Below are 57,671 nucleotides of genomic sequence, written 5' to 3' on the forward strand. Positions count from 1 at the left end.
AGCACCGTTCTTACTTTGACCGCTCTCTTCGTCGCTGCCTTCCAGACGACTATTGAGTTCCGTCGTGGCTTTATAAAGAAGAAACAGCCCGCCGGAGAGCAGCAATAGATCGCGGGCGCTGAAATTGTGCTGGAACAGGGTAAATAGCGGTTGCGTGAGAGTCACCAGCCAGGAAAGCGATGCCAGCAACACCAGTCGCAACAGCAACGCCAACAGCAAACCGATTACGCGCGCCCGGTCACGCGCCGCAGGCGGTAACTTTTCGACCAGGATGGCAATAAAAACCAGATTATCAATACCCAGCACCAGCTCGAGAACGATTAGCGTGACTAACCCTGCCCAGAGCGACGGATCGAGGATCCACTCCATCATGCTTTCATCACCTGAATGTCTGAAAATGCGTTTTGTCTGATGATAGTGAATCAGCAGGCAAGGTACAAATGAGGCAAATCGCGCGATATCACCCTGTTGCCCGGAGTTTTAGGCATATTCTGAGAAGGTACATTTCATCGATAAGATGAATGTATGGATAAACTTCACCGCATCGTGATAGTGACGATTAATTCTAATATTCACGCGCAAGCGTACGTTTTTAATGCGAAGCAGTCCGAAGGTGAGTATCGAATTATTCTGAATTTTACGCAGGAATGGGCTGAAAGGGATGGCATCAATACTTATGGCTGGTAGTCTTTTTCCTAAAATAGTGCAGGGGACACGGGGCCTACTTGTAAACAAGCCAGTAATAACTAGTATAGCAACGTGTTAGTAAATGTCTGCGCCGAAGTTGTTAATAGCGCGCTGTTTAGCTTCTTAATGTTATGAATTGTGATCGTGCACGGGATTAGCCTGCCGCTGGCTAAGAATAATCTCAGTGAATGCGATGAAAATAGATGCGATTGCAGCGGTATTGGCAGCGACAGCCAAGGGCGGTAGCGTGCCTGAAGTGCTTTTCTCCGTTCAGATTAGGGCTAAATCGTGGCAAGGGAAGTCAGACTAATCTGTTGGTATTTATTGCAATTCTTTGGCTTTACTAAAAAGAGAATTGGCATAAACACCGGAGCGTTTGCCGCAGATTGCCTCCCCGTTAGCAGTGGATATATCGCTCATTTATTACACAGGGCAGAGGCGTTAGGGATTAGGGAAATAAAATAAAAGAGTTAAATATGCGCGATAACCAAATTACATATAAAAGTCTCCTCACTAAAATTTTACTGGCGTGCTCGGATTTAATTTGTTTCAACGCGGCATTGTTTATTGCTCTGGCGGTGATTAATTCGTTCACAGATTCTCCACTGGCAGATATATCTGAAAAATACCTGCACTTAAAAATCGCCACCCACGTTTGTTTATCGATTATTTGCGTAGGCTGGTTCTGGGTTCGCCTGCGTCATTACACCTATCGCAAGCCATTCTGGTTTGAGCTGAAAGAGATATTTCGTACCATTCTTATTTTCTCTGTCATCGATTTGTCAATTTCAGCATTATCGCAATGGCAGATGTCGCGCTTTGTCTGGGTGACCACCTGGATTCTGGCGTTGATATTAATTCCGCTGGCGCGCGCCATCTCTAAACGCGTACTGAATCACTTCGGTATGTGGAAAAAACAAACCATCATCATCGGTAGCAGCCGTAATGCTGAAGAAGCCTGGCAGGCGCTGCAGAGCGAAGAGGTGATGGGGTTTGATGTCATTGCGTTCTTCGATGTTGATGGCAGTTGCCCGCAGGCCAGCATCTCTGGCGTACCGGTACTGCACAATGAACAAGAGCTGTGGCAGCTGACGCACAGCGAAACCCAGTTCATCGTGGCTGTGGAGTTTGAACAGAGCCAGCATCGTGACAACTGGCTGAAAATGCTGGCAATGCATAACTGCCGTTCAGTCTCAGTGATTCCAACTCTGCGCGGCGTGCCCCTTTATGGTACCGACATGGCCTACATCTTCAGCCATGAAGTGATGATTCTGCGCGTGAACAATAATCTGGCGAAACGCACTTCGCGCTTCCTGAAACGTGCTTTCGACATCGTCGGCGCACTCAGCATCATTATTGCGCTGTCACCGGCGCTGCTGGTCCTCGGCTTTATGGTTGGACGCGATGGCGGCCCACCGATTTACGGTCATGAACGTGTCGGCATGAACGGACGTAAATTCAAATGCCTTAAATTCCGTTCGATGGTGATCAACTCGAAAGAGGTGCTGGAGGAAGTCCTGCGCACCGATCCGGTCGCTCGCGCCGAGTGGGATAAAGATTTCAAACTGAAGAATGACCCGCGTATTACCAAAGTTGGCCACTTCATCCGTAAAACCAGTCTGGATGAACTGCCGCAGCTGTGGAATGTGGTACGCGGCGACATGAGCCTGGTGGGCCCACGTCCAGTGATTGAAGACGAACTCTGTCGTTATGCCGGTGATGTTGATTATTACCTGATGGCGAAACCCGGCATGACGGGATTGTGGCAGGTTAGCGGTCGTAACGACGTTGACTATGAAACGCGCGTCTATTTCGATTCGTGGTATGTCAAAAACTGGTCGCTATGGAATGACATCGCGATCCTGTTTAAGACAGTGGGTGTCGTGCTGAAACGCGATGGTGCTTATTGATACCAGAAGGGCAGGGGACGAAATCATTATCCCCGTCTGAATAAAACCAAGGGAGCGCATGATAATGACCCACAGTTTCAGTGTTTAACCCGTCAGTTTTATTTTTTATAAGACGCTACACAGCGGCGTTTTCGCCTCTATCAATCATTAACTGATAGCGAAGAATCAGATGATAATGAAAATTAAATTGATACCTTTATTGGTATCCGCGACTTTTCTCTCCGGGTGCACCATCGAACCAGGTTCGCACCTTTCCACTAGCGGAAAAGATGTCATTGAGCAACAGGATAGCAACTATGACATCGACAAATACGTAAATGTCTTCCCGCTGACGCCGCGTCTGGTTGAACAGATGCGACCAAGGCCACTGGTTGCGCAGGCCAACCCGGCGCTGCAAACCGAAATTCAGAGCTACGAATATCGTGTAGGCATCGGCGATGTCCTGAACGTTACTGTCTGGGACCACCCGGAATTGACCACACCAGCCGGTCAGTATCGTAGCGCCAGTGACACCGGTAACTGGGTGCAGGCCGATGGCACTATTTTCTACCCGTACATCGGTAAAGTGCGTGTCGCCGGCCGCACCGTTACGGAAATCCGTGCTGAAATTGCGCGCCGCCTTGCGCAGTTCATTGAAAGCCCGCAGGTGGATGTCAACGTCGCAGCCTTCCGCTCACAGAAAACCTACGTGACCGGTTCGGTGACCACCTCCGGTCAGCAGGCGATCACTAACGTCCCGCTTACTGTACTGGATGCCGTTAACGCCGCAGGTGGCTTAGCCGCCGATGCTGACTGGCGTAATGTGGTGCTGACGCATCAGGGCAAAGAGCAGCGCATCTCTCTACAAGCGCTAATGCAAAACGGCGACCTGAGCCAGAACCATCTGCTGTATCCAGGCGATATTCTTTACGTTCCACGTAACGATGACCTGAAGGTGTTCGTGATGGGCGAAGTGAAGCAGCAGTCCACGCTTAAGATGGACCGCAGCGGCATGACGCTGGCTGAAGCGTTGGGTAACGCGCAGGGTATGGATCAAACCACCTCTGACGCCACGGGCGTATTTGTTATTCGTCCGATTCGCGGCGCTAACCGTACCAAAATTGCCAACATCTATCAGTTGAATACCAAAGATGCGGCGTCAATGGTGATGGGCACCGAATTCCAACTGCAGCCGTACGACATCGTCTACGTTACTGCGACACCGATTACCCGTTGGAACCGTGTTATTTCCTCACTGTTGCCGACCATCGTGGGTATCGATGATGCCAGCGAGGCAACGCTACGTTTCCGTAACTGGGGTAACTAAGGTTTTCGCATGATTAAGTCCGTGTTAATCGTCTGCGTCGGCAATATCTGCCGCTCTCCCACCGGGGAGCGCCTGTTCCAACGCGCGCTACCTTCAACTCGGGTGGCTTCTGCAGGGCTAGGCGCTCTGAAGGGGTTCCCGGCAGACCAGACCGCCAGCGACGTTGCCGCCGAACATGGCGTGTCGCTGGAAGGCCATCATGCTCAGCAGTTAACGGCCAGTATGTGCCGTGACTATGACCTGATTCTGGTGATGGAGAAGCGCCACGTTGAGCAGGTCAATCGCATCGACCCAGCCGCACGCGGAAAAACCATGCTCATTGGGCACTGGCTCAATCAGCAGGAAATTGCGGATCCGTACAAAAAAAGTCGCGAGGCCTTCGAAGAGGTCTACGGGTTACTGGAAAACGCTACCCAGAAATGGGTCAACGTACTAAGCCGATAGTTGGGAATACCCATGAATATTAAAAACAAGGTTATGACCGCGCCAAAAGAAGATTCGAGTGGATGGGATCTGGCGCATCTTGTGGGACAGCTAATTGATCATCGCTGGATCATCGTGGCCGTTACCGCCTTCTTCATGTTGGCAGGAACGCTCTACACACTGTTTGCAACGCCTATTTACAGCGCCGATGCCATGGTTCAGGTAGAGCAGAAAAACACGGCTTCTGTTCTGAATGAATTGCAGGATGTGATTCCAACGACACCCGCTTCTGACACTGAGATTCAAATTCTCGAATCCCGTATGGTGTTGGGCAAAACGGTTAATGACTTAGGTCTGGATACCGTGGTGGAGCAGAACTACTTCCCGGTGATTGGTAAAGGTCTGTCGCGCCTGATGGGCAACAAGCCGTCTGAAATCGCCATTTCTCGCCTGGGAATTCCGCGCACTATCGATAAGCGTACGGTGCAGTTGGAAGTGACCGGTCCACAGACTTATACCGTGACCAGCGAGGGTGATGAGCTGTTCAAAGGCCGCGTGGGCCAGCTGGAGCAGCATGGTGAAGTGACTATGCTGGTCAGCGGTATCCAGGCTGATGAAGGGACCAGTTTCAACGTCACCAAACTCACTGACTTGCAAGCCATCAGAGCAGTGTTAAACGCACTTACCGTCGCCGATAAAGGCAAAACGACCGGTGTGTTGGGTCTGGAATATCAGGATGAAGATCCGGTGCGTGCCAGCCAGGTACTGAATCAGATCGTGAATAACTATCTGCTGCAGAACGTTGACCGCAAATCTGAGCAGGCTGAGAAGAGCCTGGAGTTCCTGCGCAACCAGCTGCCACAAGTGCGTAGCAGTCTGGATGATGCGGAGAACAAGCTCAACGCCTATCGCCGCCAGAATGAATCGGTGGATATGTCGCTGGAAGCGAAATCGGCTCTCGACTCATCCGTTAGCGTGCAGAGCCAGTTGAACGAACTGACCTTCAAAGAAGCTGAAGTGTCACAGCTCTACACCAAAGATCACCCGACTTACCGCGCGCTGCTGGAAAAACGCAAAACCCTGGAAGACGAGCAGGCAAAACTGAACAAGAAAATTGCCGGTATGCCGCAAACCCAACAGGAAATTCTGCGTCTGACACGTGATGTGCAGTCAGGTCAGGAAATCTACATGCAGTTGCTGAATCGCCAGCAAGAGCTGGGAATCAGTAAAGCCAGTACCGTGGGTGATGTGCGCATCATCGACCGTGCGGAAACCGCCGGTAGCCCGGTGGCACCGAAGAAACTGTTGATTATTGCCGCCAGCTTTATTCTGGGTCTGATTCTCTCTGTGGGTCTGGTGCTGCTGAAAGCGCTGTTCCATCACGGTATTGAGAATCCTGAGCAGCTGGAAGAGCTGGGCATGAACGTCTATGCCAGCGTACCGCTGTCAGAGTGGCAACGTAAGAAAGATACCGAAGCCCTGGCGCGTCGTGGTCACAAAGAGAAGAGTGACCCACATAATACGCTGCTGGCGTTGGGTAATCCGACCGACCTCTCCATCGAAGCGATTCGCAGCCTGCGTACCAGCCTGCACTTCGCGATGATGGAAGCCAAAAACAACATTCTGATGATTACCGGTGCCAGCCCGGGTATTGGTAAAACCTTTATCTGTGCCAACCTGGCGACTCTGGTATCGAAAGCAGGCCAGCGTGTGCTGTTCATCGATGGTGATATGCGCCGTGGTTATACCCATGAGCTGCTTGGTTCGGAAAACAAAATGGGTCTCTCCAATGTGTTGTCCGGCAAGAGTGAGTTCTCCCCGGCCATGATTCAGAAAGGCGTGTACGGTTTTGATTTCCTGCCACGCGGTCAGGTACCACCGAACCCGTCTGAACTGCTGATGCATCGTCGCATGAGTGAGTTACTGGATTGGGCGAGCAAGAACTACGACCTGGTGTTGATTGATACCCCACCGATTCTGGCGGTGACCGATGCTTCCATCATCGGTAAGTTGGCCGGTACGTCGCTGATGGTGGCGCGTTTCGAAACCAACACCACTAAAGAGTTGGATGTCAGCTACAAGCGCTTCGCGCAGAACGGTATTGAGATTAAGGGTGTCATCCTGAACGCCGTGGTGCGTAAAGCGGCGAACTCCTACGGTTATGGTTACGACTATTACAACTACGAATATAAACAGAAAGTTTAACGCACCCTGTTATTGACTTAGAGGCGGCATCTGCCGCCTCTTTTTGCGTAAGGAATGACACCATGGCACCCTATTGGGTTATATCCGGATTGTTGCTTCTGATTTCATTGAGTGAGCTTATTGTCAAAAAAGATGAGCGCACTTCGGGTCTGATGCTCTACCTGCTGTGTATTGCCACCGCTATCCTGATTGTGTTTGCCGGGATTCGCGGTTTGGGTACCGGCATGGATGACCTGCAGTATCGGACATTTTATACCGGCTTCATTCAAAGTCTGCAGATCAACGGCTTTAGCGCCACCGTGGAGCTCTTCCGTTATGAGCCGCTGATTTTTGCCATCGCCTGGCTAACCAGTCTGATTTCCAGTAATGCTGACACCTTCTTATTTGTATTCAGCATTCTGGCGGTGGTGACCAATGCGGTGTTCTTCCGCAAAATGTCACCGTACCCGATCCTCGCGCTGGCACTGTATTCCGCCCATATCTATATCAACAAAGACATGAACCAGATTCGCTTTGGTCTCAGTTCTGCGCTGTTTTTGGGTGTGCTCTGGTGTTTATATCTGAAGCGTTACTGGGGAGCGTTCGGCTTTTTCCTGCTCTCTTTCTTCAGCCACAATACCGGAATTATGGTGGTTACGGTCTTGCCATTCTTGTTTATCCGTCAATGGCGCTATTGGCCGGTGCTGATTATCTTTCTGAGTATCCCGATGTCGAAGTTCGGCGGGACAAACTTTATCAGCTTGATCAGTGCGCATATGGGCGCGATGGGGGAGAGGGCGGAAGGCTACAGTGCTGAAGCATCGAATACCGCGGATGGCAGCATCTTCTCGGTTTCTAACCTTAAAAACATCATGCTGGTGTGTATGTTTGTCTATTTCATGCTCAGCGATGAATTGAAACGCAACAACGCTGAGCAGTGGCGTTTTAACTATCTGATGATTGTGACCTTCGCGCTGGGCGGGGCAATCAGGATCTTCTTCTATAACTATTCATCCGGGGCAAGGCTTTCCAACTACCTGTTGCAAGTTGAGCCTATTCTACTGACCTCGTTGATCTATCAATCACGGCAATTGCTCAAGCCGGCGATGTTCGCGATGTTCAGTTTCTTTCTTGTTTATTACCTCTACTACAACACCATCTCGCAGAAACAGGCCGTTGTCGGCTACGAGGTGGCGCAGGAGTTCAAAATCTTTAGGTAACAGAGAGGTAACATGACGAGAAAATTGATGGTTTTAGCCCTCGCGCTGGCACCGATTGCGGCGCTGGCAGCACCGGGTTTAAGCACGTTGCAGATTGACGCATTTGGTGATTCCACTACTGCGGGTGTCATCAGCAAAGACCGTAAAAGCAGCATCACCAAAGCCAGTGAAATCGGTGAATTGGCGCAAATGCTGCAACAGCAGTATGGCGATCGGGTCAACATCGTGGTGAAAAACCACGGCGTGCCCGGTGCGCAGGCCGCTGAGTTGTTGTACCCGCATGGCGGCGATGATCAAAGCCATTGGGAGGACTTGATGAAAACCTCCCCGGCTAAAATCGTTCTGATCAACTACGCCATTAACGATGCCCGACACTATTTTTTCAAGGATAAGAAGGTGCACCTTGAAAGCCCTGAAGAGTATGGGCGGATTATCACGCGCCTGGTTGAAGTGGCGAAGCAGAACCATAAACAGGTTATTTTGCAGGAGCCGAATCCCATTTGCGGCAAAGCGGAACGTTGGAATGTTTGGCCCTACGTCTGGCAACTTAACCAGGTGGCTAAGCAGCAGCAGGTTGCCGTGGTTCACCAGTATAGCGTGATTAAAGAAGATCGTGATTGGCAGTCGCAGATGTCTGACGACTGTATTCATCCGCTGGAGTCACTGTATAAAGCCAAAGCGGATCGTACCTTTAGTATTGTTAGCCCACTTGTTCAGCAAAGTCTTGCGCAGCAAAGCCCCTAACCTTGTTGTGTCGATTTTATAAGGGATCCTGATATGTACATCATGATTATGGTGGTTTCGTTCTGCCTTGCATTGCTCATTTTACATGCCTGCTCTTATCATCGCGGGATTTATAATGATAAAGGCGTGAAGAGTATTTCTGGCCTGCGTGCTTTCCTTGCCAGTATTGTCGCCTTTTCTCATTTTGTTCATTATATCTACGGGCTGGATCAACCGTGGATATATGATAAAAACTATTTTGCCTGGTTCTCTGAAGGCAACTTTTTTGTGAATTCGGGTAAATTCGGCGTCTTGCTGTTCTTTATGATTTCGGCTTTCCTGTTCTATCGCTGGCTGGATAACGATACGCTCACCCCTGCACAGCTGAGTGGAAAACTCTGGCGTTCACGCGTTCGACGTATCGTCCCGATGTTTTGGTTCTCAGGTTTCGTTATCTTTACCATTGGTGCGCTGCAAGGTGCGCTGGTACCGCCGTTGCAAGCGCTGAAAGATGCTGTTTTATGGCTGTTGTTCATTGGCAGCTACAACGTTGGCGAGATGTCTACGGCGGTGGTGAACTCCGGCGTGGAGTGGACGCTGCGTCTGGAATGGTTGCTGTATTTGTCTATTCCCGTGATTTATTTCCTCAATCGATTAACGCGCGGGAAATACAAAACCCTGCTGATCCTTTCGTCCATCGGCGTTATTTTCATCATTGCCGTCGCATTACGTTTGTATGGGAAAACCTATACCGATCCGCGTCCGGTACTCGGCTTTGCGATGGGATATTTTGCTTATAAATTCCGCGATAGATTTGCTGGTTTACGCCATTCCCGCAGTGCGGCAATCCTCAGTCTTGGATTGGCAGCTTTCTCTCTGTTCTTCACCTCGAATACCTTCTTCTATGTCTTCTTCCTGATATCCCTGACGGTGATCTTCTTTATTGTCAGCAGCGGTAATTCGCTGATGGGACTGCTGGAAAATAAGACCTTGATGTCGATTGGTGAAGTGAGCTATAGCCTCTATTTGATTCATGGCGTCGTGCTGTACGGTATTGAGCAAATCCCACCAACGTTATATCCGCATAATTACTGGATGTTCACGCTGTTATCTACACTGTTCTTTGTTGCGGCGTTTTATGTCGCAAAAATGACCTATCTTTGGGTGGAAAAACCGTTTATCGGCAGCAGTGGCGGTAAGTCTAAAGCAGCAACCAAAGCAGCAGCCGAAAATTAAGAATTTGACTGATTACCTTCGCTTAATATTCGTATTACTGTTAACCAGAAGTTTTTAGAGGTACTGGCAATGCAGGATATTCGTTTCTCAATTGTAATTCCCGCGTATAACGCGTCGAAGTCGATTGTAACGACGCTGGATTGCGTCAAAGCGCAAACCTATCGCAATTTTGAAGTCATCATTGTGGATGACAAATCGGCTGATGCCGCTGAGCTGGCACAGGTGGTGCGCAGTGAGCGTTATCAGGATCTGGACATCAAACTTGAGCTGTCTCAGGTGAAACTCAACGGTGCCGGCGCTCGTAACAAAGGTATCGAACTGGCTGAGGGTGATTTCATCAGCTTCCTCGATGCAGATGATGAGTGGGGCGTTGATAAGCTGCTCACCGTGTATGACACCATCACCAGACTTAAAGCACAGGGTAAGTCGAACTATCTGATTTTCAGCCAGGTAAACATTCATCAGGACGGTAGATTCCTGAAAGTAATGCCGATGCAGGCGCCGGGCAAGAATGAAACCATCGCTGAATATCTGTTTGGCTGTTACGGCTTTATTCAAACCAGCACCATTGTGTTGAAGCGCGAAGATGCCGATAAAATCCGTTTTGATGCGCGTTATATTCGCCATCAGGATTATGATTTCTGCATCCGTGCTGACCGCATGGGCTATGAGTTTGTGATGATTGATAAGCCGCTCGCCACCTACCACCTGGTGACCAAATTTGGTTCCAAACACAAAGGCGAGTCGGTGAAGTACTCCTTCTTCTGGCTGGACACCATGAAGCCGCACCTCACGGCACGTGACGTCCATACCTATAAGGCGTTCAAGCTGCCGCTGCGTTACAAGATGGACGGCAAATCGCTGTTAGCCAGCGTTAGTTTCGCGCGCTATTTCTTCCTGACCAACCGTGACAATCGCGCTTACTTCATGAATCGCCTGCTCGATAAGGTGAAATCGCGCTTCTCTGGCGGGCGAGCCGTTTCCTGATTCATTTTAAAGAATTTCACTTGCTCCCACACCGGGGGCAATTTTTTGGTTCCTGACACTCCGGGTATACAAATGACAAATCATGTTGGCACCGTCGGTATCGTGATGCCGATGTATAACGCGCGTAAAACGGTATTGCGTGCGGTAGAGTCGATCGTCAATCAGACCTATAGCGACTGGCATCTTTATTTAATAAATGATCAGTCCACCGATGATTCGCTGGCCTATGTACGCGAACACTGCACTGATGCGCGCATCACCATTCTTAACAATGAAGTCAACCTCGGTGCGGCGGAAACGCGTAACGTTGGCCTGCGCGCGGCGAAAGAGGAGATTATTGCTTTCCTCGACAGCGACGACGAGTGGCACACTGATAAACTCGCCGAGCAGACTGCGGCAATTGCGGCAGGCGATGACTTTGTCATCACGCATTATCACTACAAAACCAAAACCGCCGACCACGATATTCTCTACAGCAAACCCTATCTGCAGCAGGAAAACTTCGTGAAGAAGCAGTATCGCGTCTGCTTCTCTTCCGTGTGTTTCCGCCGTCCCCCTCAGGGCATCTTCTTCCAGCGTAAAGGGCATGAAGATTTCCTGTTCCTCTACGAACTGTTCCTCCGCTACAAGCAAGCTCGGGTGATCCAGAAGACGCTGGTCAACTATTACGAGCTGGGCGACTCACTCTCGCGCAATAAGAATAAAGCGGCGAAATGGCACCTCGAATTATTAAGAATTATCTATAAAAACAATCCGTTAAAAATCTATTACTATTACGGCTGGTATATGGTGAACGGCGTTCTCTTCACCCTGAAGCATCGTTAAGACCCGCTATTTTTCACGCTGCTACAGCGCTAGCAGCGCGAAGGAATTGGGCCTTAATTTCAAATTTTGAGGTGGAAAGCGTTTCATGAAAAAGATTGTTTTAGTGATTAAAGATGCCTACTCCTACGCGGGCACCGAGAACATCTGCAACTTCATGTCGGAGTGCCTAGGTGAGCAGCACGCCGTCACCATTTATTCGCTGGAAGGACACGGCAAAACCTTTTATCCGTTCGACCGCGTAAAAGAAATTGTCAGCTTTGAAGGGCACAGCAACCCGATTAAAAGCGCCGTGGCGCGCATTCATCAGGAAGGCTTCGACAGCGTATTTCTGATCAGCATGGGCCGCCTGAGCGTGATGTTCGCCTTCTGGAACCTGATGGCGATGAAGAAAAAACGCTTTAAAGCCTACGCCTGTGAACACATCGCGATTAACTCCTTCAGCAAGCCGATCAAAGCGCTGAAGTGGATGCTGCTGCGCTATTACGACCAGGTCATCGTGCTGACGGACAAAGATCATCAGGTGTTCAGCCGCTGGAATATCGCCAGCAAGCAGATCCCCAATCCGGTGGTGTACAAGGCGTTTCAACGTCAGACCCGCAGCCGTCAGGCGCTGGCGGTCGGTCGTCTCGATAATCAAAAAGGCTTCGACCTGCTGCTGGATATCTGGGCCGACTTCAGTAAAACCCATCCTGAATGGAAGCTGGTGATCGCGGGTGACGGCGAACTGCGTCAACAACTGCACGATCAGGCTGCGGCGTTGGGCATTACCCATAGCGTTAACTTCGTCGGCAAAGTCAGCAACATCAACGATTACTACCGTGACAGCGACATGGCGCTGATGACCTCGCGTTATGAGGGCTTGCCACTGGTGCTGCTCGAAGCGAAATCCTGGTCATTGCCGGTGGTGGCTTATGACTGCCCAACCGGCCCGCAGGAGATTATCAATCACGGTGAAGATGGGTTCCTGGTGCCGATGAATGACAAATCAACGTTCCTGGCGCGCATGGAACAGCTGGCCAGTGACGATAGCCTGTTTTACGCCATGAGCGAAAAAACCAAAGAAACTGCGCTGAAGTTTGACGGTAACCAGATCAAACAAAGCTGGCTAGCCCTGGTTTAGCCAAATAATTCATGCCGCAGGAAGGCGGCAAATGCTTGAGTCCCCGTGAGCTTACTTGAGTAAGTGACAGGGGCGAAGGCAGGCAGCCAACGCCCCTGTGGCGTGAAGTATGACGGCTAAATGCCTCCGGGATCACATTTATGGCTGTTACGCAGCCCCATGACCACGGGATTGAAAGCATGAAAAGAAGAGAAGTCTTGCAAACTGCAGCCTCCTCCATTGTTGCCGCGCTCTCAGTGAGCGCATTTTCCAGCTATGCGGCAAAAAGTGGTCAACCGGCTTTGAAAGCTGTCGATCCGTCCAGCGTACCGCAGGGCGATGTACCAATTTTAACGCCAGAAAATGTCTACACCATGCCACCACAGTTTTGGCAGAACTTTGAGGGCAAATTGTGGATCGGGCAGGCCGGTCAGGATGCCAGCAAAGCGGGCAATCAGATTCCAGTCTTCCTGCGCGATGCCAGCGGTAAAGTGTCACAAATCAGCCAGCCTATTGCGCTAAATAAGGGCAACTTCGCGCAATTCATTCACGATAATGCAGCGTTGATCGCCAATCCTGCTCACTCCATGGTGGTGGAAGACGATCAAGGGAATACGCTGTTTTCGATTGCAGATGTTTCACGACCGAATCCGAGTAACTTTAGTCAACGTCTGGCGCAGCCGAATGGCTATCAGCTGATTGGCGAAATCCCGTCGGTTGAGGAGTTAAGGAAAACGCGTCCGCTGTTCGCGGGTGCCAAAATCAAGCTGAAAAGTTGGCATGAAGGCTTAGAAGTGGGCGGCGGGGAATTCGTTGGCGCTTTTGGTGACGGCAAAGATGATGGCGGCGTTATCTTCAGTGGTAAAGGCTTCTATTGGCGTCGCGTGGTTGAAGATTTTAACCGCCTGACGCTGTTCGATTTTGGCGCTATTGCCGATGCCAAAACCGATGCCGCACCGGCGATAAAAGCCATGTATCAATGGTCAATTGATGCCAATCAGCAGATCTGTGTGCAGTTCCCGGCAGGCAATTTCTTCGTCACCGAGTGCGATTTCGGTAATGAAGAACGACGCTACTTCCGTATCTCCGGCGCGATGGTCAATTTTGGCTATTTCCCGGCGACCACGCTGACTTCAGACGGTCGCTCTGAATTCCTGTTCCAGGTGAACGCGCGTTGGACTGAAATCTCCAATCTGATTTTCAACGGTCAAAACGACAAGCGACCGAATAAGCAGGGGCTGTTCCGCAACACGTGTCCCGGCGGGCAATTTTTCCGTGGTGCCTGCTTGCGACTCAATCAGGTTGGCGGAGTGTCGTTGAGCTTACTGGATACGCTGGATTGTAAAATCGACCAGTGGTACGCCAATGCCTGTACCGGTGATGTGATCAAAGCCAGTTGGTCGGGCCAAAAGGCTGGCGCCTGGGATCACAGCACGGCGATTGAACTCTCCAACTTCAACGCTCAGCACTGTAAAGGCGGTAAGGTGTTGAATCTGCCACGTTGCAGCCAGTCGATCATTCATAACGGCTGGATCGAGCACAGTGAGTTTCCCGGTGACATTTCCAATGGGCAGTGGATTATCGATGCGCTCAGCATTGAAGACTGTAAAAATCCGCTGATTGCGCACAACTCGCGACTGAACATGCGCCAGACCAACCTGCAGGCGGGGAGTTGGATCGACAACTCGATGGAAGGCGAGCGTTGGCTCAACATCTGGGAGATGGGATCCACGCGCGTGGAATCTTACGGTGTCGCCATCGATGGCAGCCTGAAATACAACTACATCACCTCACGCTTCCGCCTGGCGAATAACACCAACCAGGAAACCTGGTTTGAACTCGGCAACTTCTACTCACCTACGGTGGGAGACAGCTGGGAGATCGAGGTGTTTGGTCAATCGCAATTCAATAATGGCACGGCAAATCAGCCCTTAATGAACGTCATTGATGGTAAAGGCACCGGCGGTCGTGCGGTTATTCATCTGCAACGCAAAACCAAAAATGCGGAAGCCAGCTGGTCTGCCGAAGGCAGTTCACCCGTGGTGGATGTCCGCTTTGAACCGCGCTCAGAGACGGACACGAAAGTGTTCGTCAAGCTGGCTGGTTGGACACCCACCACCGCTATTTTGATTAAAAGCACCGCCAAGGACCGCTTCCTTACCGGACGCTGTGCGCGTGTGGATGCCACCATGGCGCAGGGCAGTCCTGCCAGCGGCAGCCAGCAAGCACCGCAGCGCTTCAGTCTGCACAACGGTAAAGCGGGTATAGGCGGTAACGAGCAGGGCGATCTGCTGCTGGCCTCGCGCGCGCTGAAACCGGAGCAGGTAGATACGCGTGAGCCGAAAGGATTTGTCTCGGTGGTGATTAACGGCGAACAGGTGGCGTTACCCTATTTTGCGGTGAAGTCGTAATGCAGTAACCGGAGAGGGCGCAGCCGTTTGCGCCCTCTCCGGGAAAGGTTGGGAGCGGCCTGCAGGTCGCCCGTTTGAGGACAGATTTTCTATTTTGGGCATTGTTCCCATTGCAGTTTTTTAACACAGAGTTCACTTTGCCCGTGCAGGAAATGACGTGGCTTGTAAAAAATTAAAAAAATTTTTCTGGAGTGTTTATGAAGATTTTATTGGTGGGAAACCATACCTGTGGAAATCGTGGGGATGGCGCGATTTTACGTGGACTGATCGACTCTTTGCAGTCTGCGCGTGGCGACCTCGATATTGATGTGATCAGTCGTTATCCAACAAGCTCCGGGTACTTATTGCAACAGGATATCCAGCAGGATTCCTTGTTTCTGCATAACAGCAAATCAGCGAAAGGGCTGGTGGGCAGCGTTAAACGTAAAGTGGCCAACCGCCTGATGCCCGAAATCATGATGGCGCATCTGGGCAAGGGTGGCCTGTACAAATCGTTCTCTGTGCCGCCACATCTGGCGCAGTTCACCAAAAGTCTGGAACAGTATGACGCCATCATTCAGGTGGGCGGTTCGTTCTTCGTCGATCTTTATGGTGTGACGCAGTTTGACCACGCGCTCTGTGCATTGATGGCGAAAAAGCCGCTGCACATGGTCGGTCACTCCGTGGGACCCTTTGAGAACCCCCGCGTGAATGCGCTGGCCAATTTCGTGTTTGATCGCGTCGATAGCCTGGTGCTGCGTGAAGAGGTCAGCTTCGATCGCCTGAAACAAGACGGCGTCACCACCAGCCGCGTGAAGAAGGGCGTCGATACCGCCTTCCTGGTGAAAGCACGCGATGTGGAGAATCCGAGCCACAACCTGCTGCACTGGAAAAACATCATCAGCGCGCGTAAAACCATCGCCATCACCGTGCGTGAACTGGCACCGTTCGATAAACGTCTCGGCGTGACGCAGAAAGAGTACGAAGCGGCCTTTGGGAAAGTCATCAATGCGATGATTGCTGAAGGCTATCAGGTGGTGGCTTTCTCTACCTGTACCGGCATCGACAGCTACGCCAAAGACGACCGCATGGTCGCGCTGACGCTGCGTGATCACGTCGATAATCCCGATCATTACCATGTCATCATGGACGAGTTCAACGACCTCGAACTCGGCATCCTGCTAAGCCATTGTCACCTGACTATTGGCACCCGCCTGCACTCCGCCATCATTTCCATGAACTTCGGTACCCCAGCCGTGGCCATCAACTATGAGCACAAATCGCTCGGCGTGATGAAACAGCTTGGATTGCCGCAGATGGCCACCGACGTGCAGAGCCTGATGGATGGTTCGCTGATCGATAAAGTACAAACCGTACTGGCGGACTACGACAACGTGAAACGCAAAGTGGACACCGCGGTGGCGCAGGAGCGTGAAATTGGTAACCGCATTACGGCAGAAATTCTCAACGTGCTGGGGTAAGTGATGAAGCTGACCTTTTTCACCATGCGTTTTCCGGTTGCCTCTGAGACGTTTGTCCTCAATCAGGTAACGCATTTCATCGATGCAGGCTATGACGTGGAGATCATCTCCGTGTTTCCGGGCGATATGATCAATCGCCACGCCGCGTTCGATGATTACAATCTGGCGGCGAAAACTCACTATTTACTGCCGGAAGAGAAAGTTTCGAATCTCGATAAGCTGACGCAGCGCATTGGTTTGATGCTGCCGAAAATCGCGAAGCCGGCGTTAATCAAATCACTCAACGTCGGCCGCTACGGCCAGCAGGCGAAAAAGCTGCTGCTGCCGGCGATTGTTGCTAACGCGAAGCAAACCTTCACCGCGGATGTGTTTCTGGTGCACTTTGGTTATGCCGGTGCGCTGGCCAACAAACTGCGTGAGCTCGGCGTGCTGAAAGGCAAGCAGGCGACGGTGTTCCACGGCGCGGATATTTCGCGCCGTCACATTCTCGAAGAGCACAAGCTCGATTACGTCAACCTGTTCAAACAGAGCGAGTTGATGTTACCCATCAGCCATTTGTGGGAGAACAAGCTGATTGAGATGGGTTGTCCACGCGAGAAGGTGCACGTGACGCGCATGGGCATCGAGCCTGAGAAGTTTAACTTCAGGCCGCGTGAGGCGTTTCATCAGCCGCTGCGAATTGTTTCGGTCGCGCGTTTGACCGAGAAAAAGGGCTTAGACGTGGCGGTAAAAGCCAGCGAAATTCTGCGCAACAACGGTGGGCAGTTCGAGTTCACCATCATCGGCAACGGTGAGCAGGACGGCATGATGCGTGAACACATCGCGCGTGCCGGACTGGAAGCCTTTGTCACTATGCCTGGTTTCAAGCCGCAGGAGGAGATTCGTCAGGCGTTGAATGATGCTGATATCTTCCTGCTACCGTCGAAAACCGCAGCCGATGGCGACATGGAAGGCATTCCGGTGGCGTTGATGGAAGCGATGGCGGTGGGGCTGCCAGTGGTTTCGACCTATCACAGCGGCATCCCGGAGCTGATTCAGAACAACGTCAGCGGCTGGCTGGTCTCCGAAAACGATGCCGAAGAGTTGGCTGACACGCTGCTGAGTCTGTCACGCGGTGATGTCGATGTCGCGCCGGTCGTGGCTGCTGCGCGACACAAAGTGGAAACCGAGTTCAATCAGCACATCGCTTATGGCGAGCTGGCTAAAATTCTGGAGCGCATGGTGTGAGCGGATTAAAAAAACAGGCCGTCTGGCTGTTTGGCAGTACCTGCTTCGCGGCATTGCTGCAGGTGTTACAGCTCAGCGTTCTGGCGCGAAAACTGGAAGCGCATGAGTTGGGTTTATTAGCCATTATCAACGCCATTCTGGCGGTGGCAACGGTGTTGCAGGATATGGGGATGAGCAGCTACATCGTGCATCGCCAGGACATCAACCGCCGCCAGCAGAGTACGATTTATTGGGTCAACGTCTCACTCAGCTTGTGTACCGGCTTGATTATGCTGGCAATTGCCTTCCCGGTGGCGTGGTTCTATCACCTGCCTGAATTGACCGGGCTGATCATGCTCACCAGCCTCAACTTCCTCGTGCTGGGACATCTGTCGCAGTATCAGGCGCACTATGTGAAATCCAAACGTATGGTGACGCTGGCGAAGATTGAGATGGCCACCAAGTTGTTCGCGTTCATCTGTACCGTGGCGATGCTCTACTTCACTTCGCTCACGGTGGCGGCGGCCATCCTTGGGCTGTTCATCAATGCCTTTACGCGCATCCTGTGCATGATCTACTTCGGGGAGAAGTCATGGCGCCCGACGTGGGAGTTTGAAGGGGCGACCTTCATCAGCGCGGTGCGTTACGGCATTTATCAGCTCGGTTCTCAGACCATCAACCAGCTGCGTACCCAGGCGGATGCGTTGATTGTGGGTAAAGTGATGGGCGCGGAGATGCTGGGGATCTACTCGCTGGCAAAAGAGTTGATTCTGCAGCCACTGAAACTGGTATCGCCGGTGATTAACCGTCTGGCCTTGCCGCGTTTCGCCGAGAAGCAGCACGATCCGGAGCAGCTGAAAAATCTGTTCCTGAAAGGCACCTTCGTCATCATGTTGTTCAGCAGCGCGATGTATCTGGCGATTGGCATTCTGTCTCCGGTCATCGTACGCGTGCTGTATGGCGCATCGCATGAGCAGGTTTACCATCTGATTCCGCTGATGCTGCTGTTCGGCATGCTGCGTCCGATGGGGGGCTTAACCGGCGCGATTTCCCAGGCGAACGGCAAGACTAACGTCGAGTTTTACTGGAATATTGTGGCGAGTCTGGTGGTGGTCGTGGTACTGGCGACAACCTACATCTGGCCGAACGTACTGTATGTGGCGTTGACGCTCTCCATCTCGCAGGTGCTGATTTCTGCTTTCGCCCATCCGTTCTTTATCAAGCCGGTGATTGGTATCCGCTTTATGCCGTATGCCCGCCAGTGGGTTTCGGTGTCGGTGGTGTTTGTCGGCCTGATGATGCTGGTGAATCACTTCAATCTGTTCGTGATGCCGGAATGGTTTGAGGGCTGGCTGTAAGTTTTAGGATAACGACGCTATCAGCGCGGGTATGAGCTTTGAGCGAGTGCCCGCGCCAAAATACCCCTCATCCATTCTGCAAATCAATGGTCTTATCCCCAGTGCTTTTTCCATCAATCTCCCACTGTTTTTCAGCAGTTTAGCCGGTTCATTTTCCGTGTCTCAGGCGAAGCGGCAGCCAGGCGTTTTGGCGATTTTTGATGTCGTGACAGAGAGTTAGTGTCGGATTTTCAGATAAAGATTATACTTGCTGCACCGGCCGATCCTGCATAATCGACCCCACCTATTCACTTCATGAAATGGAATAAATATGACCAAGCTTAAAGCAGTAATCCCGGTTGCGGGTCTCGGTATGCATATGCTCCCTGCAACAAAAGCTATCCCGAAAGAGATGCTGCCAATCGTCGATAAACCGATGATTCAATACATCGTTGACGAGTGCGTAGCGGCGGGCATCAAGGAGATTGTGCTGGTCACCCATGCTTCCAAAAATGCAGTGGAAAACCACTTCGACACCACCTATGAGCTGGAAGCGCTGCTTGAAGCACGCGTAAAACGTCAGCTGCTGAGCGAAGTGCAATCAATCTGTCCTCCTGGCGTAACCATCATGAACGTGCGTCAGGCGAACCCACTGGGTCTCGGCCACTCTGTGCTGTGTGCACGCCCGATGATCGGGGATAACCCGTTCGTGGTGGTACTGCCAGATGTGCTGCTGGATGACTCAACCGCTGACCACCTGCGTTATAACCTCGCGGCGATGGTGGCTCGTTTCGAAGAAACCGGTCACTCACAGGTGCTGGCGAAACACATGCCGGGCGAAGACCTGACCGAATACGGTGTTCTGACCACTGAACAGCCGATCGATAACCCAGGCGACATCAGCACTATCACCAACATCGTTGAGAAACCAGAAGCGGGCCAGCTGGATTCAGACCTGACTGCGGTCGGTCGTTATGTGCTGTCTGCGGATATCTGGCAAGAGCTGGAAAAAACTGAGCCGGGCGCATGGGGCCGTATCCAGCTGACCGATGCCATCGCATCACTCAGCAAGAAGAAACCGGTTGATGCACAACTGCTGACCGGTACCAGCTTCGACTGTGGTAAAAAAATGGGCTACATGCAGGCATTCGTTTCTTACGGTCTGCGTAACAACGCACAGGGTCGTGATTTCCGCGAAGCTATCCAGAAAATTCTGGCGAAATAATCCATTCTCATGCCGCGCCGCTTGCGCGGTTTAAAGGAGTACACATGGCTATTTTGGTAACGGGCGGAGCAGGGTACATCGGCTCCCATACGGTGCTGGCGCTGTTAGAGCGCGGTGACGACGTTGTGGTCCTGGATAACCTTTGCAATGCTTCGCGTGAAGCCATTAATCGCGTGGAGAAGCTGTCTGGCAAGAAAGCGGTGTTCGTTGAAGGCGACATCCGCGATCGCGCCTGCCTGCGTGACCTGTTTGCCGCCAACGATATCTCGGCAGTGATTCACTTCGCCGCGTTGAAAGCCGTCGGCGAATCCACGCGCATGCCGCTGGAATACTACGAGAACAACGTGGCAGGCACCGTGGTACTGCTGGAAGAGATGCGCGCTGCTGGCGTGTGGAACTTTATCTTCAGCTCCTCAGCGACCGTCTACGGCGCCGATGCACCGGTTCCTTACGTGGAAACCACGCCAATCGGTGGCACCACCAGCCCGTACGGCACCTCTAAGCTGATGATCGAATTCGTGATGCGCGACTTCGCTAAAGCTGACCCGAATTTCAAAGCCATCGCGCTGCGCTACTTTAACCCGGTTGGCGCGCATGAGTCTGGCGAGATTGGTGAAGACCCAACCGGCATCCCTAACAACCTGCTGCCATATATCGCGCAGGTGGCGATTGGTCGCCTGGACAAGCTTGGCGTGTTTGGTGATGACTACGACACGCCAGACGGCACCGCACAGCGCGACTACATCCACGTAGTGGATTTGGCCGAAGGCCACCTGAAGGCGCTGGATCATCTGCCGAAAGTCACCGGTTACAAGGCGTATAATCTTGGCGGCGGGGTAGGGTTCTCGGTGCTGGAAATGATTAAAGCGTTCGAGAAGGCTTCTGGTAAGGCGATTCCGTTTGAGTTTAAGCCGCGTCGTGATGGCGATCTGCCGGCGTTCTGGGCGGATGCAAGTCTGGCGAACACCGAGCTGGACTGGCGGGTAACGCGTGGAATCGATGCGATGATGCGCGACACGTGGAACTGGCAGAGTAAGAACCCGGATGGGTTTAAGTAATACGATGAAGGCGGACTTGATGTCCGCTTTTTTTGCGTCTGATTTGACTTACTCCTGCTTTTCGTCACTTTCTGATTGCTTCAGTTTGGTCACAGGTAGACGATCCTCTTACACCTCATCGCACAATCGGTTAATAATTGAACCATCACTTGATGCCAAAGGCCATTTCGTTCGTGTTCACATGACCTCGGTGGTAAAATTCAAGTTCCGAAATAATCAATTCTTTCTAATTAACTCTGAAGAATTAAAATTATTTCAAGCAAATAGTGCTCAGCTCGATTAAATCGCACTAAGCTTAAAGATCGGTATTACACACATCAGCATGTTGGGAGCTGCAACCCAAGGGCGGTAGCTTTGTCCATTGCTAATGTGGGGTGTTTATTTCTCCTCTGGCCGGGATACGGTCGCAATGTCAGGAATAGTCCAACGTCATGAAGATTTTAATTACTGGTGGTGCAGGTTTTATCGGCTCAGCTGTGGTCCGTCATGTTATCAATGACACCAGTGATGAGGTGATTAACGTCGATAAACTGACCTATGCGGGAAACCTCGAATCGCTTAAAACGGTCAGTGATAATTCCCGTTATACCTTCTGTCATGTCGACATTTGCGACGGCGTTGCTTTGTCTAAAGTATTCGAAGAACATCAGCCGGATGCGGTTATGCATCTCGCTGCAGAGAGTCACGTAGATCGCTCGATCACCGGGCCTGCTGAATTTGTGCAGACTAACGTTGTTGGCACCTACGCCTTGCTAGAAGCCAGCCGCCAGTACTGGATGGCATTGCCTGAAGATCGTAAAAGCGCATTCCGCTTCCATCATATCTCAACTGATGAAGTCTATGGTGACTTGCCGCATCCGGATGAAATGGAAGGCGAGCTTCCGATGTTCACCGAGTCAACGCCATATGCGCCAAGCAGCCCTTACTCTTCAACCAAAGCTGCGAGTGACCACCTGGTTCGCGCCTGGGGACGTACCTACGGTTTGCCAGTGGTGGTCACTAATTGTTCCAACAATTACGGCCCGTATCATTTCCCGGAAAAACTCATTCCTCTGATTATCAGCAACGCATTGGAAGGCAAACCTTTACCGATTTATGGCAAGGGCGACCAAATTCGCGACTGGTTGTATGTCGAAGATCATGCACGTGCGCTGTATACCGTGGTGACGAAGGCTAAAACGGGTACCACCTATAATATCGGTGGCCATAATGAGAAGCAGAATCTCGAAGTGGTTCACACAGTTTGTGAATTACTGGACGAATTGCGTCCGAAAGATACGCCGTATGCTCAACAAATCACCTATGTTGCTGACCGCCCTGGTCACGATCGCCGTTACGCGATTGACGCAGCGAAGATTGAAAAAGATTTAGGATGGACACCGCAGGAAAGCTTCGAAACTGGCCTTCGCAAAACCGTTCAGTGGTATCTCGACAACCATGAGTGGGTTGAGCACGTTAAAAGCGGTGCCTATCAGAATTGGATTGAACAAAACTACGAGAAACGTAGCTAATGAAAATTTTGCTATTGGGTAAAAATGGTCAGGTGGGTTGGGAACTCCAACGCGCATTGGCACCTTTGGGTGATGTCATTGCGCTAGACCGCTACTCCGTGGACTTCTGTGGTGACTTGACTAATCCAGAGGGTATCACGAATTCAGTGCGCGATATCAAGCCTGATGTGATCGTCAATGCTGCCGCTTATACCGCGGTGGACAAAGCCGAGAGCGATCTACAGAATGCTGAGCTGATCAATGCCGCAAGTGTTGAAGCGCTGGCGATTGCAGCGCGTGATGTAAACGCTCTATTGGTTCACTACTCGACCGACTACGTCTTTGATGGCAGCGGTGAACGCCCGTGGAGCGAAGATGATAAGACATCTCCGCTCAATGCTTATGGCAAAACCAAACGTCAGGGCGAAGAGGCGATTGTTAAGCACGCCCCAAACTATCTCATTTTCCGCACCAGTTGGGTTTATGCTGCCAAAGGCAATAATTTCGCCAAGACCATGATCCGCCTGGCGCAAGAGCGCGAAAGCTTGTCGGTGATTAATGACCAATTCGGCGCACCAACGGGTGCTGAATTGATCGCAGATTGCACAGCGCACGCAATCAGAACCACATTGGCTGAACCCGAAAAGAGCGGAATCTACAACCTGATTGCTTCGGGTGTTACCACATGGCATGCCTATGCAGACTTAGTCATTGCGCATGTGCGTGGAAAGGGCCTACCGATCAAAGCCACAGCCATTAACACCGTTGATACTAGCGCTTTTCCGACGCCAGCTAAACGCCCACTAAATTCCAGACTGAACACCAGCAAATTCACGACTGCATTTAATCTAACCCTCCCTGAATGGAAGGTTGGGGTTATTCGTATGTTGGATGAAATTTATCACTGAGTGTTGTTAGAGTCAGATTAACAAATTGAAGGATAACGTTGTGACGAGTAAAAAAGGAATCATCCTTGCTGGCGGGTCAGGAACACGCCTCTACCCAGTAACGATGGCAGTGAGTAAGCAGTTATTGCCTATCTATGATAAACCGATGATCTACTACCCGCTGAGCACGCTGATGCTGGCGGGGATACGCGATATCCTGATCATCAGCACCCCGCAAGATACGCCACGTTTTGAAAGCCTGCTTGGTGATGGTTCTCAGTGGGGTTTGAAGATTCAATATAAAGTCCAGGAAAGCCCGGATGGTTTAGCCCAAGCCTTTATTCTGGGTGAAGAGTTCATCGGTGATGATAACTGCGCGTTGATTCTTGGCGACAATATCTTCTATGGTCATGATCTGCATAAGCAATTGGAAGAGGCCTCAAACAAGAAACAGGGCGCAACGGTGTTTGCTTATCATGTGCATGATCCAGAGCGTTATGGCGTGGTGGAGTTCGATAAAACCGGGAAAGCGATTTCTCTTGTTGAGAAACCCATTGAGCCTAAAAGTAACTACGCAGTGACCGGCCTTTATTTCTATGACAATAGCGTTGTTGAACTGGCGAAGAACCTCAAGCCCTCTCCCCGTGGTGAGCTGGAAATTACTGATATCAACAATCTTTACCTTGAGAAGGGCAAACTTTCTGTCTCTATCATGGGGCGTGGACATGCGTGGCTTGATACCGGAACGCATCAGAGCTTGATGGAAGCGAATAACTTTATTCAGACGATTGAGACCCGCCAGGGACTGAAAGTGGCCTGCCCAGAAGAGATTGCTTATCGCATGGGCTTTATTGATGCAGAAAAGTTGAAAGAACTCGCGCAGCCTCTGCTGAAAAATGATTATGGCAAATATTTGATGGCGTTATACAACGGAAAATTATAATGAAGATTATTGATACTGAAATTCCTGACGTCAAAATAATTGAGCCATCGGTGTTCGGCGACGAGCGCGGTTTCTTTATGGAAACCTGGCAGCAAAAGAAATTTGAAGAACAGGTTTCTCCGCGTACGTTTGTTCAGGACAACCATTCAAAATCCTCTAAGGGTATCCTGCGTGGTTTGCATTATCAGACAGTCAACACCCAAGGTAAACTTGTTCGTGTAGTTTCAGGCGAAGTCTACGATGTCGCAGTGGATATGAGAAAGTCATCGCCTACCTTTGGAAAATGGGTAGGTGTGTACCTTTCGGCTGAAAACAAGCGTCAGCTATGGGTGCCTGAAGGGTTCGCTCATGGTTTTTATGTGACGTCGGAAAGTGCTGAGTTTGTTTACAAATGCACCGATTATTACAATCCGCAGCATGAGCATTCATTGCTTTGGAATGATTCAGATTTAAATATTAATTGGCCGATCTCTGAAGGTGATATTCCTGCTCTTTCCGCGAAAGATAAAGACGGAACACCCTTATCACAAGCAGTAACCTTTGATTGATTCCTAAACTAAGGATGAGGATGTTACTCATCCTTTTTTATGTAGCTGATGATGATGAGCGATAAAGGAACCATAAGTATCTTAATGGGTACTTATAATGGCGAGAAATATTTAGAACAGCAATTACAGTCTATTGCTGTTCAAACTTATAAAGACTGGAAACTGATTGTTTCGGATGATGGATCGACGGATCGCACACGTGAATTAATTGAGAAGTTTGCTCAGCAATTTCCAGACAATAAAGTCATTTTGCTTACAGGTCCGGGAAAAGGGTTTGCCGCAAATTTCTATAGTCTACTAAATCGTAATGATATCAACTCTGAATTTTACGCTTTTTGTGACCAAGACGATATCTGGATTGAAAACAAACTTGAAGTTGCTGTGAAGAAGTTAACATCTGAATCAAATTCATTGAACAAGTATAGACTTTACGGATCTCGTACTAAGTTAATTGATTCTAACGAAAACAGCATTGGCTTTTCACCTCGCTTCTTAAAACTATTTCAATTTAGAAATGCGCTTTTACAGAGTTATGCGGGTGGCAATACTATGGTTTTCAATCGGGAGTTGAAGGTGCTTTTTGAAACACTTCCATCGGATTTGAAAATTGTTTCTCACGATTGGATTATGTATATCGTTTGTAGCGCAATGAATGGAACTGTAATTTATGATCATCAGCCCTATATACTTTACCGACAACATGATCAAAATCTAGTCGGCAGTAATACTGGAATAATGTCCAAAGTCACGCGCTTTAATCGACTTTTTGCTGGTGAGTTTAAATCCTGGAGCAAAACTAACTGCATGACACTTGAGTGCATTAAAGAGAAGATGCCACCAGAAATTAAACTAGACTATGAGAGGTTTAATGCTCTGAATAGTGGTCTGTTGACCAGAGTTGTCAATTTCATAACTGGCGGATTTTATCGGCAGAGTTTTATTGAGACATGCGCTTTCTTCATTATGAATGTCTTTAGAAAATTAGTTTAACCATCGACGGTGCAAAAATGAAACGTATTATTTTTATGATTATCAGATTTTTTCTGAAAATTGTAATCTATTTATATTATGGTGTCCTGTCCATCCGCGATGACATCAAAACAAAAAAGTATGCTGAAGTAAAAATTAAAAATGACTTTACCGGTGGTAAGGTTATGCTTCTTGCTCTCTATGAGAAATCATCTCTTCGAAATGATACCTTAGAGTTAATTAAAGAAGCAAAACGGAACAATGTATTCGTCGTTGCAGTGAATACGCTACGGCTTGAAGAGCATAATTATCCATTAGACCTAGTGGATGTATATATAGAGCGTGATAACTACGGCCGAGACTTTGGTAGTTACAAAGCAGGTATGAAGTATTTCTTTGATAAGGGCTTTCAGGATAAGTGTGAACGTCTACTAATTATCAACGATAGCGTATTCTTTTCAAAACGTGGTCTTCCTGAGTTCGTCCACAATCTCTTCAACACTGATGTTGAAGTGCTGGGTGCTACTGAAAATAGCCAGCATTCCCATCATCTGGGATCATTTTGTATCTCGGTTGCGGGTAAAATTGTACGTAACGTCAAATTTAAAAACTTCTGGTTTAATTATAAAGCTTCTAATGTAAGGCCTTTGGTAATCAAGCGTGGAGAATTTGGCTTAAGCAGATTGCTTAAATCTCTAGTAAGCTCTGAACAAAGCTTTAAATCATTATTTAACATTTCATTTATGGAAAGGAAATTAAGCAATGACAAGGCATTATATGAAAGCTATTACTATTATAGACGAGAAGGTGAGAGTTCCTGGAGAAATAGATCGATTACTGGATTAATAGCTGGTGATGAAGTTCTTTCTTCATATTACAATAAATATATTCTGGCAAATAAACGAGCTAAAAGTCTTGCTTTTGCTAGTAATGACTTAAGCAAGTACCATGCTACTGAGCATGAATATAGTAAGTTAGAATCTAGCAAGGTAGATTATTTAGAAGCTGTTAATTTTTTTAAAAGTTATGCTCATAAAGAAGGGGAGTTAAACGCTCAATTTAAGCAAAGATTGATTTCTTTGTATCTGGATGAGTTTACTTTAGGTTCGCAAATCCACATAAACTGCCTTGCTTTGCACCATGTAGGGCTTCCAATTATAAAGTTGGATCTCATGTTCCGATGTGTATGCAACATGAATGATATTATCAAGTTAAGAGACCAACTTGAAGAATCACAAAAAGAAGAGTTTATGACGCTTATCCTGGCGCGTCTGTGTGGCGATAAGTTCCTGGTCGGATTGAATCGACTGGCGTACCAATTTGGAATCTTGTAATGGCTAATAATATGAAGTCTGTGGGGTGGGACGACTTCACTTCCGCATTAAGAAATTTTCATGTTGTGAAAGTGATGGGTGGACAAGACATCCGCATGCGATACAAGCGGTCAAAGATGGGTCCTTTTTGGATAACCATCAGCATGGCTGTGATGATTACTACTATGGGATTAGTGTTTGGTAATCTTTTCAAAACTAATGTTAAGGAGTTTTTGCCTTATCTCACCTTAGGCCTCATTACATGGACATTTATTCAAAGTTGTATTTCTGAAGGGTGTGATGCGCTTATTTCTTCTGAGGGTATCATTAAACAGTTACCTGTGCCATTACATGTTCATGTCATGCGTGTGATTTGGAAAAACTTCCTTATATTCTTGCACAATATTGTTATCTTCCCTTTGGTTCTGCTTGCGGTCCAGAAGAATGTAAGTTGGACGGTTATTCTGGCTATACCCGGATTTTTACTACTTGCATTGAACTTGACTTGGGTGTTAATGATTCTTTCAATGATTTGTGCCCGTTTCCGCGATATGACACAAATTGTACTGAGTATCATGCAAGTGATTTTCTATTTAACACCCATCATCTGGATGCCTAAACTGCTTTCACATAGTTCAGCAGCCATGCTTCTGAATTTTAACCCACTTTACCATCTAATTGATTTGGTGCGAGGCCCGTTATTGGGTGAAATGCCGATGGCAAGCAGCTACATTATTGCTACTGTTATGGCAATAGTCGGGCTGTCATTGTCGATTGCAATGACCAGTAGATATAAATACCGCGTTCCTTATTGGGTTTAATATTATGGCTATTATCAAGTTTGAAAATGTTGGCATTGATTTCCCAATATTCAACGCACAGGCAAGATCAATTAAAAAGAATTTCATTAACTTTGCTACTGGTGGAAAAGTAGGCCAGCATGATGGAAAAGTCGTCGTTTCTGCACTCAATAATCTTAATTTTGAGATTAAAGATGGCGAGCGTGTCGGGTTGATCGGGCATAACGGTGCAGGTAAAACTACCTTGCTTCGTATGTTTAGTAAGGTTTACCACCCAACAAGTGGTACTGCTCAAATTGAAGGTGACATCGGCTCATTAATTTCTATTTCATTGGGCATTAACCAGGAATTCACTGGTAGAGAAAATATCTATATTCGCGGTGCTCTTTTGGGTCTTAAAAAGAAAGAGATTGATGCTCGAATCGAAGAAATTATCGACTTCACGGACCTGGGCGATTTTATTGATATGCCGGTGCGTACCTATTCTTCAGGTATGCAAATGCGCTTAGGCTTTAGCGTAAGTACCATTTTTACACCCGAAATTTTGTTAATGGATGAGTGGTTATCTGTTGGTGACGAAGGGTTTAAAGAAAAAGCTGAAACGCGCTTAACCAATATTATTAATGCAACCAAGATATTGATTCTGGCTAGTCATAGTAATGAATTGTTAAGAAAGACCTGCACTAGAATTCTTTGGCTTGAACATGGCACAGTGAAAATGGATGGCTCGCCCGAAGAGATACTGCCGCTGTATTTCAAATCGAAGATTCAAAGAGGCGATTTGTTAACCGACGCGTAATCATCCACTTTTATTGTGTGTTTAAGCATCGCACCATTCACTACCTATAGTGATGGCAGATGAGTTAACATATTTGCCACTTTAATCACAAATCTAAGTTTGTGATGGTAACTTCAGACAGGAGTAGATAATGTCCAAGCAACAAATCGGTGTTGTCGGTATGGCAGTCATGGGCCGTAACTTGGCTCTAAACATTGAGAGCCGCGGCTACACAGTGTCTATCTTCAACCGTTCACGTGAGAAGACTGATGAAGTCATCGCTGATAGTCAGGGTAAGAAACTGGCCCCTTTCTACACCGTTGAAGAGTTCGTTGAATCCCTCGAAAAACCGCGCCGTATTCTGCTAATGGTGCAGGCTGGCGAGGCTACTGATAAGACTATCGCTTCTCTTACCCCGCATTTGGACAAGGGTGACATCCTGATTGATGGTGGCAACACCTTCTACAAGGACACTATCCGTCGTAACAAAGAATTGTCTGATCAAGGTTTCAACTTTATCGGTACTGGTGTTTCCGGTGGCGAAGAGGGTGCATTAAAAGGCCCTTCAATTATGCCTGGTGGCCAGAAGGAAGCATACGAACTGGTTGCACCTATTCTGGATAAGATTGCTGCTCGTGCTGATGATGGCGAGGCGTGCGTTGCTTATATCGGTCCAAACGGTGCAGGCCACTATGTGAAGATGGTGCACAATGGCATCGAATATGGTGACATGCAGCTGATCGCAGAGGCCTATGCTCTGTTAAAAGGCGCGTTGGGTTTGGACAATGAAGAACTCGCTAAGACCTTCACTGACTGGAACAACGGTGAGCTAAGCAGCTACCTGATCGACATCACTAAAGATATCTTCACTAAGAAAGATGAGGAAGGTAAATATCTGGTTGATGTGATTCTTGACGAAGCGGCAAACAAAGGCACTGGTAAGTGGACGAGCCAGAGCTCGTTGGATCTGGGTGAACCACTGTCACTGATCACTGAATCAGTATTTGCTCGTTATCTCTCTTCTCTGAAGTCACAGCGTGTTGCGGCTTCTAAAGTGCTGAGCGGCCCTCAGGCAAAAGCGTTCACTGGCGACAAAGCTGAGTTCGTTGAGAAAGTACGTCGTGCATTGTATCTGGGCAAAATCGTCTCTTATGCACAGGGCTTCTCACAACTGCGCGCTGCTTCTGAAGAAAACAATTGGGATCTGCACTACGGCGAGATTGCTAAAATCTTCCGTGCTGGCTGTATCATCCGTGCACAGTTCCTGCAGAAAATTACTGATGCTTACGCTAAAGACGCAAACATCGCTAACCTGCTGCTTGACCCATACTTCAAGAATATCGCTGATGAATACCAGCAAGCGTTGCGTGATGTAGTTTCCTACGCGATTCAGAATGGTATCCCAACGCCGACCTTCTCTGCCGCAATTGCTTACTACGACAGTTATCGTTCAGAAGTTCTGCCTGCGAACCTGATTCAGGCTCAACGCGATTACTTCGGTGCGCATACGTATAAGCGTATTGATAAAGACGGTGTGTTCCACACTGAGTGGTTGGATTAAAAATTAAAAAAGGCTTCCATAGGAAGCCTTTTTTATCTCTTCCTAAGCATGATAAAATTTTGTGATTTTTTAACGACAAAAAACTATTTTTAAAAACTAATTTCTGTAAAAGTTCTCAAATAGCGCCATTTTTTGATTGAAATAGCAAGTAAGCTTAAAATATTTGTGCTGCAAGAATGTACCAGATTTAAAACAATAACTTAAGTTGCCCCATTAGAAAATACTTTGTGGAAAATTATACTTTTTTGAATAGAATATTTAAGGCTCCATTCACCAAGTGGTTGAAAAATGCGTTAAAACCAACTTGGAATGAATAAGAATGACAATCTTCCACATTGCAGATTTTTAAATGATGCGGTTCAATAGGCTAAAAAGTCTCAATTGAATTTTTAGAGCCATACTTCTTAAAATTATCACATCCAATAATAGGTTTGTATCTAACCATTCAGCAGCAGCATTTTGGTTTCAATTTCAACTCTTAGAGCGGCTCACAAAAACATTGAAGTTTGATTCAATCATTAATTAATTGAAGGTTATTAGCCTAACAGCATTATTAGGCTAAAGTTTGCACATTTATAATTGGCTATTTGTTTATATTAATACTTATGCACCTGCATTTATTATCTGACCCATATACAAAAATATTTAATGACCTCTCCTTCAGCCCTTTTGAGTTGATATTTTCTTTAATTTCAAAGCCGGCGTTATAATCCACATAAGTGAAGTGACTCTTAACGTCGTCTCTGCAACTCATGCTACTTATTAGAAGATTTCCAGCGTACTCTATAAATACACTTAAAGGTCTTGTTTGTTGTGAAATTATCCATCCACGCAAGTGTATTTCGCGGTTTACTATCTTGAGGTCATCGATAGAATATTGATAAAAATTGTCATTGGGCAATGCAGTTGCCATCTCCGAATAATAATCTATGTCTGGTTTTTCTCCGATACTTTTACCGATCTCGATAACCTTTTCTTCATACAACATCTCAAAAATATTAATGTTTTCGCGTAACCACTCTAGGTATCCTTTCTTGCTTTCAACATTACAATCAACAACAATTTTCGCTAATGTTTTTGATAAAACGAAGGTATTGTTAGGTATGAAATAATTATTTAAAGAATGTGTGACTTTGTGCTTAATGTTACTTATTAAGTTTACATCATCTATCAAGCTGCCACCATTAACAAAGTCGTGACTCAATCGGGATACTTCTTGCTTAAAATTAAAAATAGAATCCCCGAAAATTAATCCTGGAACCCCCAAAATCCAAGATTCGAAACAAACAGAACTATTTATTGAAATTACGGCTTTTGCTTGCTTACTGAATAAAATGTAATCTTTTTGTTCCATTACTGAAGATAGAATAAAAACTTTTGAAGAAAGGCTCTGAGCGTATTTTACGGCCTCTAATTCTTTTACTAAATTAAATACTCTGTGAACAGACCCTGGGTGCCTTTTTATACAGACGTTATAACCTAACGCTAATAACTTCGGAACAATGTCTTGTATGAAGTGTAAAGGGTTATTGTAAATTGAATGATTTATAGTGTTTAAATCATCTGTAAGTTGGAGGGAAACTATAACGTAATTTTTTAAATATAATATATTATCTTCACTTCCTTCAAAGTCAGGAGGGCTAATGCAACTTATATCATTTGGTGAGCAGTGATAATGACCTTCTGAAGATTCCATTGAAATACTATATCCTATAGTTGGATATATTTCCTTTGTGCTTAATATGTTATTTGCCGAAAAATCTGAAGCCCACAAATAGCTGTTTACATCCTGCTCTAAAAAATTACCCAACTCAGGTAAAGAAGCATTTGCATTTGTACCAAATGGATCAATCATAAAAGTTTCTTGGTATGGTGCTCTGGTTGGCCCGAGTTCCATATGCAGAACATTAATTCCATTTTTTTTGCAAAAGTTTCTTACCGCACCGTTCTCAGACCACAATATTATATGTGAAAATTGGAATTTAATAAAAGCTTTTCTAAGTAGTGATTCATAAAATATGGACAGTGCAGTGTTCCCAAGCACTATTCCATTCCTTACGTTAATTTCACTCTCATCCCAATTATTAAGTAAGGTTTTTATTTTATTATCATCTTCAGGGTTTGGAAAAATGAGTTTTTCAGAAATTTTATCCTCAATTTCGCTCTGAGAAAATCCGTTAAACATATCAATATTGAGATTGTTCTCAATTTGAGAATAATGCTCAGTTAATTCATCCAAAACGTATGAATTTGAGAAAATTCGCCACTCAATATCAAAAAAGTTTGCATGTGAGGCCATCTCAAAAAACCTCAATGCGGGAGGAAGGAACTCGCTAAAAGTATTCCGCAAAGGATGCGGTTCTGCAAAAAATAATATCTTTTTCATTATAAAAAGCTCTCTTCCCAGATTTTAGCAACATTGCTGGCGCCAACTTTTTGTAAGGTATTGTGCAATTCATTTTGATAAATTTCTTTATTAAATTGTTTTCTTATCAAAATTTTATCCCAATCACTTTTAACATGGCATTTATCTAAATACAAAGACTCGAATCTATCTATATCGGGTATAGCTGTAGCAATAACTCTGCATCCCAGTGGCATTGCTTCAAAGAATTTAAGACCACTTTTACATTTATTAAACTCATTCATTCCGAGAGGCGCAATTATTGTCTCTACATTGGCTTTTATGTATGGGAGTTGATTGAATGGAACAACTTCCTCAACGTGGTCTATTCTGTGAAAATACTTAGTAAGTGAGTAAGGTAATTTTAGAGGGCCGAGAATAAATAATCTTTCATTTTTATTTTCTTTTAAGAATTCACCAATGAATTTTGAAATTTCATTAAAGTCAGCGTTATGGCTAGCTGTTCCTGGAAAATAACCAAGCTTATACTTTCTGGGCTTGTTAAGGTTGAAGAGTGTATTGGATAAATCTACGTACTCATCTTCCAAAGTATTAGATATTACATTTGCATTCTTCCCCTTAAATATAGAGTTTACTTTATCACTCAATGGCGCAGTTGATAGGCTGAAATTAGTAAACAATTCACAAGCAGCAAAGTTCCTTGAAATGTAATTGGCTGTACTTTTAATGTAAGGATCGCGCGTTTTTATCTCTGGAAGACTATGGATACTATTTACATCAAAAATAAGGTCATCATAATCCGCTATAATTTTATCGCTACCATTATTTTTCAGGAGGAAGTTAATAAATTTTTCATTTTTCAGAAATGGACGATGAAAAACGATTCTGTTATATTTTCTAGCAATGTCAATGTTTTCAATGAATTCATCAAGAGTTATAATATCTGCCTGATGGCCTCTTCTGTTGAGTGCATAGGCAATGTTAAAGCAGCGATATCTTGTTGACGGATCGAGAAATGGTCTGTCAAGTGACAATGTTTGACCTACAAATAGTATTTTTTTTAATTTCATATTATGCTTTACTCTCCAGAAATAGATTTCCAAAAAAAATTAAAACGCTAATCCTATACGTCATTTGAGATAATATCCACCTTTAATGCTAATAGTTTACCTATGAAATTGTTGGTGAGATATGATACATCTATCATGCAGACCTATATTTATTATGGTTTAGAGTAACTAATCAGGGCTTAAGCATCAAATATATCTCTTGCCTCGCAAGCCCTTCTCGGAGCCGCACCCATCCAACCATATTAATCTATTTCATTGAAAATACTAATTTTGAACACTCTAAAACAATACTTCAATGATTTTTTTAATTATATTCTATAAAACATATAGTTACATTGAGAGTGGGCTCAACTTAATTTACTATTGGAGCTGTGTAAACAGTCCGACTAAGTGGTTAAGGACCTTATAGAGTTGAAAGATACCTCAAGCACAACGTGGGATTTTTTTAGCATTAAGAAATATTTTAATATTCAAATTTGTTATTAATTTTCTTTGCGTCTATAGCGTCTGCATTATTACAGACGTGCTTAGTATTAAGATTAACACTTTGCGTTAAAGTCAAGCAAGTCGAGTAAATTTTTAATTCCATTGTGCTACTTTGATCAGCCAGCCGCTGCATGATCTCATAATACTTATCGAGCTGAACGTTAGTAGATACAACTGATGTTGCTAAGATTTTAGTAAGTTAGTTGGTGCTTGAAGAAGTATAAATGATTGGCAATACACATTTTGTGATGTGTAGTGATGTCTTATGAAGGACATTAGGATAAGATACAAGCAATGAAATTTGGAGTGTAGAACCATATGCGTGATATTATCGTCGGACCTTCTCACGTTGTTAGATTAGAACATTTATATAATAATAATATTATTAAAAATAGTCTCAAAAATGTTGTTTTCATCTGTAGAGGCGGAGCGCCGACGTGGAGCTTTCAATTATTTAAATCCTTTGAGGAGTGTTTGAAGCATGACGATGCAACCCACCTTATTATCGGAGATTTCAGGTTCGGAAACACTATAATTGAAGATGCGGCGGACATCTACGAAACCGAAATTAATCATATTAATGTCACAGGTCGTTTGATCAATGATGTAAATGACTTAACGATGGTGGGTCATTTTACTGACGGTCTTTTTAAATGGAAGCATTATGGCGTTAATGTGAACTTTATTCCCTGGACTTTAATCATGAGGAGGGCTGATAACATTAGTAAACGCAAGCATGTGAATGAAAATGGAAGTTATAATCATCCACAAATGGATGAGGTTGAGTTAATAAGGGAGTTTTGTAATCCTGGTTATGTTAAATGTTTAGATATACCTGTTGAGATAATAAGCCAATTTTATATCGACGGTGACCTACACCCATCAACTTTAGGGTATATGTTTATATTAGATATGTTAAAAAAGAATGATCCCTACAGATCTCTTAATTCATCTATAGTAAAACTAAGCTTAGTTCTAGATAAATATTTTAAGAGGTTAAAATTAAATAAGAAAGTTCTAATAACTGGCGATAGTATTTCCCTACCAACTTTATCTAAAGTCATCCCTTTCAATAAAGACGGATTCGAAAATATTAGAGCATATTCGCATGATGATTTTACGTGTAAGTTTAGCGATCTTAAAAACGAAGTATTTATAATTGAGTTGTTATCTCTTGACTCGACATTAAAATATAGTATCTATGCAAATGATTGTACAACAGTAAGATTCCCATGGGATTATTTGGGATACTCGACTATATCACGAAGACATATAGATCTTCAAAGACTAAAGCCAAGCGAAATGTCGCTGGAAGGAATAAGTGAAGAATCAGTAAAAGATTCATTTTTTGATATCGGTGAGCGCCTTACTCCTACTATCAAAGGTGTTTTATTTATAATTTCATTAGCATCAAGTCTAAACATAAAAAAGAAAAATGAAATTTTAGAAGACACCTTGATTGATATTTTTGGTGCCAAATCAAACAAAGAACACAATAAAACTCATTTATTAGTGCTGCTCAAAAATATACTTTCTAAGATTTACAGTGCTTAACTCATGTCAATATGCGCTGTGGTGAAAAAGTGTCTACATTTCAGAAGCATAACATACTTAATCCTTCATAAAAAAAACCGATTTGCCGATTTGAAAATTTGTAAGTTGGTTTTTTATCAACTTGATTTTTCTATTTCAGAGGCAAAGTGAAAAGATCATAACATCTAAATTACAATCCGTTTCTATTGATTGATATATCCTATCCATACCCCTAAGCCTATCGTCGCCTCGGTAGGTAACTATTCCGAAATAATAATAATGAATGCTCTATCATCTTGATTGTGGCTATCGGCTAAACATCTAAATTGATATCATGAAATTTTTCTTATTTGGCTGATACACTAGCATCATGAAACATGAGTTAAGTCACTAAGATATTCTCATTTCATCATGCGAGTTAAATCTTATTTGTCATAGATTAATTTTCAGGATTGAGGTTGCATAAATTTTGCATATTTTTGTGCAGTGGTTGGATATTGGTAAATGGCACCATTTTTATCTTCGTTCTCTCATAAGTGAATATAATTACCGCTAATAAAGTCCGCATCCAACTTAGTCCCGGTTGCGAAGCGGTTAAACATAATTTCCCAGCTGTTAACCGAGAGTTGCAGCGATTAGTAAAATTTAATCTGACTAATTATGTTAATAAAGTGGTGTTAAAATTTGACAATTACATCTCAAAATTTGTCCGTTAATCTTGTAACCGCAAACCTGTCATCATTATTCTTGGAGCTTTTCAAGTTGGATTAGAGTGCTGGGGAGTAAATTATAGCTCTTATGCCGCAGTTGAACTATTCTGACGTTAGTGTAACCATGGCCTCCATCGATAATTTTCAGTGACAGTAAATTGTAAAGTGCGGAATACTTTATTGTTTGGGGCTCAACCAGATTGAGAGCAAATCGGAATAATTAAATTTTTAATTCTGCAATAATCATGGGTTGTTACATAGTATTACCTTCATTTAAGGCTAATTCATTTAGATGTGTTGTATTTCAATGCTCATAACCGCACGTTATCTTAAGGTAAATTAAACCACCAGCAACTCCCCCTCACGCCCCGCATTCTCCCCTGCAAGCCTTACCACCAACATCCCAGCCGTAGCAAACTTCATCAAGTTCCTTGCATACAGCACCCCACCAAACTCTGCCACCAGCGGCGTCACCTGGTCGGTAATCGGGTCCACAATCTCAGCCACCACTTCCCCAGGTTTAATCCATTCCCCCAATTCACGGCGATTCAACAACAGCCCAGAATGTGGCGCATGAATATACTCACAACCCGCCAGCGGCGTTGCAGGATTGATCAGGGCAGGGGACTCACCCACGTCACCCGCAATGTAGCCACCCTCAATCAAGGCATTAATAATCGCATCCGCATCCTTCTCCGCCTGTTCTGGCGAAACATCAGCAACCCCACGTAATTCTAACGTCACTGGCAACAAACCCCGTGGCATCGGATACTCACCACCAAACCGCTCGGCCAGCGTTAGCCACGGCTCGCAGCAGGCTTCATCAAACGGCTCACCGCCTGAAATCTGCGCCAGAAGCTGTACTTCGCTACCTAACCAACGCGCTAAAGGCTCGATATCCTGCCACGCATGCGGGGTCGTGTAGATATGCGGCAATGCGTCCCAGTCGCAGTGTAGATCAATCATCAAATCTGCCTGGCTGGCCATACGCATCAGCGTGAAGCGCTGCGCATCCAGTTCAGTACGAGCAACGCGATCGCGATAGTGGCGATCAATGGCATCACGGATCAACCGTTTGTTCTCATATTCACTCTGTGTCAACGATCCGGCCAACTCTTCAGCCAGGGTATCGCCTAACGCCGGGAAACGGCGATTGAAATCCTGACCTGAAAGCGTATGGAATCGGCCCAAATGGCTGCCGTGCCAGTGTTGCCCCATCGCCAGCGGATTTGCCACCGGCACCAGCGTAATTTTGGATTTGAGCTGCCCGGCCGATTCCAACGCCAGCAGCCTGTGTTTCAGATACCACGCCACCGCCATACCCGGCAGTTCATCACCGTGCAGTGCCGCCTGAATGTAAACGCGCTGCTGGGAATCGGTACCGAAATGAAAGCTGACGATTTCGCGCTGTGTACCGAGGGAAGCACTTAACAAGGGATGATGTTGTTGTTGCATGGCGCGGTCGATGTCCTGTATCTACGGCACGCTGAACGTCGTGCCTGATTAATTTTATTGACTGGAATTATAGTGCTGCTGTGAAAATGAGCAGGTATGAAGCCGCTAAATTTGCGCTTGCTCATGTTAGCAGCGCGAACAGGGCGGCCTGAAGACCGCCCCTGCATTGATTAATGCTGGATCGAGATATCGGTGGCGAAGTACTTCTTCTGGATCTTGTCAAAAGTGCCGTTTTTCTTGATTTCAGCAAAGGCGTTATCAAGGGCTGTTTTCAGCTCTTCATCACCTTTACGCAGTCCAATCGCTGTACCTGGACCGATAATCGGGTCTACCACAATCGGGCCAGCCAGCTCGAAATCTTTGCCTTGCGGATGTTTCAGGAAGCCGTTAGCTGCCTGTGCTGCATCGGTAAATACCACATCCAGACGACCAGAGATCAAATCACTTTCAACCTGTGCCTGATCGCCATAAGGCACCACGTTCACGCCGTGTGGCTGCCATTTTGCCAGTGCATAGCGCTCCTGCACGGTTCCCTGCTCAACACCAACCGTTTTGCCTTTCAGCGATTCAGCCGTTGGCAGCAGGCCAGAGCCTTTGCGTGCAATTAATTGGGTGTGCGTATCATAGAGCGGCACGGTGAAGTCGATCTGTTTCAGACGCTCTTCAGTAATACCCATATCCGACAGGATGGCATCAAACTTGCGGGCTTTCAGCGCTGGAATCATGCCGTCGAACTGGCTCTCAACCCACACGCATTTGGTTTGCATCTGCTCACACAGTGCGTTGCCCAGGTCGATATCAAAACCCACCAGTTTGCCCTGCGGGGTTTTGGATTCGAAAGGAGGGTAGGTTGGATCAACAGCGAAGCGTACTTGTTCAATCTTTGCCTGTGCGCCAAATGCGCAACCTGCCAGCACAGCCAGCGCCAGCGTCTGACGCAGGCGGGCAGTAAAACGAGAACTTGCCATAATTTCGGTCTTCTTTTTCGTGATGTGGAATAACGCAGAGTACCGATCACTGTCCGCCATGGCAATTAGCAGATTATTTTCATGACGTTACCATTATGCATGGTGCGATAATCCGCCACACTCAGTACCACTGATTTTTCCAGCAGACCCGCGTTAAAGGCGATTTCGTCGTAGCGTTCAAACAGCAGCGGGTCGACGACCAGTTGTAGATCAGGATGGAAGCTGAAAGGTGGAATAGCACCAAACACGCAGCCGGTTAACGCATCCACTTCAGCCGGAGAGGCTAACGAAGCACGACGACCGCCAACCGCTTCGGCCACTTTGCTCAAATCCGCCTGTTGATCAGCCGGCAGAACCGCCAGCACATGCTGTTTGATACCGTTACCTTTGGCATGGCACACCAATGCTTTGGCGCCTTGTCCCACTTCCGTCCCGCGAATCTCAGCAACAGCTTCACATTTTCCAGTCGCGGGATGTTCCATCACGCGATAACGGGCGTTGTGCTGGTCGAGCAGGACGATCAGTTTTTCATGAGTGGTCATCAGGGGCTCCCTGTTGAGTAAGATTGCTGAGTAATTCCTGCATCATATGTTTTTGGCGTGGCAGCAAGCCCAGTTTCAATCCCAGAGGTTTAAATACGCGATTCAACGTAGTCAGCGTAATACTTTCTTTGTCCAGCTCAATGTCAGATAACGTGCGACGACTGATGCCCGCTAAGCTGGCATAGCGTTCCTGTGAAAACCCCAGCACCTTTTTACGAAGCTGCATTAAGAGTTGGCCATGAGTTAACTTCTCCTCAATAAATTGCTGAAGAAGGCCTAGCAGCATCGCTTCTCGCTCAAAAGGCGTCATCGATTTCTTCATATTTGCCACCCCGCGATACGTTCTTCGAGATAGTTAAAACCAATGCCTGGCATTTCCAGAATTGACTGTGGTACACCCCGAGCGGCAAGGCGGGATTTTAACCCAGCGAGCTTGCAGGTTAACTCACGCAACGAATTGAGTAATGAGGCTTCAGGGATAAACTCGTTGAGCTGTTGAGCAATCAACTGCCAATTGTAATGGCCACCTTCTTCGTAAGGTGAACCCCATTGAGTCGTTCGCACCACGCCCTCTGGATCGGCTTTCATTGGTGCGAAGTCATACACCGGTGCAAGCCACATGCCTGATGGTTTCTTTAGAATGGCACTATTACGCCCATGATTATCTGAATTACCAAATGCAACATTGAGCATGTCACGTTTGACCCATTCACTGACCAATTTTTCGCGATCTGCACCCGTCAAGGCTAATCGCTCAACCAGGCAGCGAATGACCTCAAAATGATTGAGATAACTGCCCGGTGGTTTTTTCATTAGCGAATAGATGGACTCAAGCCCGTATATGACTTTTCTGTTTTCAACAAACGCAATATCAAAGCGTGGTAGCCAAAGAGAGGGGTAACGTTCACCTTCACATAGCAACATCTCCTGCGTATCAATCGTCTCGACACCCATAGCCTGTAACTCATGGTAGAAATGATATTCTGCGCGCAGGATATCGCAGTCGATTGGGCTTCGTGTACCACGCGGATACTTAACCAGATAAGGGGTATCCCGGTTCAGATGATCATCCTGCCAGGTATCAATCCACACTTCGCTGTTTGTATTCCGTCGTAGCAGCAGTTTTGGCGCTTCCCCTCCCGCACCTGTTGCCCCGCCGCTGGCGGCCCCCATCTGTTGCGCATATTCAAGAAAATCACTGTCTCTCTCAATCGCCCATTCGGCAGGAAAGCGGCGAGTCTTGAGTTGGCTATTTTCAGGAAGTTGGGGTAGGGAATCTTTGATGCGTAAATTTCCAACTGGCGCAATTGTGCCGGATTTCAATAGCGCATAATCTTGCTCAGCTGAAGATTTACCCTGTAAACCAAGATGCTGAATCCAATAACGTCGGCTTGCTCCCGCTGGGACAATATCATCCAGGAAACCAAACCAAGGCTGCGCAAAGTGGCTGCCTATCAGCATTACGGGATAATTCAAACTACAGCTAGCGATATCGTTTCGATCGAGCTGTTCAGCTGCATAGTTGAAGTCATACGCAAGAAGTGCTGCGCTTTCACGACCTTTAGAGGGATCTTTAACATTAAGCTCGCCAACGTCGTGCCAGTTTCCATCAAGGTAGAGCTGTAGAATAAGCATGCTAACCTCCATTGAGCAGTATATTGCTCAATTCTAGCTAGCTTTGATTTTTTTGAGAAGCATGCTGCTCAAAATAGTTATGAAATGACAATTTTGAGCAGCTTATTGCACAATTCGTTATTTATGACGCGCCCGCAGATTATTAATAATCGTGCTCAAATCCAGCTCCTGATCCTGCAGCAGCACCATCAGGTGATACAGCAGATCAGACGCTTCGTTGGTCAGTTCGTGACGATCGTTCACCGTAGCAGCCAGCGCGGTTTCCACGCCTTCTTCACCGACTTTCTGCGCGATACGCTTTGTGCCGCTGGCATAGAGTTTCGCGGTGTAAGAACTCTCAGGATCGGCGCTCTTACGCGAAGCCAGCAGCTGCTCCAGCTGATACAGGAACGCCCAATCTGGCGCAGCCGGTGAGAAGCAGCTTGAGGTGCCGAGGTGGCAGGTTGGCCCAATCGGATTTGCCAGCACCAGCAGCGTATCGTTATCACAATCTGGGGTGATGCTCGCGACCTGCAGAAAGTGACCGGAGGTTTCCCCCTTGGTCCACAAGCGGTTTTTGGTGCGAGAGAAGAAGGTGACGTTGCCTTCCGCCAGCGTCTTTTGCAGCGCTTCCTCATTCATATAACCGTGCATCAGCACTTCGCCAGAAACGTTATGCTGGACGATGACGGGCATCATGCCCGCGGTTTTGGCCCAATCCAGTTTGGCCAGTTGTTCTGCAGTTAACACGCGCGAATCTCCACACCGTTGTCGATCAGGAAGTTTTTCAACTCACCGATATTGATAATTTGTTTGTGAAACACTGAAGCAGCCAGTGCACCATCGACGTTTGCCTGTTCAAAGGCTTCGAGGAAGTGTGGCATGGTGCCCGCGCCGCCAGAGGCGATCAGTGGCACCTTACACACGTCACGCACTTTCTTCAGTTGCACCAGGTCGTAGCCGTTACGCACGCCATCCTGGTTCATCATATTCAGTACGATTTCACCCGCGCCCAGCTTTTGCACTTCCTGCACCCAATCGAGGGTTTCCCAGGTCGTAACCCGCGTACGGGATTCATCGCCGGTATATTGATTGACGTGATACTTGCCGGTGGCTTCATCGAACCAGGTATCAATACCCACCACGATGCACTGTACACCAAAGCGATCCGCCAGACGCGTGATCAGCGTCGGGTCAGCCAGCGCCGGGGAGTTGATGGAGATCTTATCCGCACCGAACTGCAGAATGCGCGCGGCATCCTCCTCACTCTTGATACCGCCCGCCACGCAGAACGGAATATCAATCACTTCTGCGACGCGTGACACCCAGCTTTTATCCACCACACGGCCATCGGAAGAGGCGGTGATATCATAGAACACCAGCTCGTCAGCGCCTTCCTGCGCATAGCGCTGCGCCAGTGGCACGATATCGCCAATAATTTCGTGGTTGCGGAACTGCACGCCTTTCACCACTTGTCCGTCACGGACATCGAGACAAGGAATTATCCGTTTTGCCAGCATGCAATCGCCTCCGCTACGGTGAATTTATCTTCCAGCAGTGCGCGACCAACGATCACGCCCTGCGCGCCGCTGCCACGTAAGGCCGCAATATCATCCAGCGATCCGATACCGCCGGAACTCTGGAACGCGATATCCGGGAAGGCATCCGACACTTCTTTATACAGCGCCACGTTAGAACCGCTTAAGGTGCCATCGCGGGAGATATCGGTGCACAGCACGTGCTTCAGGCCAACCGGCTGATACCAGCCAATCACTTCTTCCAGCGTCACGCCCGCCGCTTCCTGCCAGCCACTGATCGCCACTTCTTTGCGATTGTTGGCGTCAATGCGAACATCCAGCGCCAGTACAATGGCATCCGCGCCGAACTCGTTGAACCAGCTTTTCACTTCCTCTGGCTGTTTCACTGCCGTGGAACCGACCACCACGCGAGTCGCGCCGGCTGCCAGTAAAGCCGCCACATCTTCGCGATTGCGAATACCGCCACCGACCTGCACCGGTACATTCACGCCGCGCAGCAAGGTAGTGAGCAGAGGGATTTGGCGTTTAGCCGGATCTTTGGCGCCAGTGAGATCCACCAGGTGCAGCACTTCCGCGCCCTGACGTTCGTAATCCTGCAGGCGTGGCAGCGGATCGCTACCGTAGTCGCGCTGCTGACCGTAGTCGCCCTGATGCAGACGCACCACTTTGCCGTCGATTAAATCTAATGCGGGGATAATCATCACATCTCCAGGAAGTTTTTCAGCAACTGCGCGCCTGCTTTGCCAGAACGCTCCGGGTGAAACTGCACGCCGAAGAAATTATCTTTCTGCAACGCAGCGGTGAACGGATGGCCGTAGTCGCACTGAGCGATGGTGGCGGCATTCACTGGCATGGCGTAGCTGTGCACAAAATAGAAGTAGCTGCCGTCCGGGATATTACGGAACAGGTGGTTGCCAGCTTGCGAAGTGATCTGGTTCCAGCCCATATGTGGCAAGGGCAAACCCTGGGTATCCATCAGCGAGACCGGTTCATCCACCAGACCCAGCGTGGTCACGCCGCCATTCTCATCGCTCCCGCGACCCAGCAACTGCATACCAAGACAAATGCCGAGTACCGGTTGGGTACAGGCTTTGATCAGATCGATCAGGTCACGCTCCTGCAACTGGTTCATGGCCGCTTGCGCGGTGCCCACGCCTGGCAACAACAGCTTGTCGGCACGCAGCACCACATCCGGATCGCGGCTCACTTCTGGCGTGTAGCCGAGGCGCTCAATCGCCCACTTCACGGAGGAAAGGTTGGCGCACCCGGTATCGAGAATCACCACGTTCATCACAGCACTCCTTTCGAACTCGGCAGGGTGTTGCCATCCACGCGAATTGCCTGGCGCAGGGTGCGGCCAAAGGCTTTAAACAGGCTTTCCACACGATGATGGTCGTTCTTGCCTTTGGTTTTCAGGTGCAGAGTGCTCATCATGGCGTAGGAGAGGGAGCTGAAGAAGTGCTCAACCATCTCGGTACTGAGATCGCCGACACGCTGATAGCTGAACTCGGCTTTAAACTCGATATGCGGACGACCAGAGATATCCAGTGCGCAGCGTGCCAGGCACTCGTCCATCGGCAGCACGAAGCCGAAACGGCCGATACCACGTTTGTCACCCAGCGCCTTGAGCAGCGCTTCACCCAGCGCCAGACCGGTATCTTCCACGGTGTGGTGATCGTCGATGTAGAGATCGCCTTTCACGTCGATGTTCATGCGGAAGCCGCCGTGTACGGCAATCTGGTCCAGCATGTGGTCAAAGAAGCCGACACCGGTATTGATCTTGCTGCCGCCTTCGCGGTCCAGCCACACTTCGACTTTGATCTGCGTTTCTTTGGTGTTGCGTTGTACCAGCGCATGGCGGTCACGTTTGGTCAGACGTGCCTGGATCGCGTCCCAGTCAATACCTTCTGCACCGTAACGCAGGCCCTGAATGCCCATGTTCTCCGCCAGCTGGATATCGGTCAGGCGATCGCCAATCACGTAGCTGTTTGCGGTGTCCAGTGCGCCTTGTGCCAGCCAGGCTTCCACCATTTTGGTTTTCGGCTTGCGGCAATCGCAGTTATCTTCCGGCTTATGCGGGCAGATCAAGATGTCGCTGAAGTTCACGCCCTGTGAAGTCAGAATCTGCATCATCAGGTTGTGTGGGCCATCAAAATCAGCCTGTGGGAAGCTGTCGGTGCCCAGGCCATCCTGATTGGTGATCATCACCAGCTGATAGCCGGCATTTTGCAGGGCCAGCAGCGCAGGGATGGCGTTTTTTTCAAACGCCAGCTTCTCCATGCGATCAACCTGAAAATCCGTTGGCGGCTCAGAGATGATGGTACCGTCGCGGTCGATAAAAAGGGTCTTCTGACTCATGCTTGCTCCACTGATAAGGCTTGCAGCGCGGCGATCAGGCGCTCGCACTCTTTACGGGTGCCGATGGAGATGCGCAGGCATCCCGCAAGGCCGGGGTTTTTGTTTTGGTCGCGCAGAATAATGCCTTGATCCCACAGCGTTTTAAACACTTTTGGCGAATCAGTGAAGCGCGCCAAAATGTAGTTGGTTTCGCTCGGGAACACCTTCTGCACCACGTTCAGCTGTGGCAGTTGTTCAAACAGCCATGCACGATTGGCGTTGAGTTCGGCGACATGCTTACGCATCAGCGCAATGCCTTCTTCGCTCAGCGCCTGTCCCGCGACATCAGCAACCGGGGTCGCCAGCGGGTAAGGCGCGATCACTTTCATCAACAGGTCGATCACGGGCTTGTTGGCCAGCGTAAAGCCACAGCGCAGGCCAGCCAGCGCAAAGGCTTTTGATAGCGTGCGCAGGATCACCAGATGTGGATATTCTTTCAACCAACCTGCGAGAGTCGCCTCCGTGCAAAACTCGATATAGGCTTCATCGGCGACCAGCAGTGCTTTACCGGCGGTCATCTCCAGCAGTTTACGGATATCGTCTTGATTGATCAGGTTGCCGGTCGGATTGTTCGGGCTGCACATGTAGACCACTTTCACGCCGTCTAACTGTTCGGCAATGGCGGGCAGATTCAGCTGCCAGTCATCCAATGCTGCCACGGTGCGATACTCGATGCCGATGGTTTCCGCGCTCACGCTGTACATGCCGTATGTCGGCGGGCAGAACAGAATCGCATCTTTGCCCGGCTCACAGAAGGCGCGCATTAACAGCTCAATGCCTTCATCAGCACCACGACTGACAATCACTTGCTCCGGCGATAAACCGGCAAAAGCCGCATAGCGCTCAATCACAAGCTTCGGCTGGCATTCCGGATAGCGGTTCAGCGTTTGCTGTGACAGCTCAAAGGGCACCGGCAGTGGAAATTCGTTGGCGTTCAGCCATACATCACCATTACCCCCTAAACGACGCGCAGATTGATACGGCGTCAACGCGCGCACATTGGCGCGGGCTAAATCTTCAATGCTCATGCTTGCTCCTTTAGCGCGGCAATACGCAGGGTAACGGCGTTTTTATGGGCTTCCAGCTGTTCAGCGGCGGCTAAGGTTTCAATGGTGGCAGCCAGATTGAGGAAGCCTTGCGGCGTCAACTCTTGCACCGTCATACGCTTCTGGAAATCGGCTAATCCCAGACTTGAACAGGTGGCGGTATAACCATAAGTCGGTAATACGTGATTGGTGCCTGAGGCGTAATCACCCGCTGATTCCGGAGACCAGTCACCGAGGAACACCGAACCGGCGCTGGTGATCGCATCCACCAGATCACGTGGCTGGCGCGTCTGAATAATCAGGTGCTCAGGACCGTACAGGTTGGAGATCTCCACACACTGCGCCAGATCGCGCAGCACTATCAGACGGCTACTCTCCAGCGCCTGACGTGCGGTGGCCGCGCGTGGCAACTGCGCGAGCTGTTCTTCCACCGCCTGGGCCACGCCTTCTGCCATTTTCAGCGAAGGGGTCAGCAAGATAACCTGTGAATCCGGGCCGTGCTCTGCTTGTGATAGCAGATCAGAAGCGACAAATGCCGGTGTGGCACCTTCATCAGCAATCACCAAAACCTCTGATGGGCCAGCAGGCATATCAATCGCGGCGCCATCTAAACGCTGGCTCACCTGGCGTTTCGCTTCGGTGACGTAGGCGTTGCCAGGGCCAAAGATCTTGTCCACTTTTGGTACGGTTTCGGTGCCGAAGGCCAGCGCAGCAATCGCTTGCGCACCGCCTACCTGAAACACCTCTTTTACGCCGCACAGTTGCGCCGCATAAAGAATTTCATCGGCAATCGGCGGGGGCGAACAGAGCACCACACGACCACAACCGGCGATACGTGCTGGGGTTGCCAGCATTAATACCGTGGAGAACAGCGGGGCAGATCCGCCTGGAATATACAGCCCCACAGATTGCACAGGACGGGTAATCTGCTGGCAGCGCACGCCCGGCTGGGTCTCAATGTCCACCGCTGGCAGAATCTGCGCGTTATGGAACGTTTCGATATTACCGACAGCGACTGCCATCGCCTGCTTCAGCGTATCGCTCAAACGATCGCTGGCGGCTTGCATCTCTTCTGGCGTGACGCGCAGGTTTTCCACCTGCGCTTTGTCGAAGCGCGCGCTGAACTCGCGCAGCGCATCATCGCCTTGTTCTTTTACTTGCGTCAGCACATCGCGCACGATTTCGCTGATGCTCGCCGAAGCAGAAATTGCCGGGCGCATCAGCAGCGCTTGCTGCTGTTGTTCATCACATTGTTGCCAGTCAATCGGGGTCATGATTGTGCTCATGCTGTTACTCCAACATTTTTTCGATTGGCAGTACGAGGATCGAACTGGCACCCAGCGCTTTCAGTTTTTCCATGGTTTCCCAGAACAGGGTTTCACTGCTCACCATGTGCATCGCCACGCGGCTCACTTCGCCTGCCAGTGGCAATACGGTTGGGCGCTCGGCACCTGGCAGCAGGGCGATCACTTCTTCCAGTCGCTCGCTTGGCGCGTGCAGCATGATGTACTTGGATTCGCGCGCTTTGATCACGCCCTGAATACGCGTCATCATTTTGTCGATCAGTTCTTGCTTGGCTGCTGGCAGCTCGCCATCGCGTTGAATCAGTACCGCTTTAGAGCGGTAGATGACTTCCACTTCACGCAGGCCGTTGGCTTCAAGGGTGGCACCGGTCGATACCAGGTCGCAAATGGCATCGGCCAAACCCGCGCGTGGCGCCACTTCCACCGAACCGTTCAGCAGGCAAGACTTAAAGGAGACGCCTTGCTTATCGAGATATTTCTTCAGCAGGTGCGGATAAGAGGTGGCAATACGTGAGTTCTGCAGGCACTGCGGGCCGGTATATTCCGCATCCACTGGCATCGCCAGCGACAGGCGGCAACCGCCGAAATCGAGACGACGCAGGGTGAAGTAGCGCGGGTCTTCGCCTTGTGCGCGGCGGTCCAGCAGCTCTTCTTCCAGTACGTTTTCACCGACGATGCCGAGATCCACCACGCCATCCATCACCAGGCCAGGGATATCGTCATCACGTACACGCAGGATATCGATAGGCATGTTCTCCGCAAACGCAATCAGACGCTGCTGCTGAAGGTTGATTTTGATACCGCAGCGGGCCAGCAGTTCGCGTGATTCATCACTTAAACGGCCAGATTTCTGCATAGCTATGCGAATACGGGTGTTATCTAACATGGTTCCTGTCCTCTTATTCAATCCTGTCTGAACTCAGTGGGGTTGCGTTCGCCCATAAAAAAACCCCCGGAAGATGATCTTCCGGGGGCTCTCTTTGCGTTCGCACCACTGGAAGATCCTAATCGTCTCCCAGCACACATCGCCTGAAAGACTAGTCAGGATGATGGTGATGATGGTGGTTGAACTGAACGCGTGTCATAGTAAATTCCGTTGCTGAATGAGTATTCATTTGCGTGCTGATTAACCTAACGAAGATAGCGGCGCTTGGCAACCCTTTTTTAACGTCAGTTCTCGGAACCTTCCGCAACAGTTTGCGCTGGTTTGCCATAATCGCTGGGACTAAGATGAAGTGTCTTAGCGCTGGAAAGCAGGAGTCGGTATGAAAAAAGTCGCGATTGTAGGTCTGGGATGGCTGGGTATGCCGCTGGCGATGGCGCTGACGGCGCGCGGCTGGCAGGTGACCGGCAGCAAAACCTCCCCCGATGGTGTGGATGCTGCGCGCCGCTGCGGTATTGAGGCATTTCAACTGGTGCTAACACCCGAGATTGAATGTGAAGCAGATGAGTTGGCCACGCTGATGGCGGTGGACGCGCTGGTGGTGACGTTACCCGCCAGCCGCACGGTTCAGGGCGGTGAAGATTATATGCAAGCCGTGCAGAACGTGGTTGACACGGCATTGGCGCATAAAGTGCCGCGCATCATTTTTACCAGCTCGTCGTCGGTGTACGGCACCGGTTCGGGCGTAATGAAAGAGAGCAGTGCACTGCAGCCAGAAAGCGTGGCGGGTAAAACGCTGGTGGAACTGGAAAACTGGCTGCACGATCTGCCGGGCACCAGCGTGGATATTGTGCGTTTGGCAGGGCTGGTCGGTCCCAATCGTCATCCGGGTCGATTCCTGGCCGGTAAAACCGGACTGGAGAATGGCGGTCACGCGGTGAATCTGGTGCATCTCGATGATGTGGTGGATGCGATTGTGCTGCTGCTGCAAACGCCTAAAGGGGGGCGGGTGTATAACCTATGTGCCTCGAAACACCCGGCACGTGATGATTTTTATCCGTTTGTTTCGAAGCAGCTGGGGCTGGTGGCACCAACGTTCGTTGCTGAGCCGGAGCGGTCGGCGGGGAAGGTGGTGGATGGGGCGAAGATATGCAACGAGTTGGGATTTGAGTATAGCTACGATGACCCGATGAAGATGCCATTGGAGTAGAGCAATCATGAGCGTCGTAAAGATACGGCGCTGTATAAAATTGATGTTTGTAAACTTTTTGTCTCAGAAATGAATGTCATTTTATAAATAAATTTTTTATTTAAGGGGTTATCACTATGATTTGAATGATGATAAAAATATTTCTCTTTGAGTTTGCTAAAGAATTTTTTTGGGATTAATGCTCATTAATTTCAAAAAAGTTATATTAAGGTTCTTAGTTGAGTGATTTTTTATCTTCATCTTATGTTGGTGATGATTAATATAAGTTGATGTCGTATCCATAAACTTAATACCAAGTTCTTTTATCTGAATATTTTAATTATTATGACTACTTAACCCATCCTGTAGGATGGGTCTAAGAAAAAGTAAGTTCTTATTTATTATAATCACTAAGTTTGTTTGAAAGTTTAATAATTACCACTCCATCAACTAATGCAACTGCATCTCTATTAGGCCATGCGGGAAGCGACTCGCCCATCAATCTTGATTTTTCTACTTGAGTAGTATCAGGTGATTTTAAATCTGCAATATTGGCTGCCGATAAATATTTATACATTCGCTGGTTGTTCCCCCCATCCCATTCGAAGAAAGATGCGCCAAATACATCAGCGGTCGGTATTCTCCATGAATTAAATGGCGTGAAACTGCCATAGAAAAATACCGGGGTTTTTGACAGGTCAATGGAGGGGTATTTTAGATAAATGGTATTAATTAATTGACTTGAAAGTTGATTATCTGCTTGCCTTGCCATGTAATCACTGTAGAAAAGCTTGTTAGATGCAGAGGCCCCAACAGCAAGGAGAATAACTGAAACATATAATGCCGAAATATTATAATTATAGAATACGACGGCAATGATGAAAATCCCAGCAAAAACAACAGGTATTTGGGTCATTGCTCTTGGAGGCAACCCTGTACCAATAGCAAGATTTAAAAGAAAGGCTGATAAAAGCACAGCTATTGATGCAAAAATTATGAGGGTGGTACTTTTTCTTTTTAAAATTGCTCCAACAATGATCGCCATGAGAGGAATAACTACTAATGGGAATGAGTTCATTCCGAATGCTGCATTAAAAGTAAAGTATGATCTAATGAAAGAGAATAAATTATTAATCACTTGATTTAAATCTGACTTACCCCATCCAACTATTGCAGATAGATAGCCTGAAATCATCACATTATAGTGGGAAGCAACTAATTTAGACAATGCAGCATCTAACATAAGCGCTGCTAAAGTTAAGGTGGAAAAAAGAACAACTTTTTTTAGAGCTACGTTAAACGTCATTTCAGATTTGATTGCAGAAACTGCAATCCATACACACAATAATGAAGCGGCGAAAAGGAATATAGACTGGTAAATTGATAGCGACACGATCGTAAGAATTATAAATGTAATACAGCCTTTTAGCGATCCCTTGTTAAGTGATACGAGTGAAGCAACCGAGCAAAACATAGATATTGCGATTGTGTCTGATTGATTACTAAATTCCAATTGATATGCCATCTGTGGAATGGCTGCTAACGCAATTGCAAACGACATTGATTGCAGTCTTGATAGCATCAAATATTTCGCGGAAAGAGCCGATGTAGCTGATAAAATTATGATCGCAAGCATTAAGGTGAAGAATGGAACATATGGCTCAGGTAGTATGTAGTGTCGCAGCAGGGCGTGGCCCCAGCGGCCAGCAGATAATGTCTGGGCGAAGTTATCCATTGGTTCTTCATCAATGGATAAAGTAAAATGAGTGAGTTCAAAACCATAAACAATAATGTATGAAATCATAGCTGTAATGAATGTGTACATTGTTGTTTTATTTTTAATTAAGTATTTTTCCATTTCCTATCAATGTCTCATTTTAAAGTTTTTGCTTTTGATAAATACATTTTGTTCAAGTTAACCTTTTAAAGTACAAAGATTTTTATCATTTTTTTGTTATGATATACCTCGGTCTTTTTTTGCTCTCAATGTAAATTCTGCCTATATACTCGCCTAATACACCAATACCAATTAGCTGAACACCACCCAAGAAAAGCATTGAAACCATAAGGGAAGGATATCCTTTAACAGGATTCCCCCAAAAAATAGTATCAATTAGCATCCAGGCCCCATATATAAATGAAATGGCTGCAACAATAAGCCCAATGTAAGTCCAAACTCGAAGAGGGAAGGTCGAAAACGAGGTAATCCCCTCTAACGCCAGATTCCACAACTTCCAACCATTAAATTTCGTTGTACCTGCGACACGGTCAGCGCGCGCATATTCCACGATATCGGTTTTACCGCCCACCCAACTCAAAATGCCTTTCATAAAGAGGTTGCGCTCTTGCAGCAATTTTATGTTTTCTACTACTTCACGCGACATCAAACGAAAATCGCCCACATTCTCTTCAATTTCCGGTGAGCTAATCTTGTTGTGAAGTTTGTAGAACCACTCGGCCGTTTTGCGTTTCAGGTGGGAGTCCGTACTGCGGTCAACGCGTTTAGCAAGAACGATATCCGCACCTTGTTGCCATTTTTCGAGCATCTCGGGGATGACTTCAATTGGGTCCTGCAAATCGACATCAATCGGGATAACTGCGTCACCGCTAGCCGCTTCAAGCCCGGCGAAAAGCGCCGGTTCTTTACCGAAGTTGCGGGTAAACGAAATATGTCTGACCAATTCATCATCGGCCTCGATTTCATTAAGAATGGCTTCAGTCCGATCAGTGCTGCCGTCATTGATAAACACCAACTCCACCTGATGAGTTTGGAACGATGCAAACTCACGTACTGCTCGGTAGAAGAGAGGAATAGCTTCCTCTTCATTAAGCACTGGGACAATCAAAGAAAATTTCATTAACTCTTCCTAAACACGAAAAACTTCGAATAGGCGAAGCCGCAAACAAGACTGAGTGCAGAGAAGAAAATCAGTGTCACTATAGGGCTAATATGCAGGCGGTCTGCTGTCCATCCGACCGAAAGCGCCATCGCGCCCATGAAAAAGATATAGAGAAAATATCGGGCAGTCGTCGCTTCGGCGTTAAAGGTCCATTTTGCGTTAGCGAAGAAGGAAAACGTCACCGCAACGCAAAAGGCCGCAAGGTTAGACGTAGATTGGTTCGCGCCACTCGCGAAGAGTGCGCCAAATACTGCCCAATGGATGAGGGTGTTAATCACCCCGACAGATGTATATCTGGCAAACAACCGCAGCATTGCATAACCCTAAAAATTAAAGTGCCTGATCCTCGCATTCCCTTAGCGTTATAGCAAGTTTTGGTAAAGGAACGTTGGTGAAACGTAAAGTGGGCAGGTTATGTCAGGGAGCGGTTTTATGGTGGGCATGGGGAATGAAGATTGCTGAAGTTTTTAAAAATATACACCCTTGTTTAAAAAGGGAGCTGTGCTCCCTTTTCATTAAACCCCCAACCGATCCCTTAACGCATACCACACTGCGCCCATTGCCGTCAGTGGCACTTTAAACCGTCTCCCTCCTGGAAACGGCAAATGTGGCAATTTCGCAAACGCATCAAACCTTTCTGCCTGTCCGCGCAGCACCTCGGCAATCAGCCTTCCCGACAAGTGGGTACAGGTCACACCATGTCCGCTATCCCCCTGCATAAAGAACGCATTCTTCTCGATTTGCCCAAACTGCGGCATACGTGACAGCGTCAGCAGGAAGTTACCGCTCCAGCGATGGCTGAATTTCACATCTTTCAGTTGAGGGAAAGTGCGTAACAACTTAGGGCGGATCAATGCTTCAATATCATCCGGCTCGCGGGCGCCATACACCACACCGCCGCCGTACAGCAGGCGGTTATCGGCGGTGAGGCGGAAGTAATCCAGCAGATAATTACAATCTTCGACGCAGTGATTGTTCGGCAATAAACCCAACGCCTGGTCGCGGCTTAATGGCTCGGTGGTGAGGATTTGCGAGCCACACGGCATGCTTTTACGGCTCAGGCGCGGTTCCAGTTGTGAGGGGAGATAAGCATTACCGGCAAAAATCACAAAGGTGGCAGTGACTTCACCTTTAGCGGTCTTTACCCGATGCGGCTCGCCATACTTTACTTCCAGTGCCGCAGATTGTTCATAGATGCGCCCACCGTGACGGCGAATCGCTTCCGCTTCACCCAGTGCCAGGTTTAACGGATGCAGATGCCCGCCGCGCTTATCCAGCAAGCCGCCGACATAGCGATCGGTCGCCACTTCGCGACGAATCGCGCGCTCATCCAGCAGCTCCAGATTATGGTTACCATAGCGCTCCCAGTTGGCTTTTTGGCTGCGCAAGTGGCCCATCTGACGCTGATTCAACGCGGCAAAAATGCCGCCAGGACGGTAATCACAGGCGATAGCATAACGGTCGATGCGATCGCGAATAATCTCCGCGCCCTCAAACATCATATTGCCCAGCATCTTCGCCACGTCTTTGCCGTAGCGTTGTTCAATTACATCCACATCGCGGCTGTAAGAATTCACTACCTGGCCCCCGTTACGACCGCTGGCTCCGAAACCAATCTTTGCCGCTTCGAGTAGCACCACGTCATAACCGGCTTCGGTCAAAAACAGCGCCGAGGAGAGGCCGGTAAATCCGCCGCCAATAATACAGACATCACACTGCACCGATTCCTGCAGTTCGGGCCACGGCTCATGCGCATTCGCGGTTGCGGCGTAATAACTTCCCACATGTTGCATCACATCCTCCTTTAGCGCGTGAACTCAGAAATTCGCTGGCGTGTGCGCACTGACAATGCGACACGGCAACTCAGACGTATTGGTAAAACTGTGCGGCAAGCCGGTATCAATCACATAGCTCTCGCCACAATAAAGGTGATAACTCTGGCCGTTGACCACCAGGGTGATTTCCCCTTCCAGCACTGTGCCGGTCTCTTCACCGGGATGACGCAGTTTCTCTCCGGTGCTGGAACCCGGTTCGTAACATTCGATAAGCATCGCCAGCGCACGTTTTTCAGCGCCGTTCTCCACCAAACGCAACGACACGCCGAGGCTGCCGATCTCAACGCACTCTTCCGGACGTACGATCACGCGCGGCGTGCTGTTTACCTTTGGCTCCGAGAAAAACTCTGACAACGACAAGCCGTACACCTTCAGCAATTTCTGCAAGGTACTCAGCGCTGGGCTGACTTTGTCCTGCTCAATGGTGCTGATAGCACTGTGTGTGAGTCCTGACAACTCAGCGACGCGACGCTGAGACAATCCCATCTCCTGCCGGATTTGCGATAAACGTCGTCCGGGCGCCAGAGTGGCATCATTCATGGCTGTATTTCCTTGTGATAACAGAGAGCCGCGTGGATAAAAGCCGCAAACAGGCGTTGCGAAACCGGGTCGTCATCGGAGTGCCACTCCGGATGCCACTGCACCGCAAGTGCAAACGGATGCTGGCGCAAACTCACCGCTTCAATCAGCCCATCAGGCGCACGCGCTTCAATGCGCAGCTGCGGGCCGGGTTCGCGGATGCCTTGTCCATGTAGAGAGTTCACGGCAAAGGATTGAGCGCTGCCAAGCACCTGGCTCAACAAACCTTCCGCTTCAGGCTGAACCTCATGCACCGGCGCGTATTGCTGTTCGAGCGGCAGCGCATCATCTTCACGATGCTCCTGAAACAGATGCGTCATATGCAGCTGGCGATACAGGGAACCCCCGTTGGCCACCACCAACTCCTGCAAGCCACGGCAAATACCGAAAATCGGCATCTTTTTGCCAATCGCATGAGTGATGATGCCGAAGGCGAGGCGGTCACGCGCCGGATCGGCATGCTCCTCTTTACCTTCTTCACCGTAATGCCAGGGTTCGATATTACTCGGGCTGCCGGTAAGCAAAATGCCGTCCAGCAGCGTCATACTGTTTTCTAATAGATGAGGGGCATGCATCAGTTGATGCGGCAAAGGCAAGGGAACACCACCGGCAAGCACGATGGCATCGAGATACTTATTGTGAACCGTTTGCCCGAGATGGCTGCCGATGTGGTTCTGACACATCACTACGCCAATCAAGGGTTTGTCAAAAATAATGCCCATAACGTCTCCGCGTTGCTGTTCAATATTTTCACCGTTTTTGCGCATCCGGCCTGAAAAGTGTGCAATATATTGTCAATCTAGCAACCGGTTGTTCGTTCTTTCAACAGAATTGTTACATTTGCACACTTTTTGCGTTAGCGCTATGTTAGAGGAGTGGCTGTTATTTTGAGCATTGCGCGAACCAATATTAAACGGTAAAGGGCGGGTGGGAACATGACGAACCTCGTAGAAGTAGAAGACTTCACGCGGCACAGTGAAGAGAAACGAACAAGCGCGTTCCAGCTGGAGGTTAAATCCTGGCTGGAACGCCATCCTGAAACGCAGTATGTCGATATTCTTCTTAATGATTTAAATGGGGTCTTTCGCGGTAAGCGCATTCCCATCTCTGCATTGGCAAAACTGGAAAAAGGGTGTTACTTCCCGGCCTCGGTTTTCGCCATGGATATCCTCGGAAATACTGTCGAAGAAGCCGGACTCGGACAGTCACTGGGCGAACCCGACAACCTCTGTATCCCGGTTCCCGGAACTTTAATTCCTTCTGCCGCCGATCCTGAATGCATCGCGCAATTGCTGCTGACAATGTGTAACCAAGATGGCACTCCCTTTGACGTTGAACCCCGCAATGTCCTCAATCGGCTGTGGCAGCAACTGCGCAATCGAGGGCTATTCCCGGTGGTAGCGGTAGAGCTGGAGTTCTATCTGGTCGATAAAAAGCGTGATGCGGAAGGGTACATCCAGCCACCCTGTGCGCCGGGTAGTGACGAACGTAATATCCAGAGTCAGGTTTATTCAGTCGATAATCTCGACCATTTCGCTGATGTTCTGCGGGATATCGACGATATTGCCAAACAGCAGGGCATTCCCGCTGATGGTGCGCTGGCGGAAGCCTCGCCGGGCCAGTTTGAAATCAACCTGCACCATACCCGTGATGTATTGAAAGCCTGCGACCATGCGATTTTGCTCAAACGCCTGGTGCGTCAGGTGGCCGAAAACCACGGTATGACTGCGACCTTTATGGCGAAACCTTATGAAGAGTACGCGGGTAGCGGGATGCATGTGCATATCAGCATGCTGGATGCCGCCGATCATAATGCCTTTTCACTCGACGACGGCAGCGATTCACCGCTGTTGAAACGCGCGCTGGCCGGGATGATCGATTTGATGCCGGCTTCAATGGCACTTCTGGCACCGAACGTTAATGCCTATCGCCGCTTCTTACCGGAAGCCTACGTGCCGTTACAGGCCTCCTGGGGGCACAATAACCGAACTGTTGCTTTACGTATTCCCTGCGGCGATGTGGATAACCATCGCGTGGAGTATCGTGTGGCCGGTGCGGATGCAAATCCTTACCTGGTCGTGTCAACAATTCTTGCCGGTATTTTGCACGGTCTGGATAATCAGCTACCCTTACCGCATGCGGTGCAGGGCAATGGACATGAGGCAGAAGGGCTGCCATTGCCGGTGCGACAGAGCGATGCGCTGTACGAATTCGAGAATAGCTATCCTCTGCAAAAACTGCTCGGCGAGCATTTCAGCGGCGTGTGGCATAGCTGCAAACAGAACGAGTTAATGCAGTTTGAACGGCTTATCACCGCCACGGAGATTGACTGGATGCTGAAGAACGCCTGACTCGCAGAAGAATTTCGCTAACGTCTTGTGCCGATGGCATAAGTTGGGGCAGAATACGCTCCCTGGAAAATACGAAACATAACCGACGCTTATCACGTCGGTTATTTTTTTGCAGATTGCAGTACACACACACATTACCGAGGCCGGACACGCATCCGGATAGATAGATACTGACAACACGCTTGGGCGTGAGATTTGAGGAAAACAAAGATGGGGCTGTTTACAATTGCACCAGCGCAAGCTGGTTCTCGCTTTCGTGATGATTACGGCGCGGCGACAATCGCAAACACTAATATCACTTCTCACTGCAGCACTTTGCG

General features: G+C 48.2%; 51 protein-coding genes and 1 other annotated feature (1 of these 52 cut by a window edge). Of the genes, 28 read left to right on the plus strand and 23 right to left on the minus strand.

The window, feature by feature from the left end; genetic code table 11:
- Nucleotides 1-372 carry the 5' portion of a TerC family protein gene (locus CRO33_RS01030; RefSeq protein ID WP_097116642.1) on the minus strand. Its footprint begins 1,194 nt before the window's first position, so 372 of the gene's 1,566 nt are visible here — the first part of the coding sequence; its start codon is at nt 370-372; its stop codon lies beyond the left edge, outside the window.
- A 791-nt stretch (nt 373-1,163) separates the two neighbouring features.
- On the opposite strand from CRO33_RS01030, the gene wbaP reads away from it, so the two are divergent.
- From wbaP to gndA, 25 genes are all read left to right on the plus strand, one after another.
- Complete coding sequence (gene wbaP / locus CRO33_RS01035) at nt 1,164-2,597, plus strand: undecaprenyl-phosphate galactose phosphotransferase WbaP (protein WP_097116643.1); 1,434 nt, start codon at nt 1,164-1,166, stop codon at nt 2,595-2,597.
- A 175-nt stretch (nt 2,598-2,772) separates the two neighbouring features.
- Nucleotides 2,773-3,903 (plus strand): polysaccharide export protein, encoded by a 1,131-nt coding sequence (locus CRO33_RS01040; RefSeq protein ID WP_097116644.1) that lies wholly within the window; start codon nt 2,773-2,775, stop codon nt 3,901-3,903.
- Between the two features lie 9 nt (nt 3,904-3,912).
- Nucleotides 3,913-4,347 (plus strand): arsenate reductase/protein-tyrosine-phosphatase family protein, encoded by a 435-nt coding sequence (locus tag CRO33_RS01045; protein WP_097116645.1) that lies wholly within the window; start codon nt 3,913-3,915, stop codon nt 4,345-4,347.
- Nucleotides 4,348-4,359: 12 nt separating this feature from the next.
- The gene (gene wzc, locus CRO33_RS01050) at nt 4,360-6,531 is read left to right on the plus strand and encodes a tyrosine-protein kinase Wzc (RefSeq protein ID WP_097116646.1); all 2,172 of its coding nucleotides are present in this window, start codon (nt 4,360-4,362) and stop codon (nt 6,529-6,531) included.
- A gap of 62 nt (nt 6,532-6,593) precedes the next feature.
- Complete coding sequence (locus tag CRO33_RS01055) at nt 6,594-7,730, plus strand: EpsG family protein (RefSeq protein WP_034824792.1); 1,137 nt, start codon at nt 6,594-6,596, stop codon at nt 7,728-7,730.
- A 12-nt stretch (nt 7,731-7,742) separates the two neighbouring features.
- A complete protein-coding gene (locus tag CRO33_RS01060; RefSeq protein WP_097116647.1) occupies nt 7,743-8,474 on the plus strand; it encodes an SGNH/GDSL hydrolase family protein in 732 nt (243 codons plus the stop codon).
- A gap of 126 nt (nt 8,475-8,600) precedes the next feature.
- Nucleotides 8,601-9,689 carry an acyltransferase family protein gene (locus CRO33_RS01065; protein WP_236699772.1) on the plus strand — a complete coding sequence of 363 codons (1,089 nt, stop codon included), beginning with the start codon at nt 8,601-8,603 and terminating at the stop codon, nt 9,687-9,689.
- Nucleotides 9,690-9,758: 69 nt separating this feature from the next.
- A complete protein-coding gene (locus CRO33_RS01070; protein ID WP_097116648.1) occupies nt 9,759-10,676 on the plus strand; it encodes a glycosyltransferase family 2 protein in 918 nt (305 codons plus the stop codon).
- 72 nt (nt 10,677-10,748) lie between these two features.
- Nucleotides 10,749-11,501, plus strand: a complete 753-nt coding sequence (locus tag CRO33_RS01075; protein WP_097116649.1) for a glycosyltransferase family 2 protein — start codon at nt 10,749-10,751, stop codon at nt 11,499-11,501.
- An 85-nt stretch (nt 11,502-11,586) separates the two neighbouring features.
- Nucleotides 11,587-12,621, plus strand: coding sequence for a glycosyltransferase (locus CRO33_RS01080; protein ID WP_097116650.1), 1,035 nt, complete (start codon nt 11,587-11,589; stop codon nt 12,619-12,621).
- 179 nt (nt 12,622-12,800) lie between these two features.
- The gene (locus CRO33_RS01085; RefSeq protein ID WP_034825254.1) at nt 12,801-15,011 is read left to right on the plus strand and encodes a phage tailspike protein; all 2,211 of its coding nucleotides are present in this window, start codon (nt 12,801-12,803) and stop codon (nt 15,009-15,011) included.
- A gap of 197 nt (nt 15,012-15,208) precedes the next feature.
- On the plus strand, nt 15,209-16,471 hold the full coding sequence (gene wcaK, locus CRO33_RS01090; protein WP_097116651.1) for a colanic acid biosynthesis pyruvyl transferase WcaK: 1,263 nt from the start codon (nt 15,209-15,211) through the stop codon (nt 16,469-16,471).
- Nucleotides 16,472-16,474: 3 nt separating this feature from the next.
- The gene (locus CRO33_RS01095) at nt 16,475-17,698 is read left to right on the plus strand and encodes a glycosyltransferase (protein WP_097116652.1); all 1,224 of its coding nucleotides are present in this window, start codon (nt 16,475-16,477) and stop codon (nt 17,696-17,698) included.
- A complete protein-coding gene (locus CRO33_RS01100) occupies nt 17,695-19,035 on the plus strand; it encodes an MOP flippase family protein (protein ID WP_045832317.1) in 1,341 nt (446 codons plus the stop codon). The genes CRO33_RS01095 and CRO33_RS01100 overlap by 4 nt, the downstream gene beginning before the upstream one ends.
- Nucleotides 19,036-19,345: 310 nt before the next feature.
- Nucleotides 19,346-20,239 carry a UTP--glucose-1-phosphate uridylyltransferase GalF gene (galF, locus tag CRO33_RS01105; RefSeq protein ID WP_097116653.1) on the plus strand — a complete coding sequence of 298 codons (894 nt, stop codon included), beginning with the start codon at nt 19,346-19,348 and terminating at the stop codon, nt 20,237-20,239.
- Nucleotides 20,240-20,283: 44 nt separating this feature from the next.
- Nucleotides 20,284-21,297 carry a UDP-glucose 4-epimerase GalE gene (galE, locus tag CRO33_RS01110; RefSeq protein WP_097116654.1) on the plus strand — a complete coding sequence of 338 codons (1,014 nt, stop codon included), beginning with the start codon at nt 20,284-20,286 and terminating at the stop codon, nt 21,295-21,297.
- 431 nt (nt 21,298-21,728) lie between these two features.
- Entirely contained in the window at nt 21,729-22,808 is a 1,080-nt protein-coding gene (gene rfbB / locus CRO33_RS01115; protein WP_097116655.1) for a dTDP-glucose 4,6-dehydratase, read from the plus strand.
- Nucleotides 22,808-23,695 carry a dTDP-4-dehydrorhamnose reductase gene (rfbD, locus tag CRO33_RS01120; protein WP_097116656.1) on the plus strand — a complete coding sequence of 296 codons (888 nt, stop codon included), beginning with the start codon at nt 22,808-22,810 and terminating at the stop codon, nt 23,693-23,695. The genes rfbB and rfbD overlap by 1 nt, the downstream gene beginning before the upstream one ends.
- A 40-nt stretch (nt 23,696-23,735) precedes the next feature.
- Nucleotides 23,736-24,617 (plus strand): glucose-1-phosphate thymidylyltransferase RfbA, encoded by an 882-nt coding sequence (rfbA, locus tag CRO33_RS01125; protein ID WP_097116657.1) that lies wholly within the window; start codon nt 23,736-23,738, stop codon nt 24,615-24,617.
- On the plus strand, nt 24,617-25,165 hold the full coding sequence (rfbC, locus tag CRO33_RS01130; protein ID WP_097116658.1) for a dTDP-4-dehydrorhamnose 3,5-epimerase: 549 nt from the start codon (nt 24,617-24,619) through the stop codon (nt 25,163-25,165). Before rfbA ends, rfbC begins: the two co-directional genes overlap by 1 nt.
- A gap of 84 nt (nt 25,166-25,249) precedes the next feature.
- Entirely contained in the window at nt 25,250-26,155 is a 906-nt protein-coding gene (locus CRO33_RS01135) for a glycosyltransferase family 2 protein (RefSeq protein WP_176505710.1), read from the plus strand.
- Between the two features lie 17 nt (nt 26,156-26,172).
- Entirely contained in the window at nt 26,173-27,468 is a 1,296-nt protein-coding gene (locus CRO33_RS01140; protein ID WP_097116660.1) for a rhamnan synthesis F family protein, read from the plus strand.
- The gene (locus CRO33_RS01145; RefSeq protein ID WP_097116661.1) at nt 27,468-28,268 is read left to right on the plus strand and encodes an ABC transporter permease; all 801 of its coding nucleotides are present in this window, start codon (nt 27,468-27,470) and stop codon (nt 28,266-28,268) included. The genes CRO33_RS01140 and CRO33_RS01145 overlap by 1 nt, the downstream gene beginning before the upstream one ends.
- Nucleotides 28,269-28,272: 4 nt before the next feature.
- Entirely contained in the window at nt 28,273-29,046 is a 774-nt protein-coding gene (locus CRO33_RS01150) for an ABC transporter ATP-binding protein (RefSeq protein WP_097116662.1), read from the plus strand.
- A 130-nt stretch (nt 29,047-29,176) separates the two neighbouring features.
- Nucleotides 29,177-30,586, plus strand: coding sequence for an NADP-dependent phosphogluconate dehydrogenase (gene gndA / locus CRO33_RS01155; RefSeq protein ID WP_097116663.1), 1,410 nt, complete (start codon nt 29,177-29,179; stop codon nt 30,584-30,586).
- 583 nt (nt 30,587-31,169) lie between these two features.
- On the opposite strand, the gene CRO33_RS01160 is transcribed toward gndA, so the two are convergent.
- Entirely contained in the window at nt 31,170-32,972 is a 1,803-nt protein-coding gene (locus CRO33_RS01160; protein WP_097116664.1) for a capsular polysaccharide export protein, LipB/KpsS family, read from the minus strand.
- Nucleotides 32,972-34,021, minus strand: a complete 1,050-nt coding sequence (locus tag CRO33_RS01165) for a hypothetical protein (protein ID WP_097116665.1) — start codon at nt 34,019-34,021, stop codon at nt 32,972-32,974. The genes CRO33_RS01160 and CRO33_RS01165 overlap by 1 nt, the downstream gene beginning before the upstream one ends.
- Nucleotides 34,022-34,825: 804 nt before the next feature.
- On the opposite strand from CRO33_RS01165, the gene CRO33_RS01170 reads away from it, so the two are divergent.
- Nucleotides 34,826-36,061, plus strand: coding sequence for a hypothetical protein (locus tag CRO33_RS01170; RefSeq protein WP_097116666.1), 1,236 nt, complete (start codon nt 34,826-34,828; stop codon nt 36,059-36,061).
- Nucleotides 36,062-37,089: 1,028 nt separating this feature from the next.
- Here the strand turns inward: CRO33_RS01170 and CRO33_RS01175 are convergent.
- The 14 genes from CRO33_RS01175 to hisL form a co-directional block, all read right to left on the minus strand.
- Entirely contained in the window at nt 37,090-38,205 is a 1,116-nt protein-coding gene (locus CRO33_RS01175; protein WP_097116667.1) for a succinylglutamate desuccinylase/aspartoacylase family protein, read from the minus strand.
- A gap of 170 nt (nt 38,206-38,375) precedes the next feature.
- On the minus strand, nt 38,376-39,173 hold the full coding sequence (locus CRO33_RS01180; RefSeq protein WP_097117242.1) for an ABC transporter substrate-binding protein: 798 nt from the start codon (nt 39,171-39,173) through the stop codon (nt 38,376-38,378).
- Nucleotides 39,174-39,238: 65 nt separating this feature from the next.
- The gene (locus tag CRO33_RS01185) at nt 39,239-39,715 is read right to left on the minus strand and encodes a YbaK/prolyl-tRNA synthetase associated domain-containing protein (RefSeq protein ID WP_097116668.1); all 477 of its coding nucleotides are present in this window, start codon (nt 39,713-39,715) and stop codon (nt 39,239-39,241) included.
- Nucleotides 39,702-40,037 (minus strand): helix-turn-helix domain-containing protein, encoded by a 336-nt coding sequence (locus CRO33_RS01190; protein ID WP_097116669.1) that lies wholly within the window; start codon nt 40,035-40,037, stop codon nt 39,702-39,704. The genes CRO33_RS01185 and CRO33_RS01190 overlap by 14 nt, the downstream gene beginning before the upstream one ends.
- Nucleotides 40,034-41,350: a type II toxin-antitoxin system HipA family toxin gene (locus CRO33_RS01195; RefSeq protein ID WP_097116670.1), complete on the minus strand. Its 1,317-nt coding sequence runs from the start codon at nt 41,348-41,350 to the stop codon at nt 40,034-40,036. Before CRO33_RS01195 ends, CRO33_RS01190 begins: the two co-directional genes overlap by 4 nt.
- Nucleotides 41,351-41,467: 117 nt before the next feature.
- Nucleotides 41,468-42,079 carry a bifunctional phosphoribosyl-AMP cyclohydrolase/phosphoribosyl-ATP diphosphatase HisIE gene (hisIE, locus tag CRO33_RS01200; RefSeq protein WP_034824749.1) on the minus strand — a complete coding sequence of 204 codons (612 nt, stop codon included), beginning with the start codon at nt 42,077-42,079 and terminating at the stop codon, nt 41,468-41,470.
- The gene (gene hisF, locus CRO33_RS01205; RefSeq protein ID WP_034824747.1) at nt 42,073-42,849 is read right to left on the minus strand and encodes an imidazole glycerol phosphate synthase subunit HisF; all 777 of its coding nucleotides are present in this window, start codon (nt 42,847-42,849) and stop codon (nt 42,073-42,075) included. Before hisF ends, hisIE begins: the two co-directional genes overlap by 7 nt.
- Entirely contained in the window at nt 42,831-43,568 is a 738-nt protein-coding gene (hisA, locus tag CRO33_RS01210; RefSeq protein ID WP_045815223.1) for a 1-(5-phosphoribosyl)-5-[(5-phosphoribosylamino)methylideneamino]imidazole-4-carboxamide isomerase, read from the minus strand. Before hisA ends, hisF begins: the two co-directional genes overlap by 19 nt.
- On the minus strand, nt 43,568-44,158 hold the full coding sequence (gene hisH / locus CRO33_RS01215; RefSeq protein ID WP_034824743.1) for an imidazole glycerol phosphate synthase subunit HisH: 591 nt from the start codon (nt 44,156-44,158) through the stop codon (nt 43,568-43,570). Before hisH ends, hisA begins: the two co-directional genes overlap by 1 nt.
- Nucleotides 44,158-45,225 (minus strand): bifunctional histidinol-phosphatase/imidazoleglycerol-phosphate dehydratase HisB, encoded by a 1,068-nt coding sequence (gene hisB / locus CRO33_RS01220; protein WP_097116671.1) that lies wholly within the window; start codon nt 45,223-45,225, stop codon nt 44,158-44,160. The genes hisH and hisB overlap by 1 nt, the downstream gene beginning before the upstream one ends.
- Nucleotides 45,222-46,292: a histidinol-phosphate transaminase gene (gene hisC, locus CRO33_RS01225; protein WP_097116672.1), complete on the minus strand. Its 1,071-nt coding sequence runs from the start codon at nt 46,290-46,292 to the stop codon at nt 45,222-45,224. Before hisC ends, hisB begins: the two co-directional genes overlap by 4 nt.
- A complete protein-coding gene (gene hisD, locus CRO33_RS01230) occupies nt 46,289-47,596 on the minus strand; it encodes a histidinol dehydrogenase (protein WP_097116673.1) in 1,308 nt (435 codons plus the stop codon). Before hisD ends, hisC begins: the two co-directional genes overlap by 4 nt.
- A gap of 4 nt (nt 47,597-47,600) precedes the next feature.
- On the minus strand, nt 47,601-48,500 hold the full coding sequence (gene hisG / locus CRO33_RS01235) for an ATP phosphoribosyltransferase (RefSeq protein ID WP_034824735.1): 900 nt from the start codon (nt 48,498-48,500) through the stop codon (nt 47,601-47,603).
- A gap of 54 nt (nt 48,501-48,554) precedes the next feature.
- Nucleotides 48,555-48,676, minus strand: a sequence feature (His leader region).
- Nucleotides 48,652-48,699, minus strand: a complete 48-nt coding sequence (hisL, locus tag CRO33_RS24345; RefSeq protein ID WP_100396937.1) for a his operon leader peptide — start codon at nt 48,697-48,699, stop codon at nt 48,652-48,654. (Overlaps the previous feature by 25 nt.)
- A 180-nt stretch (nt 48,700-48,879) precedes the next feature.
- Between hisL and CRO33_RS01240 the strand changes: the two genes are divergently transcribed.
- Entirely contained in the window at nt 48,880-49,707 is an 828-nt protein-coding gene (locus CRO33_RS01240) for an SDR family oxidoreductase (RefSeq protein WP_097116674.1), read from the plus strand.
- Between the two features lie 373 nt (nt 49,708-50,080).
- On the opposite strand, the gene CRO33_RS01245 is transcribed toward CRO33_RS01240, so the two are convergent.
- The 6 genes from CRO33_RS01245 to puuD form a co-directional block, all read right to left on the minus strand.
- Nucleotides 50,081-51,544 (minus strand): glucosyltransferase domain-containing protein, encoded by a 1,464-nt coding sequence (locus tag CRO33_RS01245; protein WP_097116675.1) that lies wholly within the window; start codon nt 51,542-51,544, stop codon nt 50,081-50,083.
- 85 nt (nt 51,545-51,629) lie between these two features.
- On the minus strand, nt 51,630-52,544 hold the full coding sequence (locus tag CRO33_RS01250; protein ID WP_097116676.1) for a glycosyltransferase family 2 protein: 915 nt from the start codon (nt 52,542-52,544) through the stop codon (nt 51,630-51,632).
- Nucleotides 52,544-52,900: a GtrA family protein gene (locus CRO33_RS01255; protein WP_084935105.1), complete on the minus strand. Its 357-nt coding sequence runs from the start codon at nt 52,898-52,900 to the stop codon at nt 52,544-52,546. The genes CRO33_RS01250 and CRO33_RS01255 overlap by 1 nt, the downstream gene beginning before the upstream one ends.
- Nucleotides 52,901-53,101: 201 nt before the next feature.
- The gene (locus tag CRO33_RS01260; RefSeq protein ID WP_097116677.1) at nt 53,102-54,379 is read right to left on the minus strand and encodes an NAD(P)/FAD-dependent oxidoreductase; all 1,278 of its coding nucleotides are present in this window, start codon (nt 54,377-54,379) and stop codon (nt 53,102-53,104) included.
- A 24-nt stretch (nt 54,380-54,403) separates the two neighbouring features.
- On the minus strand, nt 54,404-54,961 hold the full coding sequence (gene puuR, locus CRO33_RS01265) for an HTH-type transcriptional regulator PuuR (protein WP_097116678.1): 558 nt from the start codon (nt 54,959-54,961) through the stop codon (nt 54,404-54,406).
- Entirely contained in the window at nt 54,958-55,722 is a 765-nt protein-coding gene (gene puuD, locus CRO33_RS01270; protein WP_058962049.1) for a gamma-glutamyl-gamma-aminobutyrate hydrolase, read from the minus strand. Before puuD ends, puuR begins: the two co-directional genes overlap by 4 nt.
- A gap of 213 nt (nt 55,723-55,935) precedes the next feature.
- Here puuD and CRO33_RS01275 point away from each other — a divergent pair, with 213 nt between their 5' ends.
- Nucleotides 55,936-57,351, plus strand: coding sequence for a glutamine synthetase family protein (locus CRO33_RS01275; RefSeq protein WP_097116679.1), 1,416 nt, complete (start codon nt 55,936-55,938; stop codon nt 57,349-57,351).
- Nucleotides 57,352-57,671: the final 320 nt, after the last annotated feature.

The sequence above is a fragment of the Pantoea sp. GL120224-02 genome (assembly GCF_900215395.1).
Taxonomy (GTDB): Bacteria; Pseudomonadota; Gammaproteobacteria; order Enterobacterales; family Enterobacteriaceae; genus Pantoea; species Pantoea communis.

What these genes read in the sequence shown, in the direction of transcription:
- CRO33_RS01055 (WP_034824792.1), top strand. Translation starts at nt 6,594, where the DNA reads ATGGCACCCTATTGGGTTATATCCGGATTGTTGCTTCTGATTTCATTG.
- wcaK (WP_097116651.1), top strand. Translation starts at nt 15,209, where the DNA reads ATGAAGATTTTATTGGTGGGAAACCATACCTGTGGAAATCGTGGGGAT.
- hisB (WP_097116671.1), bottom strand. Translation starts at nt 45,225, where the DNA reads ATGAGTCAGAAGACCCTTTTTATCGACCGCGACGGTACCATCATCTCT.
- CRO33_RS01275 (WP_097116679.1), top strand. Translation starts at nt 55,936, where the DNA reads ATGACGAACCTCGTAGAAGTAGAAGACTTCACGCGGCACAGTGAAGAG.
- galF (WP_097116653.1), top strand. Translation starts at nt 19,346, where the DNA reads ATGACCAAGCTTAAAGCAGTAATCCCGGTTGCGGGTCTCGGTATGCAT.
- CRO33_RS01255 (WP_084935105.1), bottom strand. Translation starts at nt 52,900, where the DNA reads ATGCTGCGGTTGTTTGCCAGATATACATCTGTCGGGGTGATTAACACC.
- CRO33_RS01250 (WP_097116676.1), bottom strand. Translation starts at nt 52,544, where the DNA reads ATGAAATTTTCTTTGATTGTCCCAGTGCTTAATGAAGAGGAAGCTATT.
- CRO33_RS01190 (WP_097116669.1), bottom strand. Translation starts at nt 40,037, where the DNA reads ATGAAGAAATCGATGACGCCTTTTGAGCGAGAAGCGATGCTGCTAGGC.
- CRO33_RS01140 (WP_097116660.1), top strand. Translation starts at nt 26,173, where the DNA reads ATGAAACGTATTATTTTTATGATTATCAGATTTTTTCTGAAAATTGTA.
- CRO33_RS01195 (WP_097116670.1), bottom strand. Translation starts at nt 41,350, where the DNA reads ATGCTTATTCTACAGCTCTACCTTGATGGAAACTGGCACGACGTTGGC.
- rfbD (WP_097116656.1), top strand. Translation starts at nt 22,808, where the DNA reads ATGAAAATTTTGCTATTGGGTAAAAATGGTCAGGTGGGTTGGGAACTC.
- CRO33_RS01075 (WP_097116649.1), top strand. Translation starts at nt 10,749, where the DNA reads ATGACAAATCATGTTGGCACCGTCGGTATCGTGATGCCGATGTATAAC.
- CRO33_RS01070 (WP_097116648.1), top strand. Translation starts at nt 9,759, where the DNA reads ATGCAGGATATTCGTTTCTCAATTGTAATTCCCGCGTATAACGCGTCG.
- CRO33_RS01060 (WP_097116647.1), top strand. Translation starts at nt 7,743, where the DNA reads ATGACGAGAAAATTGATGGTTTTAGCCCTCGCGCTGGCACCGATTGCG.
- gndA (WP_097116663.1), top strand. Translation starts at nt 29,177, where the DNA reads ATGTCCAAGCAACAAATCGGTGTTGTCGGTATGGCAGTCATGGGCCGT.
- CRO33_RS01175 (WP_097116667.1), bottom strand. Translation starts at nt 38,205, where the DNA reads ATGCAACAACAACATCATCCCTTGTTAAGTGCTTCCCTCGGTACACAG.
- hisF (WP_034824747.1), bottom strand. Translation starts at nt 42,849, where the DNA reads ATGCTGGCAAAACGGATAATTCCTTGTCTCGATGTCCGTGACGGACAA.
- puuR (WP_097116678.1), bottom strand. Translation starts at nt 54,961, where the DNA reads ATGAATGATGCCACTCTGGCGCCCGGACGACGTTTATCGCAAATCCGG.
- CRO33_RS01080 (WP_097116650.1), top strand. Translation starts at nt 11,587, where the DNA reads ATGAAAAAGATTGTTTTAGTGATTAAAGATGCCTACTCCTACGCGGGC.
- CRO33_RS01045 (WP_097116645.1), top strand. Translation starts at nt 3,913, where the DNA reads ATGATTAAGTCCGTGTTAATCGTCTGCGTCGGCAATATCTGCCGCTCT.
- CRO33_RS01085 (WP_034825254.1), top strand. Translation starts at nt 12,801, where the DNA reads ATGAAAAGAAGAGAAGTCTTGCAAACTGCAGCCTCCTCCATTGTTGCC.
- hisA (WP_045815223.1), bottom strand. Translation starts at nt 43,568, where the DNA reads ATGATTATCCCCGCATTAGATTTAATCGACGGCAAAGTGGTGCGTCTG.
- CRO33_RS01135 (WP_176505710.1), top strand. Translation starts at nt 25,250, where the DNA reads ATGGGTACTTATAATGGCGAGAAATATTTAGAACAGCAATTACAGTCT.
- CRO33_RS01040 (WP_097116644.1), top strand. Translation starts at nt 2,773, where the DNA reads ATGAAAATTAAATTGATACCTTTATTGGTATCCGCGACTTTTCTCTCC.
- CRO33_RS01170 (WP_097116666.1), top strand. Translation starts at nt 34,826, where the DNA reads ATGCGTGATATTATCGTCGGACCTTCTCACGTTGTTAGATTAGAACAT.
- hisC (WP_097116672.1), bottom strand. Translation starts at nt 46,292, where the DNA reads ATGAGCATTGAAGATTTAGCCCGCGCCAATGTGCGCGCGTTGACGCCG.
- rfbB (WP_097116655.1), top strand. Translation starts at nt 21,729, where the DNA reads ATGAAGATTTTAATTACTGGTGGTGCAGGTTTTATCGGCTCAGCTGTG.
- hisH (WP_034824743.1), bottom strand. Translation starts at nt 44,158, where the DNA reads ATGAACGTGGTGATTCTCGATACCGGGTGCGCCAACCTTTCCTCCGTG.
- CRO33_RS01240 (WP_097116674.1), top strand. Translation starts at nt 48,880, where the DNA reads ATGAAAAAAGTCGCGATTGTAGGTCTGGGATGGCTGGGTATGCCGCTG.
- CRO33_RS01185 (WP_097116668.1), bottom strand. Translation starts at nt 39,715, where the DNA reads ATGACCACTCATGAAAAACTGATCGTCCTGCTCGACCAGCACAACGCC.
- CRO33_RS01145 (WP_097116661.1), top strand. Translation starts at nt 27,468, where the DNA reads ATGGCTAATAATATGAAGTCTGTGGGGTGGGACGACTTCACTTCCGCA.
- rfbC (WP_097116658.1), top strand. Translation starts at nt 24,617, where the DNA reads ATGAAGATTATTGATACTGAAATTCCTGACGTCAAAATAATTGAGCCA.
- puuD (WP_058962049.1), bottom strand. Translation starts at nt 55,722, where the DNA reads ATGGGCATTATTTTTGACAAACCCTTGATTGGCGTAGTGATGTGTCAG.
- CRO33_RS01245 (WP_097116675.1), bottom strand. Translation starts at nt 51,544, where the DNA reads ATGGAAAAATACTTAATTAAAAATAAAACAACAATGTACACATTCATT.
- hisG (WP_034824735.1), bottom strand. Translation starts at nt 48,500, where the DNA reads ATGTTAGATAACACCCGTATTCGCATAGCTATGCAGAAATCTGGCCGT.
- wzc (WP_097116646.1), top strand. Translation starts at nt 4,360, where the DNA reads ATGAATATTAAAAACAAGGTTATGACCGCGCCAAAAGAAGATTCGAGT.
- CRO33_RS01180 (WP_097117242.1), bottom strand. Translation starts at nt 39,173, where the DNA reads ATGGCAAGTTCTCGTTTTACTGCCCGCCTGCGTCAGACGCTGGCGCTG.
- wbaP (WP_097116643.1), top strand. Translation starts at nt 1,164, where the DNA reads ATGCGCGATAACCAAATTACATATAAAAGTCTCCTCACTAAAATTTTA.
- CRO33_RS01165 (WP_097116665.1), bottom strand. Translation starts at nt 34,021, where the DNA reads ATGAAATTAAAAAAAATACTATTTGTAGGTCAAACATTGTCACTTGAC.
- CRO33_RS01095 (WP_097116652.1), top strand. Translation starts at nt 16,475, where the DNA reads ATGAAGCTGACCTTTTTCACCATGCGTTTTCCGGTTGCCTCTGAGACG.
- galE (WP_097116654.1), top strand. Translation starts at nt 20,284, where the DNA reads ATGGCTATTTTGGTAACGGGCGGAGCAGGGTACATCGGCTCCCATACG.
- CRO33_RS01160 (WP_097116664.1), bottom strand. Translation starts at nt 32,972, where the DNA reads ATGAAAAAGATATTATTTTTTGCAGAACCGCATCCTTTGCGGAATACT.
- CRO33_RS01150 (WP_097116662.1), top strand. Translation starts at nt 28,273, where the DNA reads ATGGCTATTATCAAGTTTGAAAATGTTGGCATTGATTTCCCAATATTC.
- hisD (WP_097116673.1), bottom strand. Translation starts at nt 47,596, where the DNA reads ATGAGCACAATCATGACCCCGATTGACTGGCAACAATGTGATGAACAA.
- CRO33_RS01260 (WP_097116677.1), bottom strand. Translation starts at nt 54,379, where the DNA reads ATGCAACATGTGGGAAGTTATTACGCCGCAACCGCGAATGCGCATGAG.